The sequence below is a fragment of the Luteibacter sp. 9135 genome (genome assembly GCF_000745005.1).
Taxonomy (GTDB): domain Bacteria; phylum Pseudomonadota; class Gammaproteobacteria; order Xanthomonadales; family Rhodanobacteraceae; genus Luteibacter.
This window is the reverse complement of the sequence record NZ_JQNB01000001.1, coordinates 1-57671: the sequence shown is the minus strand read 5'-3', so window position 1 is coordinate 57671 and position 57671 is coordinate 1. Positions and strand designations below refer to the sequence as shown.

The 57671-nt window shown below is 67.0% G+C and carries 45 protein-coding genes (1 of these 45 running past the window's edge); 30 read left to right on the top strand and 15 right to left on the bottom strand.

All coding sequences use genetic code 11. From position 1 onward, the window contains the following. From flhA to FA89_RS00170, 13 genes are all read left to right on the top strand, one after another. Nucleotides 1-1714, top strand: partial view of a flagellar biosynthesis protein FlhA gene (flhA, locus tag FA89_RS00230; protein WP_036136983.1) — the 3' portion only. The gene continues 398 nt to the left of window position 1, outside the view; 1714 of the gene's 2112 nt are visible here — the last part of the coding sequence; the start codon falls outside the window, past its left edge; the stop codon is at nucleotides 1712-1714. Nucleotides 1715-1741: 27 nt separating this feature from the next. Beyond that, nucleotides 1742-3124, top strand: coding sequence for a flagellar biosynthesis protein FlhF (gene flhF, locus FA89_RS00225; RefSeq protein WP_036136980.1), 1383 nt, complete (start codon nucleotides 1742-1744; stop codon nucleotides 3122-3124). A gap of 69 nt (nucleotides 3125-3193) precedes the next feature. Beyond that, nucleotides 3194-4069, top strand: a complete 876-nt coding sequence (locus tag FA89_RS00220) for a P-loop NTPase (protein ID WP_036136977.1) — start codon at nucleotides 3194-3196, stop codon at nucleotides 4067-4069. Then, on the top strand, nucleotides 4066-4797 hold the full coding sequence (locus FA89_RS00215; RefSeq protein ID WP_036136975.1) for an RNA polymerase sigma factor FliA: 732 nt from the start codon (nucleotides 4066-4068) through the stop codon (nucleotides 4795-4797). Before FA89_RS00220 ends, FA89_RS00215 begins: the two co-directional genes overlap by 4 nt. Before the next feature lie 56 nt (nucleotides 4798-4853). Next, nucleotides 4854-5255 carry a chemotaxis response regulator CheY gene (gene cheY, locus FA89_RS00210; protein WP_036136973.1) on the top strand — a complete coding sequence of 134 codons (402 nt, stop codon included), beginning with the start codon at nucleotides 4854-4856 and terminating at the stop codon, nucleotides 5253-5255. Between the two features lie 10 nt (nucleotides 5256-5265). After that, nucleotides 5266-5907: a protein phosphatase CheZ gene (locus tag FA89_RS00205; RefSeq protein ID WP_240003829.1), complete on the top strand. Its 642-nt coding sequence runs from the start codon at nucleotides 5266-5268 to the stop codon at nucleotides 5905-5907. 7 nt (nucleotides 5908-5914) lie between these two features. After that, nucleotides 5915-7960: a chemotaxis protein CheA gene (locus tag FA89_RS00200; protein ID WP_036136970.1), complete on the top strand. Its 2046-nt coding sequence runs from the start codon at nucleotides 5915-5917 to the stop codon at nucleotides 7958-7960. Next, nucleotides 7960-8700 carry a flagellar motor protein gene (locus FA89_RS00195; RefSeq protein ID WP_036136968.1) on the top strand — a complete coding sequence of 247 codons (741 nt, stop codon included), beginning with the start codon at nucleotides 7960-7962 and terminating at the stop codon, nucleotides 8698-8700. The genes FA89_RS00200 and FA89_RS00195 overlap by 1 nt, the downstream gene beginning before the upstream one ends. Continuing rightward, nucleotides 8697-9647, top strand: a complete 951-nt coding sequence (motD, locus tag FA89_RS00190) for a flagellar motor protein MotD (protein ID WP_051938420.1) — start codon at nucleotides 8697-8699, stop codon at nucleotides 9645-9647. Before FA89_RS00195 ends, motD begins: the two co-directional genes overlap by 4 nt. Further along, nucleotides 9647-10456, top strand: coding sequence for a ParA family protein (locus FA89_RS00185; protein WP_051938419.1), 810 nt, complete (start codon nucleotides 9647-9649; stop codon nucleotides 10454-10456). Before motD ends, FA89_RS00185 begins: the two co-directional genes overlap by 1 nt. After that, nucleotides 10456-11028: a chemotaxis protein CheW gene (locus tag FA89_RS00180; RefSeq protein WP_036136966.1), complete on the top strand. Its 573-nt coding sequence runs from the start codon at nucleotides 10456-10458 to the stop codon at nucleotides 11026-11028. The genes FA89_RS00185 and FA89_RS00180 overlap by 1 nt, the downstream gene beginning before the upstream one ends. Continuing rightward, nucleotides 11025-11474, top strand: coding sequence for a chemotaxis protein CheW (locus FA89_RS00175; protein WP_036136964.1), 450 nt, complete (start codon nucleotides 11025-11027; stop codon nucleotides 11472-11474). The genes FA89_RS00180 and FA89_RS00175 overlap by 4 nt, the downstream gene beginning before the upstream one ends. An 85-nt stretch (nucleotides 11475-11559) precedes the next feature. After that, nucleotides 11560-11964: a DUF2802 domain-containing protein gene (locus FA89_RS00170; protein WP_036136961.1), complete on the top strand. Its 405-nt coding sequence runs from the start codon at nucleotides 11560-11562 to the stop codon at nucleotides 11962-11964. Nucleotides 11965-12022: 58 nt separating this feature from the next. On the opposite strand, the gene FA89_RS00165 is transcribed toward FA89_RS00170, so the two are convergent. The 5 genes from FA89_RS00165 to FA89_RS00145 all read right to left on the bottom strand — a co-directional run bounded on the left by FA89_RS00165 (nucleotide 12023) and on the right by FA89_RS00145 (nucleotide 24175). Beyond that, nucleotides 12023-14329 carry an FdhF/YdeP family oxidoreductase gene (locus FA89_RS00165; protein ID WP_036136958.1) on the bottom strand — a complete coding sequence of 769 codons (2307 nt, stop codon included), beginning with the start codon at nucleotides 14327-14329 and terminating at the stop codon, nucleotides 12023-12025. Between the two features lie 967 nt (nucleotides 14330-15296). Further along, the gene (locus tag FA89_RS00160) at nucleotides 15297-19043 is read right to left on the bottom strand and encodes a translocation/assembly module TamB domain-containing protein (protein ID WP_036136955.1); all 3747 of its coding nucleotides are present in this window, start codon (nucleotides 19041-19043) and stop codon (nucleotides 15297-15299) included. 11 nt (nucleotides 19044-19054) lie between these two features. Beyond that, on the bottom strand, nucleotides 19055-20821 hold the full coding sequence (locus tag FA89_RS00155) for an autotransporter assembly complex protein TamA (RefSeq protein WP_036136953.1): 1767 nt from the start codon (nucleotides 20819-20821) through the stop codon (nucleotides 19055-19057). An 89-nt stretch (nucleotides 20822-20910) separates the two neighbouring features. Beyond that, the gene (locus FA89_RS00150; RefSeq protein WP_036136952.1) at nucleotides 20911-23547 is read right to left on the bottom strand and encodes a glycosyltransferase family 2 protein; all 2637 of its coding nucleotides are present in this window, start codon (nucleotides 23545-23547) and stop codon (nucleotides 20911-20913) included. Nucleotides 23548-23707: 160 nt separating this feature from the next. Continuing rightward, complete coding sequence (locus FA89_RS00145) at nucleotides 23708-24175, bottom strand: Dps family protein (RefSeq protein ID WP_036136949.1); 468 nt, start codon at nucleotides 24173-24175, stop codon at nucleotides 23708-23710. Between the two features lie 116 nt (nucleotides 24176-24291). Between FA89_RS00145 and hrpA the strand changes: the two genes are divergently transcribed. After that, the gene (gene hrpA, locus FA89_RS00140; RefSeq protein ID WP_036136946.1) at nucleotides 24292-28290 is read left to right on the top strand and encodes an ATP-dependent RNA helicase HrpA; all 3999 of its coding nucleotides are present in this window, start codon (nucleotides 24292-24294) and stop codon (nucleotides 28288-28290) included. After that, entirely contained in the window at nucleotides 28287-30392 is a 2106-nt protein-coding gene (locus FA89_RS00135) for a RelA/SpoT family protein (RefSeq protein ID WP_036136944.1), read from the top strand. Before hrpA ends, FA89_RS00135 begins: the two co-directional genes overlap by 4 nt. Here the strand turns inward: FA89_RS00135 and FA89_RS00130 are convergent. After that, nucleotides 30389-30967: a YggT family protein gene (locus FA89_RS00130; protein ID WP_036136941.1), complete on the bottom strand. Its 579-nt coding sequence runs from the start codon at nucleotides 30965-30967 to the stop codon at nucleotides 30389-30391. The genes FA89_RS00135 and FA89_RS00130 overlap by 4 nt on opposite strands. After that, nucleotides 30964-31788: a pyrroline-5-carboxylate reductase gene (proC, locus tag FA89_RS00125; RefSeq protein WP_036136939.1), complete on the bottom strand. Its 825-nt coding sequence runs from the start codon at nucleotides 31786-31788 to the stop codon at nucleotides 30964-30966. Before proC ends, FA89_RS00130 begins: the two co-directional genes overlap by 4 nt. Nucleotides 31789-31904: 116 nt before the next feature. Here proC and FA89_RS00120 point away from each other — a divergent pair, with 116 nt between their 5' ends. The 3 genes from FA89_RS00120 to FA89_RS00110 all read left to right on the top strand — a co-directional run bounded on the left by FA89_RS00120 (nucleotide 31905) and on the right by FA89_RS00110 (nucleotide 35379). Beyond that, nucleotides 31905-32942 (top strand): type IV pilus twitching motility protein PilT, encoded by a 1038-nt coding sequence (locus tag FA89_RS00120; RefSeq protein ID WP_036136938.1) that lies wholly within the window; start codon nucleotides 31905-31907, stop codon nucleotides 32940-32942. A gap of 74 nt (nucleotides 32943-33016) precedes the next feature. Beyond that, entirely contained in the window at nucleotides 33017-34180 is a 1164-nt protein-coding gene (locus FA89_RS00115; protein WP_036136936.1) for a PilT/PilU family type 4a pilus ATPase, read from the top strand. 161 nt (nucleotides 34181-34341) lie between these two features. After that, nucleotides 34342-35379, top strand: a complete 1038-nt coding sequence (locus FA89_RS00110) for a transposase (RefSeq protein WP_051938417.1) — start codon at nucleotides 34342-34344, stop codon at nucleotides 35377-35379. Between the two features lie 98 nt (nucleotides 35380-35477). Here FA89_RS00110 and FA89_RS00105 read toward each other — a convergent pair. Then, nucleotides 35478-36616, bottom strand: a protein-coding gene (locus FA89_RS00105) for an IS3 family transposase (RefSeq protein ID WP_185754182.1) whose coding sequence is annotated in 2 segments (ribosomal slippage) — nucleotides 35478-36370 and nucleotides 36370-36616 — 1140 coding nt in all. Because the reading frame shifts where the segments join, the coding sequence is not laid out codon by codon here. 60 nt (nucleotides 36617-36676) lie between these two features. On the opposite strand from FA89_RS00105, the gene FA89_RS00095 reads away from it, so the two are divergent. Next, entirely contained in the window at nucleotides 36677-36874 is a 198-nt protein-coding gene (locus tag FA89_RS00095) for a transposase (protein WP_036136927.1), read from the top strand. A 126-nt stretch (nucleotides 36875-37000) separates the two neighbouring features. Here the strand turns inward: FA89_RS00095 and FA89_RS00090 are convergent, their stop codons facing one another. From FA89_RS00090 to FA89_RS00070, 5 genes are all read right to left on the bottom strand, one after another. Next, nucleotides 37001-37375 carry a BON domain-containing protein gene (locus FA89_RS00090; RefSeq protein WP_036136924.1) on the bottom strand — a complete coding sequence of 125 codons (375 nt, stop codon included), beginning with the start codon at nucleotides 37373-37375 and terminating at the stop codon, nucleotides 37001-37003. Between the two features lie 230 nt (nucleotides 37376-37605). Next, nucleotides 37606-39354: a hypothetical protein gene (locus tag FA89_RS00085; protein ID WP_036136922.1), complete on the bottom strand. Its 1749-nt coding sequence runs from the start codon at nucleotides 39352-39354 to the stop codon at nucleotides 37606-37608. A gap of 70 nt (nucleotides 39355-39424) precedes the next feature. Further along, nucleotides 39425-40351, bottom strand: a complete 927-nt coding sequence (locus FA89_RS00080; protein ID WP_036136919.1) for an aspartate carbamoyltransferase catalytic subunit — start codon at nucleotides 40349-40351, stop codon at nucleotides 39425-39427. 45 nt (nucleotides 40352-40396) lie between these two features. Beyond that, the gene (gene ruvX / locus FA89_RS00075; RefSeq protein WP_036136916.1) at nucleotides 40397-40816 is read right to left on the bottom strand and encodes a Holliday junction resolvase RuvX; all 420 of its coding nucleotides are present in this window, start codon (nucleotides 40814-40816) and stop codon (nucleotides 40397-40399) included. A gap of 13 nt (nucleotides 40817-40829) precedes the next feature. Beyond that, nucleotides 40830-41396, bottom strand: a complete 567-nt coding sequence (locus FA89_RS00070) for a YqgE/AlgH family protein (RefSeq protein ID WP_036143297.1) — start codon at nucleotides 41394-41396, stop codon at nucleotides 40830-40832. 126 nt (nucleotides 41397-41522) lie between these two features. On the opposite strand from FA89_RS00070, the gene FA89_RS00065 reads away from it, so the two are divergent. Beyond that, nucleotides 41523-41810 carry a hypothetical protein gene (locus FA89_RS00065; RefSeq protein ID WP_221174266.1) on the top strand — a complete coding sequence of 96 codons (288 nt, stop codon included), beginning with the start codon at nucleotides 41523-41525 and terminating at the stop codon, nucleotides 41808-41810. A gap of 181 nt (nucleotides 41811-41991) precedes the next feature. Here FA89_RS00065 and FA89_RS00060 read toward each other — a convergent pair whose 3' ends face one another. Together FA89_RS00060 and gshB are read right to left on the bottom strand one after the other, a co-directional pair. Continuing rightward, entirely contained in the window at nucleotides 41992-42852 is an 861-nt protein-coding gene (locus FA89_RS00060; RefSeq protein ID WP_036136914.1) for an energy transducer TonB, read from the bottom strand. After that, nucleotides 42849-43793 carry a glutathione synthase gene (gene gshB, locus FA89_RS00055; RefSeq protein WP_036136913.1) on the bottom strand — a complete coding sequence of 315 codons (945 nt, stop codon included), beginning with the start codon at nucleotides 43791-43793 and terminating at the stop codon, nucleotides 42849-42851. Before gshB ends, FA89_RS00060 begins: the two co-directional genes overlap by 4 nt. Before the next feature lie 299 nt (nucleotides 43794-44092). On the opposite strand from gshB, the gene pilG reads away from it, so the two are divergent. From pilG to FA89_RS19955, 10 genes are all read left to right on the top strand, one after another. Then, nucleotides 44093-44449, top strand: coding sequence for a twitching motility response regulator PilG (gene pilG, locus FA89_RS00050; protein WP_081916779.1), 357 nt, complete (start codon nucleotides 44093-44095; stop codon nucleotides 44447-44449). A 36-nt stretch (nucleotides 44450-44485) separates the two neighbouring features. Beyond that, a complete protein-coding gene (locus FA89_RS00045) occupies nucleotides 44486-44860 on the top strand; it encodes a response regulator (protein WP_036136911.1) in 375 nt (124 codons plus the stop codon). Between the two features lie 7 nt (nucleotides 44861-44867). After that, entirely contained in the window at nucleotides 44868-45413 is a 546-nt protein-coding gene (locus FA89_RS00040; protein ID WP_036136909.1) for a chemotaxis protein CheW, read from the top strand. 173 nt (nucleotides 45414-45586) lie between these two features. Next, nucleotides 45587-47620 carry a methyl-accepting chemotaxis protein gene (locus FA89_RS00035; RefSeq protein ID WP_036136907.1) on the top strand — a complete coding sequence of 678 codons (2034 nt, stop codon included), beginning with the start codon at nucleotides 45587-45589 and terminating at the stop codon, nucleotides 47618-47620. A gap of 4 nt (nucleotides 47621-47624) precedes the next feature. Beyond that, complete coding sequence (locus FA89_RS00030; protein ID WP_036136904.1) at nucleotides 47625-53738, top strand: Hpt domain-containing protein; 6114 nt, start codon at nucleotides 47625-47627, stop codon at nucleotides 53736-53738. Further along, nucleotides 53731-55440 (top strand): chemotaxis protein CheB, encoded by a 1710-nt coding sequence (locus tag FA89_RS00025; RefSeq protein WP_036136901.1) that lies wholly within the window; start codon nucleotides 53731-53733, stop codon nucleotides 55438-55440. Before FA89_RS00030 ends, FA89_RS00025 begins: the two co-directional genes overlap by 8 nt. Continuing rightward, nucleotides 55437-55928 carry a chemotaxis protein CheW gene (locus tag FA89_RS00020; protein ID WP_036136898.1) on the top strand — a complete coding sequence of 164 codons (492 nt, stop codon included), beginning with the start codon at nucleotides 55437-55439 and terminating at the stop codon, nucleotides 55926-55928. The genes FA89_RS00025 and FA89_RS00020 overlap by 4 nt, the downstream gene beginning before the upstream one ends. Before the next feature lie 138 nt (nucleotides 55929-56066). Next, nucleotides 56067-56204: a hemin uptake protein HemP gene (hemP, locus tag FA89_RS00015; protein ID WP_036143294.1), complete on the top strand. Its 138-nt coding sequence runs from the start codon at nucleotides 56067-56069 to the stop codon at nucleotides 56202-56204. 157 nt (nucleotides 56205-56361) lie between these two features. Further along, on the top strand, nucleotides 56362-56925 hold the full coding sequence (locus FA89_RS00010; protein WP_036136896.1) for a hypothetical protein: 564 nt from the start codon (nucleotides 56362-56364) through the stop codon (nucleotides 56923-56925). Nucleotides 56926-57099: 174 nt separating this feature from the next. Further along, the coding region (locus FA89_RS19955) for a hypothetical protein (RefSeq protein WP_221174265.1) at nucleotides 57100-57671 on the top strand (572 nt) is incomplete at its 3' end.

Here is a 57671-nt window from a genome sequence, read left to right as displayed (position 1 = left end):
CAACTTCGTGGTGGTGACCAAGGGTGCCACGCGCGTGTCCGAAGTCACCGCGCGCTTCACCCTCGACGCCATGCCCGGCAAGCAGATGGCGATCGACGCCGACCTCAACGCCGGCCTGCTGACGCAGGAACAGGCCCGCGAGCGCCGCCAGGAAGTGCGCGAGGAAGCGGATTTCTACGGCTCCATGGACGGCGCGTCCAAGTTCGTGCGCGGCGACGCGACGGCGGGCATGCTGATCCTGGCCATCAACATGCTGGGCGGTTTCTTCATCGGCATGTTCCAGCACGGCCTGTCGGCCGCCGAGGCGGCGCGCACCTACACGCTGCTGACCATCGGTGACGGCCTGGTCGCCCAGGTGCCGGGCCTGATGCTGTCGATCGCGACGGCGGTGATCGTCACCCGCGTGTCCAAGTCCCAGGAAATGGGCAAGCACGTGATGGGCCAGCTGTTCGGCCAGCCCAAGGCGCTGGGCGTGGCGGCCGCGGTGCTGGGCACCATGGGCCTGATCCCCGGCATGCCGAACATTCCCTTCCTGCTGCTGGCCGCCGGCGCGGGGTTCGGCGCCTGGAAGCTGCAGCAGCGCAAGGACCTGGTCGGTGCCGCCGGCACGGCCGGCGTCGCGGGTGCTCCGGGCACCGACCTGGCGCTGGAGTCGACGCCGCCGGCCGAGCGCCTGGAGCTGTCCTGGGAAGACGTCGCCCAGGTCGACACGATCGGCCTGGAAGTGGGCTATCGCCTCATTCCGCTGGTGGACAAGGCCCAGGGCGGCGAACTGATGGCGCGGATCAAGTCGGTGCGCCGCAAGCTGTCGCAGGAACTCGGCTTCCTGGTTCCGTCCGTGCACATTCGCGACAACCTCGATCTGGCCCCGCACGGCTACCGCATCTCGCTGATGGGTGTGCCGATGGGCGAGGCCGAGATCCACACCGAGCGCATGCTGGCGATCGATCCGGGCCGCGTGCACGGCACCATCAACGGCATCGCCACCCGCGACCCGGCGTTCGGCCTGGACGCGGTATGGATCGAGCCGGGCATGCGCGAACACGCGCAGACGCTGGGCTACACCGTGGTCGATCCGGCCACCGTTATCGCCACGCATCTGTCGCACATCTTGCAGAACCACGCCCACGAACTGATCGGCCACCAGGACGTGCAGCAGCTGCTCGACCGCCTGGCCCAGCAGACGCCCAAGCTGGTGGAAGACCTGGTGCCCAAGCGCCTGTCGCTGGGCGCGGTGGTCAAGGTGCTGCAGAACCTGCTGGCCGAGCGCGTGCCCATCCGCAACTTCCGCGGCATCGTGGAATCGCTGGCCGAGCATGCCGGCCAGAGCCAGGATCCCGGCGTACTTGCCGCAGCCGTGCGCGTCACCCTGGGCCGTCAGATCGTGCAGGAAATCGCCGGCCTGGGTTCCGAGGTTCCCGTCATTACTTTGGCGCCGGAACTGGAGCAGATCCTGCTGCAGTCCCTGCAGGGTGGTGGCCCCACCGGCGCCGCCGTGGAGCCGGGCCTGGCCGATCGCCTGCAGCAGAGCGTGGCCGATGCCGCGCGTCGGCAGGAAGCGGCGGGCGAACCGGCGGTATTGCTCGTTTCCCCGGCCTTGCGTCCATGGCTTTCACGCTTTACCCGTCATGTGGCCCAAAACCTGCATGTACTTGCCTACAACGAGGTCCCGGACAACCGGCGCGTCAAGCTGGTGACGGCCCTCGGCAGGTAAGACTTGGACGGACACAGGATCGAACGCATGAAAATCAAACGCTTCGTAGCTCCCGACATGCGCCAGGCCATGCGCCAGGTGCGCGACGAGCAGGGTCCGGACGCCGTGATCCTGTCGACGCGTCGCCTCGACGACGGCATCGAGATCATCGCCGCGCTGGACTACGACGAAGCGCTGGTGCGTGAAGCGGGCTTCGGTGGCGAAACGCCGGCGGCGCGCGAGACGGCACGCGAGGAAACCCCGGTGCGGGCGCGTCGCGAACACGACTTCGCCGCCCGCATCGACCAGGCCAAGGCGGCCACCGCCGCTGCCGTCGAGCGCGTCGTGCGCGGCGGTCCGGCACCGGTTTCCACGATGGCGCCGCAGGGCCTGCATCCGAATGCGCCGCAGCGCCAGTCCAGCGCTGCGCTGGCCGCCAGCGTCGCCGACGTGGTGCGCGCCGCCACCACCGGTCCGCACGCCGCGAACAACGACGCCGCCGTCAACGGCGTACGCGCCGAGATCAACAACCTGCGCGAGATGCTGGAAGTGCAGCTGTCGACGCTGGCCTGGAACCAGATGGACCGCGAGCAGCCGCTACGTGCCCGCGTGCTGCGCGAGATGACCCGCCTGGGCATCGACGGCGACGTGGCCCGTGCGCTGTGCGCCGAACTGCCGCCTGGCATGACGCCGGAACAGGCCCGTTACCTGCCGCTGGGCATCCTCTCGCGCAATATCCGCACCAGCGGGCGCAACGCCGACACAGCCGGTAGCGCGGTCACCGCGCTGGTCGGCACCACCGGCGTGGGCAAGACCACCACCATCGCCAAGCTGGCCGCCCGTGCGGTGCTGCGTCACGGCGCATCCAACGTCGCCCTGATCAGCGCCGACCAGTACCGCATCGGTGCCGGCGCGCAGCTGGAACATTACGGCCGCCTGCTGGGCGTGCGCGTCTACAACGCGCACGATGCGCAGAGCCTGCGCAACGTACTGCTGCAGCTGCGCGGCAAGCACACGGTGCTGATCGACACCGCCGGCCTGGCCGGCAACGACCCCAAGCTGCAGCAGCAGTTCGAAACGCTGCGGGCGATGACCGAGGTGCGCGTGTGCCTGGTGCTCGCGGCGAACGCGCAGGCGCAGGCGATCGACAACGCCGTGCGCGCCTACGCGCCGCTGTCCCCGCAGGCCGCGATCCTGACCAAGCTCGACGAGGCGCCGCTGATCGGTGGCGCCCTCTCGGCCGTCATCCGGCACGGCATGCCGCTGGACTACACCACCGACGGCCAGCGCGTGCCGGAAGACATCGCCTCGGCGGACGCGCGCAAGCTCGTCTGCCTCGCGGCCCAACTGGTCAGGCAGCGCAACGACGAACCGGACGACGCGATTCTCGCCGACCGTTTCGGCTTCGCCGCCACGCCCGCCCTCGCCTGACCCCGGAACTGAAGTAACGTGACTACGGCATCCGCATCCGCACACCCTTTCACGGCAGTGAATTCCTTCATGAGCACACACGTCGATTCCACCCAGGCCGCCGGACTCAACTGGCTTGCCGACCGTCGCCCCACCCGCAGCATCGCGATCGCGGGCGGCAAGGGCGGCGTGGGCAAGACCACGGTGGCGGTCAACCTGGGCATGGCGCTGTCCATGGGCGGGCGCGACGTGGTCCTGCTGGACGCGGACCTGGCCATGGCCAACATCGACGTGCTCCTCGGCCTGCAGCCCACGCGCCATCTGGGCCACATGCTCGAGGGCGAGTGCCGCATCGAGGACCTGATCCTCCATGCCAACCACGGGTTGAAGGTGATTCCCGCCACCTCGGGCGCGCGCCGCATGGCGCAGCTGCCGAACATCGAGCACGCCGCGGTGATCCGCGCATTCGACGAATACCCCGTGGCCCCGGAATACCTGATCGTCGACACCGCGGCCGGCATCTCCGACAGCGTGTCGATGTTCGCCGCCGCGTCGGATGAGGTGGTGGTGGTGGTTTGCGACGAGCCGGCCTCACTGACCGACGCCTACGCGCTGATCAAGGTGATGAGCCGCGAATTCGACGTCAACCGCTTCCGCATCGTGGCCAACATGGTCCGCCACGCCCAGGAAGGCCGCCAGCTGTTCGAGAAGCTGGCCCGCGTGACCAATCGTTTCCTGGACGTGTCCCTGGATTTCATGGGCATGGTGCCGCACGACGAGTACCTGCGACAGGCCATCCGCCGCCAGTCGGCCGTGGTCGACGCTTGGCCGAGCAGCCGTTCGGCCGTGGGATTCAAGAATCTTGCCCGGTCGGTCGATACATGGGGTGAACCCGAACCCCGGGTGCAGGGCCGCATCGGCTTTTTCGCCGAACGGAACCACATGGGGGGAGGGCTGCCACTGTGAGTGTTGCAAGCGAATACCTTGAAGTAACAAAGGTTTCGGCCGACCAGCTGGTCAGGACGCATGCACCGCTGGTGCGCCGGATCGCCTATCACCTGATGGGTCGCCTGCCGCCGAGCGTGGATGCGAACGACCTGATGCAGGCCGGGATGATCGGACTGCTGGAGGCCGCAAGGAATTACTCGCCGACTCGCGCGGCCAGCTTCGAGACCTATGCGGGAATCCGCATTCGTGGCGCCATGCTGGACGAACTGCGCAAGACGGACTGGACCCCGCGCTCCGTCCATCGGAAGCTGCGCGAGGTGGCGGAGGTGACGAGGCAGATCGAGAACGAGACGGGTGGCGACGCCGAAGACGCGGAAGTGATGAAGCGGCTGGGCATCGACGCCATGGAGTACAACCAGATCCTGGCCGACGCGGCGAGCGCGCGGTTGCTCAGCCTCACGGCGCCGGAAGGCGACGAAGGCGCGGCGATCGACGTGGCGGACCCGGACGCCGCGGGTCCGGAAGGCAACTTCGAGAAGAACGGACTGCGCGATGCGCTGGCCCATTCGATCGACGGCTTGCCGGAACGCGAAAAGCTGGTCATGTCCCTGTACTACGATGAAGAGCTCAACCTGAAGGAAATCGGTGCGGTGCTGGGTGTGAGCGAGTCGCGGGTGTGCCAGATCCATGGCCAGGCCCTGATTCGCCTCCGCGCACGCATGTCAGGTTGGAAAGACAAGCAGTGACGGCATCGCGTTGCCGTCGCCGGTAAAGAAAAAAGCGTACGAGGCGGAGAGCAGTTTTGGACAAGAACATGAAGATCCTCGTGGTGGACGACTTTTCCACCATGCGGCGCATCGTCAGGAACCTCCTGGTCGAGTTGGGTTTCACCAACACGCTCATCCAGGAGGCTGAAGACGGCAACGCGGCGCTCGCGCTGCTGCGCGCGCAGCCCATCGACCTGGTCGTCACCGACTGGAACATGCCCAACATGACGGGCATCGACCTGCTTCGCGCCATTCGCGCGGATGCAGCGTTGAAGTCCATGCCGGTGCTGATGGTCACCGCGGAAAACAACCGCGACCAGATCATCGCCGCCGCGCAGAGCGGTGTGAACGGTTACGTGGTCAAGCCCTTCACGGCGGTGACGCTGAAGGAAAAGCTCGACAAGATATTCGAACGACTTGCCGCGGCAGCGGGCTGAGGGAATGACGATGAACACGATGCTTTCCCCCGGCCAGGACGTGGCCCCCCAGTTGCGTGAACTGCTCGGCGCCGATGACTCGGCAGCGTTCGAGAAAGCCCTGGACGACCTGATCCGCAGCCGCGAGCAGCACCTGTTCCTGGCGCTGGGCCACCTGGCGCGCGACCTGCACGAATCCGCGCGTCGCCTGGCTTCCGACATCTCCACCGATGGCGTGCCGGGCAACATGAGCGACGCGCGCAAGCATCTGCGCGACGTTCTCGAAATGAGTTCCACGGCCGCCCATCGCACGCTGGACTTCAGCGAGAAGCTGCGTCCCCAGGCGCAGGCCCTGGCCAAGCAGGCCGATGAGATCCTGGTGCTGGATCACGCCGATCCGGCGTTCGGTGCCAACGCCACGGCACTGGCCGTGCGTGTCGGCGACTTCGCGCAAAGCTGCGACATCGGGCTGGGCGAGATGGTCGAGGCACAGTCATGGCAGGATCTTTCCGGTCAGCGCGTGGCCCAGGTCGAGGCCTTCATGGCCAAGGTCGAATCCTCGCTCGTCGAGCTGGTCCGTCTCACCGGTTCGCTCGCGGGCGGCAATGCGCCGGCTGCCGAGAAGGTCAGCCAGGACGAAGTGGACCGGCTCCTCAGCGAATTCGGTTTCTGAGTACCCTATGAGCGTGGAGCTGGACAACGAGCTGCTCAATGTCTTCCTGATCGAAGCGCGCGAACTGCTCGAGAGCCTGGGCGAACAGCTCGTGGATCTCGAAGCCTCCCCGCACGACGTGGAGCTGCTTAACGCGGTGTTCCGTGCCTTCCATACGGTGAAAGGCGGGGCGGGCTTCCTTGGCCTCAATGCGATGGTCGAGCTGTGTCATCGCGGCGAGGATCTGCTCAACGAGGCCCGCAACGGGGTGATCGTGCTGCACGCCGCCTATATGGACGCGCTGCTCGAATCGCTCGACCTGCTCAACGACATGATGCGTGCCGCCGACGGCGGCGTGCCGATCGAGCCCGCGCCGCGTTCGCTGCTCGATCGCCTGCTGATCCCCGGTCGCGCCGTGTCCGCGCCGCCGGTGGCGCTTGCCGTGCCGATCTCGGCGGCCGCGTCGACGCCGACGGCCCCCGCCGCACAAAAGACCTACGACCCGATCGAGGACGAATTCGAGGCAATGCTCGATGCCGCCCGTACCGATCGCGCACCGGCGGCACCGTCGGGCACGATCAACGACGACGAATTCGAAGCCCTGCTCGACTCGCTCTACGGCACCGGTGCGCCCGGCGCCGAGGGTGCGTCCGCTCCGCCGCCGCCCGCCCCGGTCGTCGCCGTGGCACCGGCGCCCGTGGCGAACAACGACGCCATCAGCGACGACGAATTCGAGGCGCTGCTGGATTCCCTGCACGGTGCGGCCGCCCCGGGGGCGATCGTGCCGCCGGCGGCTCCCGTCGCCGTTGCGGTACCGGTCGCTGCGGCGCCCGCTGCACCGTCGCCCGTCGCGTCGGCCCCGGCCCCGGCCGCCAGCGCGGAGAAGCGCGCTTCTTCCACCGCCGACACCACCGTGCGTGTGGACACCCACCGGCTGGACAGCCTGGTCGACGCGGCCGGCGAACTGGTGCTGGTGCGCAACCGCCTCACCAGCCTGGCGCCGCGCGGTGGCAACGATCCGATGGAACGCGCCATCGGCGAGCTGGAGCGCGTCGCCGAAGACCTGCAGAACGCCGTGCTGCGCATGCGCATGCAGCCGGTCGGCAAGCTGTTTTCCCGTTTCCCGCGCATCGTTCGCGACCTTGCCCGCCAGCTCGGCAAGGAAATCGAGCTGGTCACGGAGGGCGAGGACACCGACATCGACCGCACCGTGGTCGAGGCCCTGGCCGATCCCCTGGTCCATTTGCTGCGCAACGCGGTGGACCACGGCGTGGAGATGCCCGACGCACGCGCGGCGGAAGGCAAGCCGCGCCTGGGCACCGTGCGCCTGGCGGCCGGCCAGTATGGCGACCGCATCGTCATCACCGTCACCGACGACGGCAAGGGCATGGATCCCGAAGTGCTCCGGCGCAAGGCGGTCGAGAAGGGCCTGATGGATGCCGAGCAGGCCGCGCGCCTGGACGAGCGCGAGTGCTACGAGATCGTCTTCCGGCCCGGCTTCTCCACGGCCAGCCAGGTGTCCGACATCTCTGGCCGCGGCGTCGGCATGGACGTGGTCAAGACCAAGATCGTCGAACTGGGCGGCACGCTGTCCATCGACTCGCGCGTGGGCCACGGCAGCACCGTGCGCCTCTCCGTGCCGCTCACGCTGGCGATCATGCGCGTGCTGATGGTGCGCGTGGGGCATCGGCTGCTTTCGCTGCCGCTGTCCAACGTCAGCGAGGTGTTCGAACTGGTGCCCGGGCAGATCCAGGAACTGGACGGCCGTATCGTCGCGGCACATCGCCAGCGCGCGCTGCCGCTGGCCGACCTGGGCCACTGGGCCGGCACCGGCGGCAAGGGCGGCCATGTGGTCGTCGTGCAGATCGGCCACCAGACCCTGGGTTGCCTGGTCGACGAAGTGCTCGGCCGCGAGGACGTCATGGCCAAGCCGCTCGGTCCGTTCCTCAAGGACGTGCCCGGCGTGGCGGGTGCCACCATCACGGGCGACGGGCGGATTTCGCTGGTACTCGACCTGTCTGGCCTGGCCGACGACAGCGGGCAGGTCTTGCCGTCGCTGCGTATGGCGGTCTGATGGATATCGTCAGCGTCGTCGGCACGATCCTGGCCTTCGTGGTCATCATCGTGGGGACCATCCTCAAGGGCTCCAGCCTCGACGCCCTGTGGAACCCGGCGGCCTTCGTCATCGTCTTCCTCGGCACGCTGGCCGCGCTGCTGGTGCAGACACCGGGGCCCGTGCTCAAGCGCGCCTGGAGCATGCTGCCCTGGGTCTACCGTCCGCCCGATATCGAGTCGGAGAACCTCGTCGGCCGCATCGTCGGCTGGAGCGAGATATCCCGGCGCACCGGCCTGCTCGGGCTGGAACCCTCGATCGAGCGCGAGTCCGACCCCTTCATCCGCAAGGGGCTTCAGCTTTTGGTGGACGGCACCGAGCCCGACGCCATGCGCTCGGTGCTGGAAGTGGAAGTGCTCGCGCGCGAGCACAACGACATCGAGGCGGCCAAGGTCTACGAGAACGCCGGTGCCTACTCCCCCACGATGGGCATCATCGGCGCCGTCATGGGCCTGATGTCGGTCATGCAGAACCTGGCCGACCCGAGCAAGCTCGGGCACGGCATCGCCGCGGCCTTCGTCGCCACCATCTACGGCATCGGGCTGGCCAATCTGCTGGCCCTGCCGATGGCCTCGCGACTGAAGGGCCTGGCGCGTCGCCGTTCGCAGATGCGAGAGATCCTCGTCGAAGGCCTGGTCTCGATCGCCCAGGGTGACAACCCGCGGCACATCGAGAGCAAGTTGCAGGGGTTCCTGACGTGAAGCGTCGCCACCACGAAGAGCACATCAATCACGAGCGCTGGGCCATTCCCTACGGCGACCTGATTACCTTGCTGCTCGCGCTGTTCGTAGTGATGTACGCCGTGTCGGCGGTCAACGAGACCAAGTTCAAGGTGATGGCCCAGTCCATCAACGAGGCTTTCAACGGTACCGGCAAGGTGATCGAGCCGATCCGTGAGGCCACGCCGGCGCAGGTGCCGTTGCCCAACCAGTCACGCGCGCCGGCCGCCGCGCCCATCGCGCGCATCGACGTGCCCGTACCGCCGCGCAACCTGCCGTTGCCGGGCCACGAAGGTGCCGCCGCGCAGCGCCAGGACGGCGCGAAGGCCAACATCGCTCCGGCGGCCTCCGTTGCCTCGGCCGCCTCCGTCGCGGTGCCGGCCACGGCGGCCACCGCCAGCGTCGGCAAGACGAACGACGCCAGCCTCAGCCAGATATCCGACGAGGTGAAGCGGGCCATGAAGCCGCTGATCGACAAGAGCCTGGTCAATGTGCGGCAGACGCCGGACTGGCTCGAGATCGAGGTCAAGACGGACATGCTCTTTCCCGTGGGCGTGGCGAAGCTGCAACCGCCCGCCGACGAAGTGCTGCGCAAGCTGGCCGGCATCCTCGCGCCGTTTCCCAATGCCATGCGCATCGAGGGCTACACCGACAACACCCCCATCGCCACGCCCACGTTTCCGTCCAACTGGGAACTGTCGGCGGCGCGCGCCGCCACCGTGGCACGGCTGTTGACCACCATGGGTGTCGATCCGCATCGCGTGGGCATCATCGGCTGGGGCGAGTTCCGCCCCATCGTGGCCAACGACACCGACGACGGCCGCAACCGCAACCGTCGCGTGCTGATCGTGGTGATGAGCGACAAGGCCGCGCCCGCCCGTTTCTACAGCGATACCGCGCATCTGGCCCCGAGCGAGGCCAATCGCTGATGCAGACCTGGGCGATCGCCAACCAGAAGGGCGGGGTGGGCAAGACCACCACCACCGTGGCGCTGGGCAGCCTGCTGGCGGCGGCTGGCGAGCGCACCTTGCTGATCGACATGGACCCGCACGCCTCGCTCTCCGGCTACATCGGGGTCGAAGGTGGCACGCATGGCAGCGTCTACGACCTGTTCGGCACCAGCGGCAACGCCATCCCCCTGCCGGTGCGCACGCTGGTGCATGCCACCCGGTGGGATCGACTGAGCGTCTTGCCGGCCTCGGCCGCCATGATCACGCTGGACCGCCAACTGGGTACGCGTGCCGGGCAGGGTCTGGTGTTGTCACAGGCGCTCGCGGAACTTGCACCCGATTTTGACCACGTACTGCTCGACTGCCCGCCGACCCTGGGCGTGCTGATGGTCAACGCGCTGGCGGCCAGCGACCGCCTGGTGGTGCCCACGCAGACCGAGGCCCTGGCGCTCGCCGGTCTCGAGCGCATGCTGCGCAGCCTGTCGATGATCGAACGCTCGCGCGGCCGCCCGCTGCCGCGCACCATCGTGCCCACCCTGTACGACGCGCGCACCCACGCCTCGCGTGCCTGTCTCGCGCAGTTGCGCGAGCAGTACGGCGACAGCGTGAGCGAAGCCGTGATCCCCACGGACACGCAGATTCGCGAAGCCAGCGCGGCGGGTATTCCGCTGGCCTCGTGGCCGGCCGCGAAGCGCGGCGGAATGGCATATCGGCAGTTACTCGACGAGTTGCGGCTACCCGCGCGCGAGGCGTCCGTCGCCAGCAGCGCCAGGGATGCGGCGGCGTGATGCGTGCCAAGCAGGATGCCGAACAGGTGGTGGCCGATTACTTGGCCGAACTGCTTACACCGGTCGTGGCGCCGCCGGTCGTTCCTGAAACCCGCGGCGCGGTGGTGGCCATCGAAACCTGGCGCAATGCGCCGTCGCAGCCCACCGGGCCGCGCGTGGACGACCGCTACCTGCTGTGCATCGCGGCCGGCGTGAAGCTGGCCGTGCCGATGGCGGAGGTCAGCCACGTGCTGCCTATTCCGCCGCTGTCGCCGCCGAACGTGCCCAACCCGATCTGCCTGGGCCGCTGGCGTCATCCCGGCGGCGAAGCACGGGTGGCCGATCTTGCGGCCATCCTCTCCCCGGACATGGCCGGCGCGCTGGCATCCACCCTGGTGCTGCTCGGCGAGCGCGGCTGGGCGCTGGCCTGCATCGTCGTCGACGAGCCGGTCGAACTACATACGGACGCCATCCAATGGCGCCATGGTGCGACCACCCGGCCGTGGCTGGCCGGCATGTCGCAAGATCCCAAATGCGGCGTGGTGGATACCATCGCGCTGATCGAATGGCTGGAAAAGGAGCTGGATCCGTGACCGACTCGCAAGGCAACGGCCAGGGCACCTGGCTGGGTTTCTCGCTCAAGGGCCAGCGTTATGCGGTGCCCCTGGCCAGCGTGCGCGAAGTGATCCGCCCCGGCGACATCACGCCGGTGCCCGGTGGGCCGGCGGACGTCCTGGGCATCGTCAACCTGCGTGGCCAGATCGTCCCCGTGCTCGACGGCCGGCGCCGTTTCGGCCTGGACGGCCACGTGGAGCCTGGCGCGGAGGACACGCACCGCGTCATCGTGTTCGACGATAGCGGCAGCATCGTCGGCATGCTCATCGACGTGATCGGCGACATGCTGCAGTTCGATGCCGTCGACGTGGACCTGCCGCCGCCCGGCCGTGCCGATCGTCGCGACGATCCGGTCACCGGCGTCATCACCCGCGACGACGGTTTCATCGCGCTGATCGACGTGGCGCGGCTGTGCCGTAGCTGACGCGAGCGGCGTCAGCTACGGCGTCGGTAGGCAGCGCCGCCGCGTTGCGCTAACGTGTCCGCGCTCATATCGGGAGCCTTACCGCATGAACCCCATCGTCGGATATGTCCTCGTCGGACTGGCCCTCGTCAACCTGCTGGGCCTGCTGCTGGTGTTTCGCCGGCTGGGCAGGGCGGCCATGACCCCGGCAGCGACGCCCATGGCCGAGCCGGTGCCGCCGCCCGCGGCACCCGCGGAGCCCGTGATCGCCCCCGATACGCTCAATACGATGCTGCGGCGGCTGGAAAACCGCCTGGGGGATATCGAGGAGCAGGTGCGCCATGCACCCACGGTCACGCTGGCCTCCGAACCGGGCAGCACCAGCGATCGTTCGCTAGCCTTGGCCCAGCGCCTCGCGCGGCAGGGTGCCACGCCGAAGGACATTGCCGAAACCTGCGGCATCTCCCTTACCGAGGCCGAGCTGCTGCATCGCCTGCACGCGGCGCGCTGACACCCGGCAACGCGGGACGCGGCCCGATCGGCGCGCGTCCCGACGACCGGGCCGACTATCAGGCGGCAACGTGCCCGGCCGGCGTGGTGGCGAGAATACGCACCGGTACGCCTTTCGCCGCGGGCGTCTTCGACGCCACGTCGTGGTACCACAGCGGCATCAGCGGATTCATCTCGGGGTAGTAACCGCCGACGCAACCGGACGGCAGGTTGAACGGTGTCACCGTCAGCCCACCCACGGCGCGCGATGCCGCGTCGCCGGCATCCCCGACGAGCGATACGACCTGTCCCGCGTGCAATCCATCGCGGTCGATATCTGCGGGATTCATGAGCAATACCGCGCGTGATCCTTCCAGCCCACGCAAGCGGTCGCTGTGCCCGTAGATGGTCGTATTGAACTGGTCGTTGGAGCGCATCGTGATCAGGTGATAGCGACCCGGCGCATCGCCGACGCCCACGGCCGACAGCACCGACGGTGTGGTGAAGCGGGCCTTGCCCGTTTCCGTTTTCCAGTCGCGCTCGCGCGCGGGGTTGCCGCGATAGAAGCCGCCAGCATCGAACATGCGCGCGTTGTAGTCCTTGAACTGATCCGGATAGGTCTGTTCGATCAGGTCGCGGATGAGACCGTAATCTGCCGTCCATTCATCCCAGCGCCAGGCGGGGTTCGGTGGCAGGGTGGCCTTGGCGATACCGGCCACGATGGCCACCTCGGACAGCAGGTGCTCGCTGGCCGGCGCGCGCTTGCCGATGGAACCGTGGATGTGACTGAAGCTGTCTTCCATCGAGACCGACTGGCTTCCGCCGGCCTGCACGTCCTCCTCGGAACGCGCCAGGCACGGTAGTAGGTAAGACGCCTTGCCGTGGACCAAGTGGCTGCGATTGAGCTTGGTCGCGATGTAGACCGTCAGTGCCTGCGTGGTCCACGCCGCCTCGACCACCTCGCGATCCGGCACGGCTCGAACGAAGTTGCCACCGAGGCTGATGAAACCGCTCACCGTGCCCGCGATGATGCCCTCGCACGCCTCGACGGTGCCCATGCCCTTGTCGCGTGGCGGTTCGAAGTCGAACTGTTTCGCCAGCACGTCCAGTGGCACCAGTTCCGGTTTCTCCGATATGCCGACGGTGCGCTGTCCCTGTACGTTGGAGTGACCACGCACGGGGCACACGCCCGTACCCTCGCGACCGATATGCCCACCGAGCAACATCAGGTTGACCATCATCCCCAGCGACTGCGAACCATGCACGTGCTGGGTCAGCCCCATGCCGTACACGGCGATGATGCGCTCCGAGGTTGCGTAGACGTCGGCGGCCGCTTCCAGGTCGGCCCGCGTGAGGCCTGACTCGCGCTCGATATCGACCCAGTCCGTCGCCTGCACCTTCGCGGCGAAGTCGGCAAACTCGCTGGTGTGCAGTCCGATGAACGTCCGATCGATGATCGGTCGTGAACGCTCCGGGCCGGCTGCGGCGTCAAGGGCAAACAGGTGCTTGCAGATACCCATGATAGCCGCGATATCGCCACCGGGGCGCACCTGGAAATACAGGTGGGACAGTTCGGTCGCGTGACCGGTCAACATCTGCAGCGGGTTCTGCGGATTGACGAAGCGCACCAGGCCCTGCTCGCGCACCGGGTTGAATGTGACGATGCGGCAACCGCGCTTTACCGCTTCCTGCAGCGGGTGCAGAAAGCGCGGGCTGTTGCTGCCGGGGTTTTGCCCGAAATAGAAGATGGCATCGCAGCTTTCGAAATCCTCCAGTACGCATGTGCCCACGGGCGAGCCGATCACCTTCTTCAACGCGACGGACGTGGTCTCGTGGCACATGTTGGAGCTGTCCGGGAGATTGTTGTTGCCATAGAAACGCGCGGTCAGTCCGTAAAGATAGGACTGCTCCAGCGCCGACTTGCCCGAGGCGTAGAAGACGACGGACTTCGGGTCGAGCGTTTTCAGCGTGGCGCCGATGCCTTCGAATGCCTCGTTCCACGAGCATGCGACATAGCGGTCGGTCGCGGCGTCGTACCGCATCGGCTCGGTCAGGCGTCCCTGCATTTCCAGGTCGAAGTCGGCCCAGTCGAGCAGTTCGGTGACGGTGTGTTCGGCGAAGAAGGCCGGCGTGCAGCGATCGGACGTCAGCTCCCACAGTGTGGACTTGGCGCCGTTCTCGCAGAACTCGAATCGATGGGGTTTCTTCGGCTTGCCCCACGCGCACGAGCTGCACATGAAGCCATGCGGCTTGTTCTGGTGGAGCAGGGTGTCCATCGAGGCTGGCGTGGGTTTTTCCCGCAACAGCACCTGGCTCATGCCCGATACCGATCCCCAGCCGCCGGCAGCGCCTTCGTGCTGGATGCCCTGTTCTTTACCGGATGCCATCGTGGGTCTCCCATGCGGTTACCTGGTCGAGGGAATCACGTGGGCTGTGAGGGGGGTGGGAAGCTATTGGTAAGAATGTTTTGCCTCGGCGTAGGGCTCGCCTTCGGCATCGCGTTTAGCCTTGGAGCCTTGGGCTCTGGGGCAAGAGCCGGCGGGTAGCCCCCTCGGGGCCACGCCTACGGCGACCCGCTAGGGAAGGGCCGCTCCGCGGCCGTCTGTCTATTGCCCTACGGGCCGGGTCGGGCTTCGCACAGGGGTTCTCGACTCGACATCCTGTCTCGCGAGAACGGCCGGCCGTCCTGGCCGGCCCCCTTCGGGCCTTGTCCGTTCGAATCCCTCGCCTGCGGCTACCGGCCCCGAGGGGGCTACCCGCCGGCTCTTTCCAAGACTGAGGTAGGTTGTGAGGCGAGCGGTCGCAGATGTGCAGGGTATGGCGTCAGCGCTTCGTTGGCTTTTCGCCCACATCGTGGGCTCCTACCCCACGGGTAGGGCAGGTTGTGGCATATCCAACGCGTGATCTGCCGTCTGGGGGGGGGTAGGAGCGCACGCACGTGCGCGAACCCTCGACGTATCCAAGGCGACCGATGCCATGCAAATCAGGCAAGCGAGCGTTCCCACCCACGAAGCGAAACCCAGCTCTTAGCTTTTCCCACACGCAACCTCAGTCGTCGAAAGAGCCGGCGGGTGCCACCCTCGTGGCCGGTAGCCGCAGGCGAGGGATTCGAACGGAAAAGGCCGCGAAGCGGGGTCGGCCAGGACGGCCGGCCGTTTTCGCGAGACAGGATGTCGAGTCGAAAACCCCCGTTCGAAGCCCGACCCGGCCCGAAGGGCAATCGATAAACGGCCGCGTACGCGGCCCTTCATTGACGGGTCGCCGCAGGCGTGGCCCCGGGGGTGGCACCCGCCGGCTCTTGCTCCAAGACGCCAATGCTCTTGCTCCAAGACGCCAAGGCTCTTGCCCGAAACCTCACCGCTCGAGTCGGTAATTCAAGCTAGCTCGGCTGAAATCGGTCGCGTTCTGTGCCTCGAAATTCCACTTGTGGCTGAACAGGTAGCGCAGCGTGATGACCTGGCCGGGGTCGAACAGGCCGACGCCGTAGCTGAGGTAAAGGCGCGGCGACAGGTACTTGCCCACCGTGAAGGCCGAGGCGCCGCCGAGGGCATCGCTGTTGGTCACGCCGATATCGTCCACGCCAATGCGGGAGCCCACGCGCTTGGCCAGCAGGTCGCCCGCGGCGGAGCCCAGCGCCTGCGCGGCGGCGCCCACCATGCTGCCTTCGCCACCCTTTACCTGCGACAGCGGCTTGCCGGTAACGAGGTAGGAAAGCGCGTCGGACTGCTCCATCACCGGGTTGGAGAATACGGTGAGGATGGGGCGCTGCGCCGTACCCGAGACGTAGAGGCCGACCTTCTGGCCTTCGTCGATGGTGGCGTTCGGGTTGAGGGTGCGCGCGGCACGGATGTTCAGGCCGGGGTTGTCGATGGGTGTACTGGCGAACAACAGCTGGCCTTGTTCGATCCTCAGGTCCTGACCGTAGGCCTTGTAGGTGCCGTCCACGCCGATCTGGCCCTGGCCCGTCGTCGCGCGGCCAGGGCGTTCGCGTACGTCAAGCTGGCCGGTGATGCGACCGTCGATGCCGAAGCCGACCAGGTGCACCTTCTGGCCCAGATCGACGCGGATGTCGGCGCGGATGGGCGCCGTTTCCGCGGCGGCCTCGCGCTTCTTGTCGTCCACCACGACGACGTCGGAGGATGCCTTGGTGGCACCGGCGCCGGGCAGACGTTCGACGTTGACGTCGGCTAGGTCGACATTGAGCTTGCCGCTGACGTTCATGCCCTTGGCGTCCTGCACGATGGTCAGGTCCGGCGAGAGGATCGCCTTGGCCGCCGGGATGTCCACCGCGGTGAACTTCGACCCCGTCACGCCAAGGCGCATGGTAGCGCCCGTGCCCAGCAGCGCCGCACCCTTGATCCCCAGCGTGCCCTCGCCCGAGCCGACGGTGCCGTCGACGACGTAGTTCTTCGCATCGGCGGTGGTGACACTGATGCGGCCGTTCTTCAGTTTCAGGCCGGCGCTGGGCACCTCGGCCGCGAAGCCCGAGACCAAGGCCTGGCCGGTGATCGACGGTTCGGCCATCGTGCCGCCCAGGCTGAAGTCGGCGTCGAGGCCGCCCTTCACTTCGGCGATTTCCGTGGTGAACAGCTCGATGATGCCGAGGTCTTTCAGGTGCAGCGCGATCGTGCCGCCGAGGGCCTGCTGCGCGCCACTGAGCGAGACGTTGCCCGCGAGCGTGCCACCGTGGTCGAGGTTGGCGTTGAGGGTAAGCCGCTGGCTGCCGGGCGACAGCTGCGCGTTGGCGGACAGGTTGTCGTAGACCACCAGCGGCTGGTCCGCGCGATCCGCATAGGCCACCGTGCCGTGGGCCGAGCGCACATCGGCACGCCCCGACAGGGCGCCGGCGGCGGTGCGGCGGATGGTGCCGTCGCCTTCGATGATGCCGTCCGCGCGCATGGGGCTGTCGGAGGCCTGTGCGGCCGTCATCAGCAGGGCCAGTGGCACCTGGCGCAGGCGATAGCTGGCGTCGAGGTTGCCGGCCTTATCCTGGCGGGCGTTGACGCAGAGCAGGGGCTCGCCCGCGGTCAGGCACAGGTCGCCGAGGCTGGCTGCGCCGTCCTTGTACGCCAGTTGGCTGGGATTCTGCAGGCGCCAGCGCGGTAGGCCCTGGTAATCGAGGTCCAGCGCCGACAGGGTGCCGCTCCAGGCGCCGTTACGCAGGGCGCCTGAGAGACGCAGGCCGGCCGTGAGCGGGCGGCCGCGGACATCGATGCTGAGCTGGTGTTTTTCCTGCGTGCCGTCGGCGTCCACGGCAAGGCGGTCGAAGGCCAGCCCACCCGCGTTGACGCCGGTACCGACGAGGTCGAGGTTGCCGCCCGGTGCGCTTATATCGGGGATGTCGGCATCGACGGTAAGCGCGTCGATCTTCTGGCCGGCGTAGACGATGGCTCCGCCGCGCAGCTTCGCCGTTACCGCCAGCTTCGGCAGGTTGCCCCGGGCGGTGATGTCGCCCTGCACGCGGCCGCCGGCATCGGGTAGCCAGTCGCCCAGCGACGCGATGGCGAGTTTGAGCGTGGCATCGTTGGCGGTGTCGCCCTTGGCGTCCAGGCGGATGGTGCTGCCGCCGGAGGCGAGGTCGAGCGTGCCGTTTACCACCTCGTGCGGTTTCAGTGTCAGTTCGCCGTTGCCGCGCAGCGGACGCTGGCGCAGCGTGCCGTCCAGCTTGCGCAGGGCCAGCGTGCCGAGCGGCTGGTCGTCGACAAGGTGCCCCTCCGTGGAGAGGTCGAGGTTGAGGGCGCCAGGCCAGTCGGCCAGCAACTGGCCGGGGTCGAAACGGTTGCCCTTGACGTCGAGTTTCCACGCCAGTGCGGGTTTCAGGGTGAGCGTGCCGCTGGCGCCCAGGTTGCCGTTGGCCTGTTTCAGATCCACCGTGTGCAGCGTGACGACATCCGGAGTGCCGTCCACGTCCAGCGTGAACTTGCCGAGTCGTCCCGGCGGCCCGATATCGACATCGCCGGCAGCGTGGTAGGCGTCGGCGCTGCCCTTGAAGCCGAGCTGTCCCGTGCTGGCCAGGTCCTGCCCGGCGACGTTGGCCGGCAGCAGCACGTCCTTCCAGTTCAGTGCCAGATCGGCCGAGACGGGCGCGGCCGCGATGTCCACCGTGCCCTTCGCTGTGATCGAGCCCTTGACCTGCGGCGAGCCGATGGTCAGTTCGTCCAGTGTCAGGCGCTTGTACTCGTGATCGAAGGTGGCCTTCAAGGGCGCCAGGCGCACGACGTAATCATTGAGCGACAGATCGCCCGTGAGGTTGGCGCCGTAGCGGTCGCCGCTACCCTTCACGGCCAGGGCCAGCGACGTCAGGCTGGTCTCACCCAGCAGCGGCTTCGGATCGAAGGACGGCGCATCGATGGATGCCGTCCAGGGGAAGTCGCCGCTCTGTTGCAGGTTGGCGTCCACCTGCGCGAGCAGCGGCAGGGTCAGCTTGACCACGGTATGCGCCCGGGCGCCATCACTGTGCGCCTCGACGGTGCCCGCGTAGTCGATGTCGCCGACCTTCCAGCGGAAACTCGCCGTGCCGTCGCCGTGATACTGCTTGCCCACCGCCAACGTGCCGCCGAGGTCCGCCTGGCCGTCGGGAGCGCGCAGTGCCAGTGTCTTGAGCGCGATGCCGTCCGCCGTCCATGAACCGGCCAGGTCCAGCGAGTTCGACTCGAACAGCGGCTTGCCTTCCTGGGTGACCCTCACATGGCCGACCTTGACCCGGTCCAGCACGATGTCGAGCGGCGGCTTGAGCGAGAGGGGCTCGGAGGGCTGGGTGTCCGGCTGGCTGGGTCCGAGGGCGACATCGATGCCGTCCGCGGTCAGGGTGTAGATGTGGGCACGCTTGCGCAGCAGCGCACCGAACGCGAAGTCCAGGTGCGCCGTGGCGACGCGTACATCCATGCCCTTGCCGTCGCGGTAGCGCAGGCCGGTGATGTCCAGCGGCCCGGCCAGGCGACCCTCCGCCTGTTGCACCGTGAGGGCGCCATCGGTGAAGCCTTGCGCGCGGGCCAGCGCGAAGCGCAGGCCGGATGCGCTGCCGACCAGCCACCAGACGCCGAGGACGATCACGAGCAGCAACGCGCCCAGCGCCACGGCGATACGGACGAACCATGTCATGCGGACGCTCCTCACAGGTCGGGCCCGATGACGACATGCAGATGGATGCCATGCTCGTTCTTGTCGCCGACGGGCACGCCGACGTCGGCACGGATCATGCCCACCGGTGACAGCCAGCGCACGCCCAGGCCAGCGCCCACGCGCGGGCTGTAATCGGTGCCGGTGAAGGCGTTGCCGGCGTCGACGAACGCGGCCATGCCCCAGTTTCGGGTGAAGTAGTGCTCCACCTCGGTGCTGCCCACCAGCAGGCCTTCGCCGCCGATGACGCGTCCGAAGGCGTTGCGCGGGCCGATGCTCTCGAAATCGTAACCGCGCACGGAGCGATCGCCACCGGCGAAGAAACGCAGCTGCGGAGGCAGGGCACTGAAATCGTCCGTCCAGATCTTGCCGGCGGTGCCGCGCAGGATCAGGCGGTTGCGCCCCCAGAACGACTGGATCCACTTCGCGTCGCCGATAACCTGGGAGAACCGCGCATCCGACAGCAGGCCGCCGGCGGTGCTGCGCGCGGTCAGCGTGAGCGACCAGCCGCTGCGCACGAAGGTGGGGTTGTCGCCCTTCTTCCGGCTCAACGTGACTTCCGGATACAGCAGGGTGCTACGGCCGTGCTCCAGGCCCTCGGCGGAGTCGCTCTCGTCGCCGCGCTTGCCGACCGTGAAGGTGCCGGACAACGCGCTGACGCCGATGGTGCGCGTCCAGCCGTGCCAGAGCCGGGTTTCGTTGGCCACCAGCTGCAGCGTGCGCGACTGCGAGGTAACCGTGTCCGCGTCGCGGAAATTGGCGCCGAAATTGAAGCTGCGCTGGTTGGGGCCGGGCAGGGGAATCTGGTACAGCGTGGAGATCGTTTTCAGCCGCTGGGCCACGACCAGTTCGTTCTTCCACTTGTGGCCGCGGTCGTTGATCCAGCGTTTTTCGATGCCGCCGCGTAGGCCGGGGCCGGTGTCTGTGCCGTAGAAGGGGCCGCCCGTGTAGATGGTGCGCTTGGCCGGCGCCAGTTCCACGGCGATGTCGATGGTGCCGTCCTTCGCGTTGTCGGTATCGGGGATGACGTTGACCACGGCGAAGTAATCGGCGCCGTTCAACGCCTGCTGCAAGTCCAGCAACTGCCCCTGCGAGAAATAGTCGCCGCTCTTGAACGGCACGTAGCGATCGAGGAAACCGTCACGGAACTGCGAGTTCTTGAACACGACATGGCCGTAGCGGTAACGCTTGCCGGTGTCCCAGGCCAGGTTCACCGTGGCGCTGTGCTCGGCCCGGTTCACCTCCACGGTGTGCGTGACCAGGCGCGCGTCGAGATACCCCGTGGCGGTGAGTGCGCCGCTGACGGCGTCGCGCGCGCCTTCGTAAGCGCCGTCGTTCATCGGCTGGTCCTTCAACGCGGTGACGCCGCGGACTGCGCGGCGCACGGCGGGCACCTTGCCGGCATCGTCGTCCACCGTAACGTTCACCGCAGTGATCTTGACCGGCAGGCCCGGCACCACATGCAGGGTCACCTGCCAGTCCTTGCCGACCTGTTTCAGGTCGCCCGTGGCCGAGGCTTCATAGTAACCGTAGGGCCGCAGTGTGGCCTGTACCTGCTCGGGCGCTTTTTCGTAGAGTCGGCGCACCTGCGCGGCGGTGACATCACGCTGCGTGTACTGCGAAAGGTCGACACCCGCCACGACCGCGTTCTTGAGGGTGTCGTCGACACCGTCCACCGTGAGCACGATGCCCGCGTGGACCAGGCCGGGGAGGAGGAACCACGGCAGGAGCAGCAGTCCATGGCGTCTTTTAAGGCGCATGAGCGTCCTGTTCCATTCGTGGCTTGTCTCCGACCTAACTTACCGCGCCGGACGTGTAAGGTCGATACACAAACGTGAACGAGGCTGAATCAACCCGCCTCGTCGCCCGCGCGGTGTGCGATCCACGCACCCACCAGGGCAGACACGTACGGAATGGACTGCGCCGCAAGGATGAACATCCAGAGCACGCTTTCCGTGTACGCCGTGCCGTAGTGCAACGCCATGCCGATCACGGCGCACAGCAGCGCGATGGCCATCAGGCCTTCCTCGCGCACCGGTGCGAAGGCGGCGAAGCTGCTGCCACCCATGCGGCGGCTCTTCGCGGTCACCACGAACGCGGTTTTCTCGCGGGTCAGCCCGTGCAGGATGCCGCGCGCGATGGCATGCGACAAGCCCATGCTGGCCACGGAGGCCATGATCGTGTCGTACCAGCTGCACGGAACACGCGCACGATAAAGCACGAAGCCGAAGATGGCTTTGGCGAAGAAGAACCCGATGACCGGAATGAGGAACAACTGCATCGGCAGGTTGAAGTACTGCGGCGCGTAGATCATGCCGGCGGTCCACAACAGGCCCATCATCGTGAAGATGAAATGCAGCGCGTCCGCGAACCAGCTGAACCAGCCGGTGAGGAAGTGGAAGCGCTGGCCGGCCGACAACGGTCCCTTGCGGGTCATCCAGGTCCAGCGGCCTTTGAGGATCTGCATGGCACCGAAGGCCCAGCGGTAGCGCTGGCTCTTGTAGGCCTTGAAGTCGGCAGGGGTGAGGCCCTTGCCCATCAGTTCGTCGACATAGACCAGCTCGTAGCCTGCGTGCATCAGGCGCAGGCCCAGCTCGGCGTCTTCGCAGATGGTCCACTCGGACCAGCCGCCGGTGCCCTCGAGCGCGGAGCGGCGCACCATGGTCATGGTGCCGTGCTGGATGATGGCATTGCGCTCGTTGCGGTGGTGCATGCCGATGCGGAAGAAGCCGTCGTATTCCCAGGCCGTCATGCGGCGGAAACGGTTGTTCTCGAAATCGCGGTGGGCCTGCGGGCACTGCACCACGGCCACCTTGGCATCATGGAAATAGCCCGTGAGCGAGGCGAGCCAGTCTTCGCGGACCACGTAGTCCGCATCGATCACCGCGACCACGTCGGCGCGCTCGTCGGTGGCGGTGAGGCCGAAGTTCAGCGCGCCGGCCTTGTAGCCGGGCCAGGGTTCCAGGTGGAAGAAGCGGAACCGCGCGCCCAGTTGTTCGCAGTAGGCCTTGACCGGTTCCCAGACCGCCGGGTCCTTGGTGTTGTTGTCCAGCACCAGCACTTCGTAGTTCTCGTAATCCAGCGCGGCCAGGGAATCCAGGGTGACCTGGACCATCTCCGGTGGCTCGTTGTGGCAGGCCAGGTGGATGGAGACGAAGGGCTGCCGCTCCACCGGGTCCTTCGGCAGCATGCCGGCGTGGCGAATCCACTCGCGCCGCCACAGCACCTCGGTGAACTCGAAGCCGTTGATCAGCAGGATGCTGAGGATGGCGATCTGCGCGGGGAACAGAAGGATCAACATCGCCCAGTCGAACGGGCTGAGGTAGAAGTTGAAGGGCAGGGTGGCCGACCAAACGATCAGGCCGCAGGCCAGCTGCACCAACGCCATGAAGAACAGGCGTCCCATCAGCTTGAAGCGGCTGAAGCGGTAGCCGAACCACAGCATGGGGAAGAACGCCAGCAGCGAGGCGGCAAAGGCCTTCCACGGCCAGCCCACGTCCTCGGTGACCGGGCCGGTGAACGGGAATTTCAGCTGGCGATCGGCGTTGAACATGCCCCAGTACGCGCCGGTGCGGCCCTCGCCCAGGTTTTCCTTCCACGGCTGGTCGATGGCTTCCAGCACGTAGTAGTCGTCGATGCCCTTGCGCTTGGCGACGTTGAAGAACTCGCGAAGGAAGATGGCCTCGTTGGACACGCTGGGGTAGGCGTACTTGTAGCGGTCGCCGTTGGACGGCCAGCCGATCTCGCCGATGGCGATGTGCTTGCCCGGGAAGACCTTCTGCAGGGCCTGGTAGCTGCCCTCGGTGTCGTTGCTGCCGTCGGCGTTGCGCGTGCCGATGGAATCGGCCACGCCGGCACGGGCCTCGATGCCGTTCCAGTAGGGAAACAGGTGGACGGTGATGAAGTCGACGTGGTCGGCCAACTCGGGATTCTGGATCCACACGTGGAACGGCTCGGCCACCGACACCGGCTGGCGCACCGCGGCGCGCACCCGGTCGAGGTAGGCCATGATCTGCGCGGGTTTCATGTCGCCACGGAACAACGACTCGTTGCCCACGATCACGCGGGAGATCGTTTTCGGGTAGCGGTTGGCCTGGGCGATCAGCGCTTCGATCTCGCGCTCGTTGTTTTCCAGGCGCGTGTCGATGTTGGCGCCCGCCATGACATCCAAGCCCTCTTTCGCGGCCAGGCGGATGGTCTGGGGGTTTTCCAGCATCGAGTAGGTGCGGATGCGTGGGGAATAACGCCGCACCAGCTTCAGGTCGCTGTCGATCTCCGGATCCGTGGAGAAATCGCCCTTCATGGGATTCTGGTAGCGCTGGTACGCGGTAAACGCGAAACCGGGAATGGGCCCGTGCCAGTCGCTCGGCCCGTTGGGCAGGTTGGCGACTAGCCAGAGGCCGAAGTTCAGGCCAGCGACGAGGACCGCGAGGATCAGCGCGGCAAGGATGGGGTGGCTTCGGTCGGTCTTGGTGGCAGCGCTCAAAACAATCCCCGGACCGGTCGGCCCCCGAGTGGAGTCAGATGGTAACCGGGGGAGCTTAACCAACGAAGGGGACCGGCTCAACGCATTGCAGCATAGCCGGTCAGGCTGGCCTCAGAGAAACCGCGGCCCGCCACGGGTGAAAAGGCGGGCCGCTAGGGTGTCAGGCGAGCAGCGAACGCAGCATCCAGGCCGTTTTCTCGTGTTCCTTGAGGCGGCCGGTCACCATGTCGGCGGTGCCTTCGTCGCCCACGGTCTCGGCGGCACGGATGGTGTCGCGCGAGGTGGCGGCGGCGATTTCATGGCCTTCGACCAACTGGGCCACCATGGTTTTCCAGTCCGGCACGCCGGCTTCTTCCTTGATCGAGGTGAGCTTGCCAAACTGGCTGTACGAGCCGGGCGCGAACACGTCGAGGATACGAATGCGCTCGGCGACCTCGTCGGCGGCCAGCCAAAGAGCGTTGTACTGCACCTCGAACATGGCATGCAGGCTGTTGAACTGCGGTCCGGTCACGTTCCAATGGAAATTATGGGTCTTCAGGTAGAGCGAGTACGTATCGGCGAGCAGCTTCGAGAGGTGCTCGGCAACCGTTTCACGATCGTTCTTGGCAATGCCGATATCGATGGCCATGTTGCGACTCTCCTTGGTTTTTTCGTTTGCGATGAGGCATTTTACCGCCGGTCGGGAACCGCTGTGAAATGAAACGTTCCGATCCGGACCATAGGCGCACGCTATCATGGGTGTCGATGAGTACACCCACACGTCCCGCACGCCCCCCATCGCCCGATCATCCGCGCCTGCGCGAGCTTCGCCATGCGCTCGATGCGGTGAGCAGCCGCGATGTCGGGCGGCTGCTGGGGCGCTGGCGTGCCTTGTCCCGCAAGCCGGACGCCGCCCGCATCGAGGCCCTGGCGGGCGATATCGCCGTGTCCCGGGAGCGCCGCGCCGCGCGGGCCGCCTCCAAGCCGCCGATCACGGTGGATGCCTCGCTGCCGATCGCCGCGCGGGCGGAAGACATCATCAAGCTCATCCGTGAGAACCAGGTGGTGGTGCTTGCGGGCGAAACCGGCTCGGGCAAGACCACGCAGCTGCCCAAGCTGTGCCTGGCCGCCGGTCGCGGCGAGGCAGGAATGATCGGCTGCACCCAGCCGCGGCGCCTGGCCGCCCGGTCCGTGGCCACCCGCGTGGCCGAGGAGCTGGCGACGCCGCTGGGCGACAAGGTCGGCTTCCAGGTGCGCTTCACCGAGCGCGTGTCCGACCAGGCCCTGGTCAAGTTCATGACCGACGGCATCCTGCTGGCCGAGACCCAGTCCGATCCCTGGCTGTCGGCGTACGACACGATCATCATCGACGAGGCCCACGAGCGTAGCCTCAACATCGATTTTCTCCTGGGTTACCTGCGCCGGCTGGCCCAGCGCCGCCCCGATCTCAAGATCATCGTCACCTCCGCCACCATCGATACGGAGCGTTTCGCTGCGCACTTCGGCAACGCCCCGGTAGTGGAGGTGGAAGGCCGCACGTTCCCCGTGGAAGTGCGCTATCGGCCGCCGGGCGAGCGCGGCGAGGGCAACGTCGCCCAGCAGGTGGCCGACGCGATGGACGACATTACCCGCGAAGACCCCCGCGGCGACGTCCTGGTGTTCCTGCCTGGCGAACGCGAGATCCGCGATACCCACCTGCTGCTGTCGCGCAAGCAGTACCGCGAGACGGAAGTCCTGGCGCTGTACGCGCGGTTGTCCGCCCAGGAGCAGGACCGGGTGTTCCGTCCGGGACCCAAGCGGCGCATCGTGCTGGCGACCAACGTCGCCGAAACCTCACTCACGGTGCCGCGCATCCGTTACGTGGTGGACCCGGGCACGGCGCGCGTCAAACGCTATAGCCAGCGCGGCCAGCTGGAACGCCTGCACATCGAACCCATTTCCCAGGCGGCCGCCAACCAGCGCAAGGGCCGCTGCGGGCGCGTGGGTCCCGGCATCTGCTACCGCCTGTACGAGGAAGCCGAGTTCAACCTGCGGCCGGAGTTCACCGACCCGGAACTGCTGCGCTCGTCGCTGGCCAACGTGATCCTGCGCATGCTGGCGCTGGACCTGGGGGAGGTGGAGGATTTTCCCTTCCTCGAGGCGCCGGACCCGCGCGTCGTGGCCGACGGCTACCGTCGTCTCGCCGAGATCGGTGCCATCGACGACGATCGCCGGCTGACCGCGACGGGGCGCACCGTGGCGCGGCTGCCGATCGACGTGCAGCTGGCGCGCATGATGGTGGAAGCGCGGCGCCTGGGCGCGCTGGCCGAACTGACCACCATCGTCGCCTTCCTCAGCATCCAGGACCCACGCGAGCGTCCGCCCGAGGCGCGCGGGCAGGCCGATGCCGCCCATGCGCAGTTCGCCGACCCCAAGTCGGACTTCGTCGGCGTGCTCAACCTCTGGCGCGGCTACCTCGCCGCCGCCGAGGAACTGACCTCGTCGAAACTGCGCGACTGGTGTTCGCGGCATTTCCTCAGCTTCATGCGCATGCGCGAATGGCGCGAGCTGCACCGCCAGCTGGTGCTGGTGGTGCGCGACATCGACTGGGGTACGCAGGGCAAGGAGCCCGCCGGGCCCGTGCCCGGCGACACGAAGCGAACCAGGGACGCCAAGGACGACACCAGGGCCAAGGACGCCAAGGACGCCCCAAAGGGTGCCCCCGCAGGCGATGCACTTGGCGATGGACTGTTCGAGGCGGTGCACCGCAGCCTGCTGGCCGGCCTGCCCACCCAGGTCGGGCACAAGGACGAGAAGGGCGTGTTCCGCGGCACGCGCGAGCGCCGTTTCCAGGTGTTTCCGGGCTCTGCGCTGGCCAAGGCGCCGCCGGCCTGGATCTTCGCCGCGCAGATCCTGGATATCGGCGGGCGCATCTGGGCGATGATGAACGCGCGCGTCGATCCGGCCTGGATCGAATCCCAGGCCGGCCATCTGGTGCGCGCCACGGCACGCGACGCGCACTGGTCGCGCAAGCGCGGCACCGTGGTGGCCTACGAGCAGGTCACGCTGTTCGGCCTGGTGCTGGTGGAGCGGCGCCCGGTGACCTTCCACCGGCAGGACCCGAAACTGGCCCACGATATCTTCGTGCGCGAAGCCCTGGTGCGCGCGGATATCGACAGTCGTGCCGACTTCGTGCGCGCCAACGCACGCGTGCTGGAACAGGCCCACGACATCGAGGCCAAGCAACGGCGCGCGGGCCTGCTGCGATCCGACGATGCGCTTGCCGCCTTCTTCGAGGGCAAGCTTCCCGCCGAGATTGCCGATGTGCGCGCACTCGACGCGTGGTACCGCAAGGCGCCCCCCGGGGAACAGGCCGCCCTGCGCTGGACCCTGGCGGATGTCATGGACACCGGCAGCGGCCTCGACCCCAAGGCGTTCCCCGCAACCATCGACGTCGGCCAGCACCGCTACCGTCTCGAATACCGCTTCGTCCCCGGCGACCCCGCCGACGGCGTCACGATCAACGTGCCGCTCGCCTTCCTCAACGCGCTGCCGCTGGCCCGCGGCGAGTGGTTGGTCGGCGGCCTGCTGGCCGACAAGGTGGCCGAGTTGATCCGCGCGTTGCCCAAGGCGCTGCGCCGCAACTTCGTGCCGGCACCGGATTTCGCCCGTGCGTTCGTGGAAGCCGAGGCCCCACGCGATGCGTCGCTGCTGGCGGCGCTGGCCCATTTCCTGAAGAAGACCACTGGCGTGGATGTCGACGCGGCGGCCTTCGCCGACGCCGAACTGCCCCCACACCTGCTGATGCGGTACCGCGTGCACGACGAGAATGGCCGCACGCTGGCCGAGGGCCGCGACCTCACGGCCATCCGTGCGCAATGGGAAAGCCAGGCGCGCGAGGCCTTCTCGCGCAAGACGGATATCGAACTCACGCGCGAGGACATCGTGACGTGGGACTTCGAATCGATTCCGGCGGAGGTGCGCTCCGACGCCGGCCTGGTGGCCTACCCGGCGCTGGTGGACCTGGGCGAGGCCGTGGCGCTGCGCGTGTTCGAGCGTGCTGACGAAGCCGTCGAGGCGCATGCGGGCGGCGTGGAACGGCTGCTGCGCGAGGCCCTGGGTCCCGAGTTCAAGCGTGCGCGCCGGCAGTTGCCCATCGCCAACCCGCTGTCGCTGAAGTACGCCCCCATGGGCAGCATCGATGGCCTGCGCGACGACCTGGTCGAAGGCGGCTTCGCCGACCTGCTCGAGGGGCGCCGCCTGGATGTGCGCACGCATGCCGCGTTCGAGGCGTTGCGCGCGGAGTTCGCGCAGAAGCTGTTCGGCGCGGCGATGGCACGGCAGAAACTTGCCGAGCCGATCATCGAGGCGCAGGCGGAACTCAGGCCCTGGATGGAGCCGCCGCTGATGGGCTTTGCCAAGGCCAGCTACGACGACCTGCGCGAACAACTGGCGGCCCTGTTCCAGCCGGGTTTCCTGCGCGAACTGCCCACCGCGCGGCTGGCGCACATCCCGCGTTACCTCAAGGCCATGCGCCTGCGCGGCGAACGACTGCGCCAGGACCCGGCCCGCGATCAGTCGCGTATGCTTCAGGTGCTGCCCTACTGGCGCGCCCTGTTGCAGGGCGGCGGCACGGCGCTGGATGCGGATGCCTGGGGGGAACTGCGCTGGCTGCTGGAGGAATGGCGCGTGTCGCTGTTCGCCCAGGAACTGAAAACCGCGGAGCCGGTGTCGGCCAAACGGCTGGCCAAGGCTTTGGACAACGCGCAGGCGGCATCACGATGAGCGACGCACGGCCCATGGCGGCGAAGGACCCGGGCATGCCCCTGACGGAGCAGGCAAGGCAGGCCTGCTCCGTGCTGCCCGTAGCCGCGCGGGCCGAGGGCGAGACCGTCATCGAGCTGCTGCGGCTGCTGGGATGCGACGATGAAACCTGCGCGTCGGCGCTCTGGTTTTCGCTGGTCAACGGCTTGCCGGGGGCGGCGGACGAGGCGGCGACGACCTGGGCACCCACCCTGCGCCGGCTGGTCGAAGGGCAGGGCGAGGCGGAGAAGGTCTGGGCGCTGCATGCGCAGCGCGGGCCCGCCAGCGGTGCCGAGGGCCTACGTCGGCTGCTGCTGGCGATCATCCGCGACCTGCGCGTGGTGTTCGTGCTGCTCGCGCGGCAACTCGCCGCCATGCGTACCGCCATGGCGCTGCCGGACCACGAGCGGCGCGAGCTGGCCCAGCTCACGGCCGATATCCATGCGCCGCTGGCCAACCGGCTGGGTATCTGGCAGCTGAAATGGGAACTGGAAGACCTCGCCTTCCGTTACCTCGAGCCCGACACCTACCGTCGCATCGCGCGGCTGCTGGACGAACGCCGCACCGACCGCGAAACCTTCATCGCCTCCAGCCTGGCCACCCTGCGCGAGACGCTGGATGCCGCCGGCGTACGCGCCGACCTGGCCGGCCGGCCGAAGCACATCTTCTCCATCTGGAAGAAGATGAAGAAGAAAGGGCTGGAATTCTCAGACCTCTACGACATCCGCGCCGTGCGCATCCTGGTCGACAGCGTGGCCGACTGCTATGCGGCGCTGGGGCTGGTTCACAGCCTGTGGCCGCATGTGCCGGGCGAGTTCGACGACTACGTGGCGCGGCCCAAGGGCAACGGCTATCGCTCGCTGCACACGGCCGTGCTGGGTCCGCAGGGCAAGACCCTGGAAGTACAGATTCGCACCCACGAGATGCACCGCGCCAACGAACTGGGTGTCGCCGCGCACTGGCGCTACAAGGAAGGCGGCGGGGCGGATGCGGAGTTCGAGGCCAAGATCGCCTGGATGCGCAAGCTGCTGGAGCCCCGTGGGGAAGACGAGGCCGAACTGGCCGCCGGCTTCGAAACGGAGCTGATGGAAGACCGCGTCTACGTGCTGTCGCCCAAGGGCGAGGTGATCGACATGCCGCGCGGCGCGACGGTGCTGGATTTCGCGTACCACATCCATACCGAAGTGGGTCATCGCTGCCGTGGCGCCAAGCTCAACGGCCGGATCGTGCCGCTGACGACGCAGCCGCGCAGCGGCGATCGCATCGAGATCCTGACCACGAAAGTATCCGAGCCCAGCCGCGACTGGCTCTCGGCGCACCACGGTTACCTGCACACATCGCGGGCGAAGGAAAAGGTGCGCGCCTGGTTCCGTCGTGAAGCACACGAGGCCAACATCGTGGCCGGCAAGCTCAGCCTCGAGAAGGAGCTGCGCCGCCTGGCCCTGGACGACGTGGACCTGGCGAAGCTGGCCACGCATTTCCGCCTGAAATCGGTGGATGAGTTGTACGTCACCATCGCCCTGGGCGAGGTGACACTGGGCCAGGTGGCCCGCTCGCAGCAGGAGCCCGCCGAGCCGGGCATCACGCAGTCGTCCAATCCGGTGGCGTCGCGTGCCGCGCAACACGATCGCGGGGCGCTGTCCATCGAGGGCCTGGGCAACCTGTTGACCACCCTGGCACGCTGCTGCCAGCCGCTGCCGGGTGACCCGGTGCGTGGCTTCATCACGCGCGGTCGTGGCGTCTCCGTGCATCGCGCCGACTGTGCCAGCCTGTCACGGCTGGCCCGTCGCAGCCCCGAGCGCGTGATCGACGTCAGCTGGGGCAGGGTGGACGTGCAGAGCTACGAGATCGACATCGAGCTGCGCGGTTACGACCGCAAGGGTCTGCAAAAAGACGTCGCCACCACCATTAGCAACACCGGTCCGCACATCGTCGCCTCGTCCAGCCGTGTGCACGTGCGCACCGGCGAAGTTGAAATGCGCTTCACGCTAAGGGTGAAGGATTACGAGCAGCTGTCCACCCTGCTGGGCCGCCTCAGCGCGCTTCCCAACGTGACGGACGCCCGCCGCCTAGGCGCCCGCTAACCCGCTCCCATCATCAACGCCACGCCCCAATCCTTGATCGGCGCGGCGATCAGCATCCGCGCCAGGATCAGCCCGAGGATCACCACGGTCGGCGAGAAATCCAGCCCACCGATGGTCATCCGCCCGCGCAGCGGACGAACCAGCGGCTCGGCCAGGCTGGTCACCAGCCGCGCGACGGGATGGTACCGATCGGTCGACAGCATGCTCATGATCGACCAGGCGAACACCAGCACCACCCAGGTCAGCAGGAAGATATCCAGCGTTTCGCCCAGGCCCGCGATCGCCAGGCCGAGTACGTTCGGGGCGATGCCGGCCAGGGCGGCGATCAGCAGCCACTTCAGGCATTCCAGCAGGTACACGATCAGCAGGGCACCGGTATTGACCCGGCGCACCGGCGGCAGCACCTTGCGCAGCGGCCGCAGTACGGGATTGGTGAACCGGTAGAGGAACTGGCAGATCGGGTTGTTGAAATCCGCGCGGAAGGCCTCGGCCAGGATGCGCAGGATGAAGAGCGTGACAAGTGCGCCGAAGGCGACTTCGAGCAGCAGGCCGCCGGCATTGGTCAGGTAGTTCACGTATTCGAGTCCATGTCTTCGGAAAGTTGGAAGCTGCGCCGACGCGCCGCGTCGACCGCCCGCGCCACGATGGCAGGGAAATGGTCGTCACGGAAGCTTTCCAGCGCGGCCTGGGTGGTGCCGTGGGGCGAGGTGACGCGCTGGCGCAGCGTGGCGGCGCTTTCGCCGGACTCCACCAGCATGCGGCCGGCGCCGAAGGCGGTCTGCGCCGCCAGGGCACGGGCCGCCTCGCGCGACAGCCCCTGAGAAAATGCCGCGTTTTCCAGCGCCTCGACCATCAGGAAAAAATAGGCTGGACCGGAGCCGGACAGCGCCGTGACGATGTCCAGCTGGTCCTCGTCGGGTACCCAGACCGTGAGGCCGCCGGCGTCCAGCACGTGCTGGGCCTCGGCCCGCTGGGGGGCGCTGACGCGACCGTTGGCGAACAACCCGGTGGCCCCGGCCCCGAACATGGCCGGGGTATTGGGCATGCAACGGACCACGGGCAGGGCGGCATCGAGCCAACGTTCCAGTTGGGCGATGCGGATGCCGGCGGCGATGGAAATGACCACCGGCCGGTACTTCTGCACCGCCGGACGCAGGCCGCGGCACACCTCGGCCATCATCTGCGGCTTGACCGCCAGTACGAGGATGGAGGCACCCTCCGCGGCGTCTAGGTTATTTGTATAGGTGGCCACGCCGTACTGGCGGGACAGCTCCTGCAGGGCCTCCGCGCGCGGCTCGGCCACCGCGATGCCGCCCGGCTGGGCGCCGTGGCGCAGCATGCCGGCGATCAGGGCGGTGGCCATGTTGCCGCCACCGATGAAGGCGATCCGATTCATGGGGTGTTCGCTCCGCTCGCGGTCGTTTTCACAGTCCGGGAAGCATATACGGTGCCGCGCCTTGCCGCCGACCCCTCGGCGTGTTTACCTATGCCCCACAAAGAAAGGGGACCCTGATGGACATCGCCGAACTCCTTGCCTTCTCCGTGAAGAACAAGGCCTCCGACCTGCACCTCTCCGCGGGCCTGCCGCCCATGATCCGCGTCGACGGTGACGTTCGGCGTATCAACATTCCCGCGCTGGAACACAAGCAGGTGCACTCGCTGATCTACGACATCATGTCGGACAAGCAGCGGCGCGACTACGAGGAGTTCCTGGAGACGGACTTCTCCTTCGAAATTCCCGGCCTGGCGCGTTTCCGCGTCAACGCCTTCAACCACAACCGGGGCGCCGGCGCGGTGTTCCGTACCATTCCGTCCGAGGTGCTCACGCTGGAGGACCTCGGTGCGCCGAAGATCTTCCGCGAGCTGATCGAGCAGCCGCAGGGCCTGATCCTGGTCACCGGCCCGACCGGCTCGGGCAAGTCCACCACGCTGGCGGCGATGGTCGACCACATCAACAAGAACGAGTACGGCCACCTCCTCACCGTGGAGGATCCGATCGAATTCGTGCATACCTCGCAGAAGTGCCTGGTCAACCAGCGCGAGGTGCACCGGGACACCCACGGGTTCAACGAGGCGCTGCGCTCGGCGTTGCGCGAAGATCCGGACTACATCCTGGTCGGCGAGCTTCGCGACCTGGAAACCATCCGTCTGGCGCTCACCGCCGCGGAAACGGGCCACCTGGTGTTCGGCACCCTGCACACCTCGTCGGCGGCCAAGACCATCGACCGCATCATCGACGTCTTCCCCGCCGGTGAGAAACCGATGGTCCGCTCGATGCTCTCGGAGTCGCTGCGCGCGGTGATCTCGCAGTCGCTGCTGAAGAAGGTGGGTGGTGGACGCGTGGCGGTCCACGAGATCATGGTCGGCATCCCGGCCATCCGTAACCTGATCCGCGAGGATAAGGTCGCGCAGATGTATTCGGCGATCCAGACCGGCCAGCAGTACGGCATGCAGACACTGGACCAGAACCTGCTCGACCTGGTCAAGCGTGGCCTGATCACCCGCCAGGAAGGCATGATGTACGCCAAGAACAAGGAAAGCTTCCGCTAACGGCGCGCCGCGCCCCGGGTATATGATCGCCCGTGGGGCGCCGGCCCGGTCCGGCACACGGGGACCAGACCGTCATGAGCGATTTCGATTTCACCTCCTTCCTGAAGCTGATGGTGCACAAGCAGGCCTCCGACCTGTTCATCACCGCCGGCGTCGCGCCCTCCATGAAGGTGCAGGGCCGCATCGTACCGATCACGCAGAGCCCACTTTCCGCGCAGCAGGCGCGCGACATGGTGCTCAATGTAATGACGCCGGCGCAGCGCCAGGAATTCGAAAAGACCCACGAGTGCCAGTTCGCCATCAGCGCGTCGGGCGTGGGCCGGTTCCGCGTATCGTGTTTCTACCAGCGCAACTGCGTCGGCATGGTGCTGCGCCGGATCGAGTCGAAGATTCCCACGCCGGAAGAGTTGAACCTGCCGCCGATCGTCAAGCAGCTGGCGATGACCAAGCGCGGCATCATCATCTTCGTCGGCGGCACCGGTACGGGCAAGTCGACCTCGATGGCCTCGATGATCGGCTACCGCAACCAGAACTCCACGGGCCACATCATCACGATCGAGGACCCGATCGAATACGTGCACAGGCACGAAGGCTGCATCATCACCCAGCGCGAACTCGGTATCGATACCGACAGCTGGGAGAACGCGCTGAAGAACACGCTGCGCCAGGCACCCGACGTGATCATGATCGGCGAGGTGCGTACCCGCGAGACGATGGAGCATGCCATCAACTTCTCGGAAACCGGGCATCTGTGCCTGTGCACCCTGCACGCCAACAACGCCAACCAGGCGCTGGATCGTATCCTCCATTTCTTCCCGGAGGACCGCCGCAGCGCGCTGTTCATGGACCTGTCGTTGAACCTGAAGGGCATCGTGGCGCAGCAGCTCATTCCTACGCCCGACGGCAAGGCGCGTCGCGTCGCGGTGGAAGTGCTGCTGGGCACGCCGCTTGCGCAGGACTATATCCGCCAGGGCGAGGTGCACAAGCTCAAGGAACTGATGCGCGACTCCAATCAGCTGGGCATGCGCACGTTCGACCAGAGCCTGGTGGAGCTGTACCACGCCGGCGAGATTTCCTACGAGGACGCGCTGCGCCACGCGGACAGCTCGAACGAGGTGCGCCTGCGGATCAAGCTCGCCCAGGGCGGTGATGCGCACACCCTTTCGCAGGGCTTGGAAGGCGTCGAGATCGACACCTCCCACGACAAACAGACCTTTGGCGGCATGCTCAGCCGCTGACCCCCGTGGCTTGGCAACACGCATGCATGCGTGTGTAGGAGCCCACGATGTGGGCGAAAAAAAGGGAGCCCAACCAGCCTGTGTCAAAACTCACCTGACACGTAGACGCTGAAGCGGCTGCAAGTAAAAATGCCCTCGGAGACCCCGAGGGCATTTTCTTTATGGGCCACATCACCGGCGAAGGTCGCGGTCAGAGCGCGCTGTTTCCGTTGAGCCTGGATGATCTGTTGCCGGCGGACCACGCCTGCCGGGTCATCGATGCCTTCGTAAGCGGCCTGGATCTTCAGGCGCTGGGCTTTGCCCGTAGCCGCCCGGCCGCCACGGGGCGGCCGGGATACGATCCCGGCGACCTGCTTCGTCTTTATCTGTACGGCTATCTGCAGCAGATCCGTTCGTCGCGGCGACTGGAGACCGAGTGCGGCCGCAACATCGAGTTGATGTGGTTGCTGGGCCGGTTGGTGCCCGACCACAAGGTCATTGCCGAGTTTCGGCGCCTGCATGGGGAGGCGGTGGCGGGGGCGGGGGCGACCCTGATCCAGTGGGCGAAGGCCCAGGCCTTGTTGCAAGGCGACTGGGTCGCGATCGATGGCTCGAAGTTCCGTGCCGTGAGCAGCAAGCGTAGCGTGGCGGCCCGCGATGCACTGGCCCGATACCTCGGCGAGCTGGATGCAGCGGACGCGGCGGAGTCATCGGCAGTCGCGGCGCATCCGGAGCCAGAAGCGCACTTCATGCGTAGCCCCAACGAGGGCAAGATCCCCGCGTATAACGTGCAAACGGCCGTCGAAGCGACGACGGGCCTGATCGTGGCGCACGAGGTGACCACGGCCGCGGGCGACAACCGCCAACTGCTACCGATGGCGACCAAGGCGCGCGAGGTGCTGGGCACGCAGACGTTGAACATCGTGGCCGACGCCGGCTACTCCAACGGTGAGCAGGCCAGAGCGTGCGAAGAGCAAAACCTGGTGGTGCACGTACCGGCCAATCGCTCGGTCAATAACCAGGGCGATGGCACCTTAATGGACCGTCGCGCCTTCATCTACGACGTCGATCAGGACGTCATGCAATGCCCAGGTGGCGCGACACTGGTCCGCAAACAAGTCCACCGTGCCACTCGCTCAGTCCACTATGCCGCGCCTGTGGCGGCGTGCGGAGCCTGCGCCCTCAAGGGCCAGTGCACGACGGCCGATGGCGCATCGTGACCCGGCACATGGACGACGACGTCCTGGACCGCATGCATGCCAGAGCGACGCCGGAAGCGATGTGTCGTGGTCAAGTATTTCTGGACACCCGATAGGCGTTATTTCCGGGCCGCCATCATCTCGTAAATGGCTGGCGGCACCTGCCCGTTGGCCGCATGTAGGCGCCGGTAGTTGTAGTACGACGTCAAGAAAACAGTGATGTCGCTTTGGGCTTCATCGCGGTTGCTGTAAGTCGATGTCGCCCATTCGGTTTTCAACGTGGCGAAGACGCGCTCGGCAACCGCGTTATCCCAACAGTTGCCGCGCCTGCTCATACTTTGGGTAATCCCCAGGGCCTTGAGGCGTCCGAGAAAGTCAAAACTGTTGTACTGCGCACCTTGATCGGAGTGGAACATGAGATTCCCCGACGGTTTCCTCTCTCTGATTGCCATGTCCAGGGCGGCAACGGCCAGCTGTGCATTCGGCCGGGTTGAAAAGGCCCAGCCCACGATCCGGCGTGCATAAAGATCCACGACAACGGCCAGATAGAGCCAACCCTGTCGGGTAGGCACAAAGGTAATGTCACCGACCCAAACCTGGTCGGGCCGGGCGACGTTGAATTGCCGTTCGAGGCGGTTGGGGGCCGGCACAGCCGCCTTGCTCGCCGTCCGGTACACGTGCCGACGCACCCGCTCGGCCCATAGACCGGCCTGCCTCATCAACGTGCGCGCCCGATATCGCCCTGTCGGCATGCCTTGGCGACCCAACTCAGCCGCCATGCGACGGGTGCCGTAACTGCCTCGGCTCTGGCGATGAATCTGCTTGACCCTCGCTACTAGCGCCGGATCGGCAACCGCCGGCTGTACCTCTTCTGCCCGCTTGGCGTAATAGCTGCTACGGGGGTATTCCATCGCCTCGCACAGCCGCGATACCGGGTAGGCCTCCTTCAGCTCGTCGATCACCGCCGTGGGCGATCGCTCTCCCGAACGAAGAAGGCGATGGATTTTTTTAAAAGTTCGCGCTCCTCCTTTAGCTGAAGTACCTGCGACTCAAGCTCGACGATACGCCGCCGATCATCCGCCGCCGTGGGGGCATGAACCCCGGTCGACTTAGCCTCTTCATGTATCGCCAGCCAGCGCCTCAACGCTGTCGGGCCTACATCCATCAGCTGGCATACCTGTCGTACCGTATGCCCCTCGGCCACCACCAGATGCACGGCGTCGTCTCGCTGCGATTGCGATATCTCTTTACGTCCCATAGCTCACCTCCTTCTGCCTGTGAATCCTATCGGACTGTCCAGAAAGATTAGACCACCTCAATGCGCCTGCGGCGTTGCACCGTGGAGCGACCGTTTGCGGAACTGAAATACCGGATCTTTGGTTTGCCTCGCTTCCTGCTGCGAGGAACCCGGGGCGCCGCCTCGGAGATGGCCATCGCGGTGATGGCCTTTAATCTGAAGCGCTTAAGCAGCCTGCTGGGGCGCGGCCAGCTCATCCGGCAACTGCAGCCGGGCTAATCGCTCACTCTTTACTCGCCCAAAGAAAAAGGCGCCCCTCTTGCGAGGGGCGCCTCCTTGAGCTGCAGCAACCAGTTTTGACACAGGCTGCAACGGCTCCCTTTCTCATACCACCATCACCAACGCTTAGTTGGAAGCGGCAGCCGCGGCCGACACCGTCACGCCGCTGGCGTCCACGCTCTTCACGCCCTTGATCTTCTTGGCAATCGCGACAGCGTGGCTCTTTTCCTTGGCAGTAGCGACCGAGCCGGTCAGGGTAACGACGCCTTCGGTGGTGCTGACCGAGATATCGGTCGCCTTGACCATCTTGTTGGCAGCGAACTCGGACTTCACCTTGGTGGTGATCCAGGTGTCGTCAGCCTTGCCGGCAACCGTCTGGTTGTCGCCCTTGCTCATGGCGGCCGCGGAGTCCTGTGCATTCACCTGGGCGAACGGGACCGTGCCGAGACCGGCAACGAGGGCGGCGGCGAACAGGGCCTTGCGGAGGTTGGAATGGTTCATGGTGAACTCCTTATCTGAAATCTGTTGTGGGTCTGGCGACGGCGCCGCGCACTGTGGCTGCCGTGTCGCGGGGCCTATGGAAACAGCGCATCCGTGAACGATTCGTGCGTGCAAATCCCAGCCGTTCAGTTTCTTGCACGGGTAGACGCCGGGTTCGTGCAGCGCGCAAAAAGAAAGGCGACCCGAGGGCCGCCTTTCCTGTTTCAACCACATGACACGTATGGATCGGCTTATTTGTATTCCACCGATCCCGAGATCACGAGGCCCTTCTCGTCGACGTGCGACTCGCCGGACACCTGCACGACGCGGGCGGCCTGGGCCTTCATCGCGTCGAACTGCGCATTGGAACGCTGCGCCGTAGCGGCCGTGGTGGCCTGGTCGTCCGGCGCGCCGTCGGCACCCGCGGCTTCGGTCATCGCGCTGGCGTAGGACTTAGCCTTGTCCGCCATCACGTCGACCCAGGAGCGATACATGTCGCCATTGAGGTGCAGGCGAGACACGCGACCGGCGTCGCCGGTGCTGCCCATGAGCACGTCGTCCAGCTGGGCGTCTTCACCGGCGCCCACGCCGACGGCGATCGCCTGGCCGTTCATCGCTGCCCAGCCGGGCATGCCCAGCATGCCGCTGATGTTCGGCGGCAGGGCGACCGGCTTGCCGTCGCCGGCCAGCTTGAAGTCGCCGCCCAGCATCGCCTGACCCATGGCGAGCAGGCCCGCCGGGTTGCGCGTGGCGATAACCACGCGACCGGTGATCTGCGGCATCTGCTGCGCGCTGGCCGCGGGCTTGAACGAATCGATGACCAGACGCAGGCCGCGGAGGTCGCCGATGGGCGGAATGGCCGCCTGCTGCATGGTCGAGCCCATCTTGGCGAAGCTGTCGTTCATGCTGGCGAAGGCCGGGCACTCGAACGGCTTGGCTGCCACGGCTTCCGCCTGGGCGGTGAAGAACGTGCGCAGCTGTTCGACCGGCAGTGCGAGGCTGATGTCGAACGGACCCTTCGCGTCGCTGCCCAGGCCCGGGACTTCGACCTTGAGGCCGGAGAACGCCTTGGTGATGTCGTCGGCCAGAGCGATGTCGACACGCTGGTCCTGGTGGTGCAGGTCGAGCTTGGTGTAGCCGAAGCTGACGGATGGCACCCGCGCGGCGATACGCGTGGCTTCCGTCTGGCAGCTGGGCGGCAGGGCCGGCACCGGCTCGCCGGACTTGGCCGACTGGTGCTTGAGGAAGGTCGCGAAGAGCGGATCCTTACCGGTGGCGATCAGCGGCAGCAGGCGGGTCAGGTCGACCTGGCCGACGGCGTAATCCTTGTAACCCTTGGCCTTGGCCAGATCGGCCAGGCGTCCGTCTTCCTGGATGCTCTTTTCCGGGCGGTCGGCGCCGAGCGCCTGGCGGACCAGCGGCTGGGCGGCGTCGACCGGCAGCAGCGAGACCACGGCCTGCTTGCCCACGGTGGCGATGACCAGCTGCACGCCCGAATCGGACAGGGCGACATGGCGATACGACTGGCCGCCCGCGTCGGCGGTCTCCAGCTTCTTGCCGTAGGCCGTTTCGAGGCGGCCCACGAAGGCATCCCACGCGGCGTTGTCGGCCAGCGTCACGCGCACGACCGGGGCCAGGCCCAGGCCGTAGAACGCGGTGCCGTTCTTGGCGTCCAGGCCCATGTTTTTCAGGGCGGCCTCGGCGGTCTTGCCGTCGAATTCCGCGGCGAGGGCACGGACCAGGCGGGCGCCATCGGCGTTGCCCTTGGTGTCGAGGTCCTGCGCAAAGGCCTTCATCTGTGCGACCTGGCCGGGCAGTTCGCTGTTGGCCTGGGCCAGCATGGCCTCGTAGGCGTCGTCGTCGAGCTTGTCGAGGCTGGCCACCACGTACGGCGTATCGGCCGGCACGAAGGCCAGCGGGGCATCCTTATCCTTGTGGCCGCAGGCCGCCAGCAGCACGCTGGCGACGCCGAGCGCGAGAAGTCGCTTCGTCGGTCGCATCTTGTATCCCGTTGTTTGATCCCTAGGTGGGACCATTATGCCGGAATGCGTCCGCGCGAAGGGGGCGTATTCAGCGCCCCATGACCTCGGCGAGCACGGCCATGCGCACGAACACCCCGTTGCCCACCTGCTCGAGGATACGCGACTGGGCGCCGTCGGCGACGTCCGGGGCGATCTCGATACCTCGGTTGATCGGGCCGGGATGCATGACCAGGCAGCCCTTGGCGGCGCGCGCGAGGCGCCGGGTGTCGAGGCCGAACCGCTCGAAATAGGCGGCCTCGTCAGGAAGGTCGGTGGCGGCCATGCGCTCCTTCTGCAGGCGCAGCATGATCACGGCGTGGGCGCCTTCGATCGCCTCGTCGAAATCCTCGACATAGCTGACGCCCGACAATTCGCCTTCGGGCGGCATGAGCGAGGACGGCCCGACGATGCGGATGTCCTTCGCGCCCAGCGCGGCAAAGGCGTGGATGTCCGAGCGCGCGACGCGGGAATGGCGCACGTCGCCGCAGATGACCAGGCGCAGCTTGCGGAAATCCGGATGGTGGTTACGGATGGTGAGCGCATCCAGCAGGCCCTGGGTGGGATGCGCGCGGTTGCCGTCGCCGGCGTTGACCACCGCCACGCCGCTCATGGCGTGGCGCACCAGCTCATCGGGGGTGCCGGACACCTTGTGCCGAACGATGATGGTGTCCAGGTGCATCGCTTCCAGCGTGTGCAGCGTGTCGAACAGTTCCTCGCCCTTGGTGGTCGAGGAAAGGCCGATGTCGAAGTTGACGACGTCGGCACCCAGCCGGCGGGCCGCCAGTTCGAACGAGGTGCGCGTGCGCGTGGAGGGCTCGAAGAACAGGTTCAGCACCGTTCGGCCATCGAGCAGCCCCAGGTGGCGCGTACCGTGCGCCGTGGCTTCGCGCATGCTGTTGGCGCGGTCGAGCAGGCGCTCGATCGTCTCGCGTGGCAGGTTCTCGAGGGTGGTCAGGTGGCGCAGACGTTGTGACATGACGGCCTCAAGGCGAAGGAAGAAGGCGGGGGTGTGCGGCGTGACTCATGGCAGCAGCAGGTAGGACTCGAGGATGACAGCGGCGGCCTCGGCGTCGATCGAGCGGACATCCGAACGCTTGCGCGTGCCCGCGGCTCGCCCGGCGGCGAAGCGGCGCGCGGCCTCCTGCGAACTCATGCGTTCGTCGGCGAAGATGACCGGCAGGTCGTAGCGCTGGCCGATGCGCTCCGCGAAGCGGCGCGCCTTGCGCGTCATCGGTTGCTCTTTGCCATCGTTGTCCAGTGGCAGGCCGACGATGAGGGCCTCCGGCAGCCATTCGCGGCGAAGGTTGTCCAGCGCCTGCCAGTCGGGTTCGCCGTCGCGCACCGGCAGCGCCGCGATGCCGCGGGCCGTGCCGGTGAGGCGGTTGCCGACGGCGACGCCGACGATCTTCGTACCGACATCGAAACCGAACAGGCAGCTCATGAAAGGAGGGGGCTCACGCGTGGCCGGCGTAGCCGGTCAACTGGGAGGGATCCTGCATGCCCAACTGGCGGGCGGCGGCGACCCAGCGTTCGTCCAGGGGCGTGTCGAAGACGATGCGTTCGTCCGCCCGCGTGGTCAGCCATGCGTTGTCCATCACTTCCTGCTCGAGCTGGCCGGCTTCCCAGCCGGCATAACCCAGCGTGACGAGGGCGCGGCGGGGGCCTTCCCCCTTGGCCATGGCCACGAGGATGTCGCGCGAGGTGGTGACCGACCAGTCGTCGTTCACGCGGTAGCTGGAATCCCAGTGCCCCGGCTCGCGATGCAGGACGAAGCCGCGCTCCTGCTGGACGGGGCCACCGATGAGTACCGGGTAGTCGGCGATCTCCGGGTCGTCGCATTCCAGCTTCATCTGGGCGAGGACATCGCCCAGGCGGTACTCGGACATCTGGTTGATCAGCAGGCCGACCGCGCCGTCTTCCCCGTGCTGGCACAGAAAGGCGACGCCGCGCGCGAACGGCGGCTCGGCGAGGGAGGGCATCGCGATGAGGAATTGACCCGCGAATGTAGTGGCGATCGTCATGGCCGCATTGTAGCCGCTACGGCCGGGCGAGTGCGCCTGCGTTAAGCGCAAAAAAGCTACGTTGCAGGCCTGCCCCATGTAGGTCGTTTCCTGAGGAACATCATGTTTGCCAAAGGTTTTACGTTCGTGTCCGGTATGCTCCTGGTCGCCGTGGCGCAGGCATCGACGCCGTCTGCGTGGAAGGATCATGACCGGCAGCTGACGCAGGCGTGCATCGCGGCCAGCGGCCTGAAGGATGCGAAACCGGTCGGTGGGCCGATCGCCTACGACGACCGCGTGCCCGTGACGGCGCTGGTGCTGGCCGGTCGCTACCCGCAGAAACACATGAACAACCGCCCCGGTCGCGAGCTGTGCATATGGGACCGAAAAGCCGGCAAGGCCTACGTCAGCGAAGCCGACCAGCTGCTGCCGTAGGAGCGCGCGATGCGCGCGAAAGGTAGTCGGGACGTTCGGGCCAGGATGTAGGAGCGCGCGATGCGCGCGACATGTTTTGAGGCCGTGCGTCGGGCTTGGCGCGCCATGTCGGGGGAGGTGTCGCGAAAAGATGTCGCGCGCGAGCGCGCGCTCCTACATGTGTGGTCGTGCTGCTGCCCGCCTAGTAATTTCTCAGCACGTTGCCCGGAAGGAACTGCCAGGTGCGGGTGATGTAGAGCTCGTCCACCTTCGTCTTGTCCGCGGGCAGGGCGGGGAAGGGAGCCGCGAGGCGGACGATGCGCATGGCGGCATCGTCCAGCAGCAGGTGTCCTGAACTCTTGATCACGTCCATGCTCTTGATCGAGCCGTCGCGGTTGAGGCCCACGGTGAGCACCAGCTCGCCGTACAGCCCCTGGCGGCGGGCTTCGTCGGGGTAGTTGAGGTTGCCCACGCGCTCCACGCGGCCGACCCAGCCCTTCATGTAGGCAGCGTAGACGTACTCGCGCGTGTTGGAGGAAATGAATTTCTTCTTGGGCCGCTTGGCGTAGGCCTGCGACTGCTCGCGGACCTCGGCGGACAGCCGCGCCATTTCCAGCTTGCGCTGCACGTCCTCGTCGGACACCGGCAGGGGGCTGGGCGCGTGTTCGCTCTGCTGCCGGCTGGTGTCGACGGCGAAGGCCGTTTCGCCGGAGGTCGTCAACAATGGTGCGGGCGTACGATCCTGCGGCGCCGGTGCCTGGGCATCCTTCGGCTCGGGGGTGACGCCGCGGTTCGGCGTCGGCAACGGGCCGGAAACGGGTTCGGAGGGCCGGGCCGCCTTGTCCTTGTCGCCGCCACCCGCGTTGTTGGCCTGGGCCAGGAAGTCGGCCTTGTCCGGCGGTTCCTGGTTGGCCACGTCCACGAGGGTGACATCCAGCGTGGCTACGCTGGGCTTCGGCTTCTCCGCGTCGAAGGTGACGCCGAGGATGATCACCCCATGCAGCAGCAGGGAAAACAGCAGGGTGGCCCCGATCAGGTCGGTGCCGGTAGTGCGGGTCGTCATCGGTCCTCGATGGCGTCGAACATCAGCCCGGCGATGTTGAGCCCGAACTGGGCGTCCAGTTCGCGGATACAGGTAGGCGAGGTGACGTTGATCTCAGTCAGGTACGAGCCGATGACATCCAGGCCGACGAAGCGCAGGCCACGGCGACGCAGTTCGGGGGCTACCTGGGCGGCGATCCATCGGTCGCGCTCGGAGAGCGGCACGCCCTCGCCCCGGCCGCCGGCGGCCAGGTTGCCGCGAAATTCGTCGCCTTGGGGGATGCGGGCCAGTGCATAGGGCACGGGCTCGCCGTCGATCAGCAGGATGCGCTTGTCGCCGGCGGTGATCTCGGGAATGTATTTCTGGGCGATCACGAAGTCGTGCCCGCCCTCGCCGAGCAGCGTCTCCAGCATGGAATTGAGGTTGCTGTCGCCCGCGCGCACGCGGAAGATGCCGCGACCGCCCATGCCGTCCAGCGGCTTGAGTACCGCCTCGCCATGCGTGGCCACGAAGGCCTTCAGGTCGCCTCGGTCGCGCGAGACCAGCGTGGGCGCGATGCACTGGGGGAAGTCCAGGGCGAACAGTTTCTCGTTGCAATCGCGCAGGCTGCGCGGGTCGTTGACCACTCGGGTGCCCGCACGCTGGGCGCGCTCCAGCACCATGGTGTCGTAGACGAACTGGGCATCGACAGGAGGGTCCTTGCGGGCCAGCACGATATCGATCTCGCCGAGCGGCCGCCAGGCGGCGTCACCGAGGGTGAACCAGTCTGCCGGGTCGTCCTTCACGGACAGCGGGCGCAGGCGGGCCCAGGCCTCGCCGTCGCGCAGCGCCAGGTCGCCCTGCTCCATGTAGAAAAGGGCATGGCCACGGCGCGACGCCTCCAGCAGCATGGCGAACGTGGAATCCTTGGCGATCTTGATGGCGCGGATCGGGTCCATGAGGACGGCGACGGTGAGCGACATGGGGTGTCCGGCGAGCAGGAAAGGTGCCAAGTCTAGTGGAGCGCAGGGCAGGATTTCACCGGCCGCCGGTCTTTTAAGAACAATTCATCTTGACGGAATCCGTGCCAACCATTAAACAGCGATCGGGAGGAACGCCAGAAGAGCGTACCGCCGGGGCTCCAGGTCCCGTACGACGACCCAGTGCACGGAATACGCCCGGAAGAGGGGCTATCCTGCGCCGGGATTTGCGGTTTTTTGCGTGGCACGGGGGCGCAGTGAACGAAAACGGACGTGGTACCGACCTGACCGGTTTGCGGGTCATGGTCATCGACGATTCCAAAACCATCCGGCGCACGGCGGAAACGCTGTTGAAGAAGGAAGGCTGCGACGTACTCACCGCCGTCGACGGCTTCGAGGCGCTGGCGAAGATATCCGACCAGAAGCCGAACATTATTTTCGTCGACATCATGATGCCGCGCCTGGACGGCTACCAGACCTGCGCCCTGATCAAGAACAACGCCCAGTTCCGGGGTACACCGGTGGTCATGCTTTCCTCCAAGGACGGTCTGTTCGACAAGGCGCGCGGCCGCATCGTGGGCGCTGACCAGTACCTCACCAAGCCTTTCACCCGCGACGAGCTGCTCGGCGCGATTCACCGTTATGCGACGGCGAGCTGACCCAACCGGCTCGCTCGACGACGTCCAGGGGGACGCGTGGCAAATATCCTGATCATCGACGACTCGCCCACCGATGTCCGCGTGTTCACCACGCTGCTCGAGAAGGCGGGTTTTTCCGTTTCCAGCGTTGAAAACGCCGAGGCCGGCATAGAGCGCATTCGCGCGAACAAGCCCGACCTGGTCATCATGGATGTCATCATGCCCGGCATGAACGGCTTCCAGGCGACGCGAACGCTGAGCCGCGACCCGACCACGGCGGACGTTCCCGTGGTGATGATCACCACCAAGTCGATGGAAACCGACCGGGTATGGGGTCTGCGCCAGGGTGCGAAGGCCTTCATCACCAAGCCGGTGAACGAGAAGGAGCTGCTCTCGACCATCGCCGGCCTGCTCCCCGGCACGACACACTGAGGTCGCCATGAGCGAGAACGCCGCCACCTCACCCTTCGAGCTGCTCGCCCTCTATGAACGTGCCTGTCTGGCGCACACGGCCGACGCGCCCGAGCGGGTCGAATCGCTCGGCCAGTGGCGTGGCATCGCTTTCCGGGTGGGGCGTCGCGCGTTCGTCAGCGGCATCGAGGAAATCAACGAACTGCTGGCCGTGCCGGCACTGACTCACGTGCCGGGGACGCAACCCTGGCTGATGGGCGTGGCCAACGTGCGCGGCAACCTGGTACCCGCGATCGACCTGGGCCGGTTCCTGTTCGACGAGCGCACGCCCTCGTCGGAGCGTACGCGCCTGCTGCTGGTCCGCCAGCACGGGGGCACGGTGGGGCTGCTGGTGGACGAGGTGTTCGGCCAGCGCACGATGGACGAGGCCCAGCGGGGTACGGGCGAGGACGAGCGCGATCCGCGCGTGGCACGCTTCGTGGCGGAGAACGTCACGCTGGGCGAGCAGTCGTTCGGGCTGTTCAGCATGAGCCGGCTGGTGCGGGCGCCTGATTTTCGGCAGGCGGCGCTGTAAGGCGTCTTTCGGGGGACGGGACGGCGGCATCGCCGGCCCGCTGACAGGATAGGTGCGACGTGGTTCGACCGCGCGCGCGTGGGGAACGGAGGGGCGGTCGTATCGACCGCTTCGTCTTGCCGGCAGCCTCGAGGCGCCGGCGGCTAGCTTTGCCAGGTTTGGGTGAGGTAGATATGAGCACGACAGCAGGCGGCGCAGGCCGGGAACGTGGCTACACGATCGTCATCGTGTTTCTTCTCCTGGCGATCGGATTGGCGTCGGTCGACTTCTGGTGGCTGAACACCAAGAACGGGGAGGACCGGGAAGCCATCGCCCTGACCACGCAGGTACAGGTGCTTTCGCAGCAGACCGCGAAATACGCCCTGGAGGCGTCCGACGGCAACCGCGACTCGTTCCGTGAGTTGTCGGCTACCCGCAACACCATCGACTCGGCGGTGCAGCGCCTGGTGAAGGGTGACGACAAGAGCGGCATGCCGGCCTATGCGGACAACGGCGGATCGCAGGCGGGCCGCTCGGTGGCCGCCCTGGCCAACGCCTGGCACCAGCTGGACGCGGATATCGGGAAGATCCTCTCCAACAAGGACCTCGTGCTGTCCTCGGGCGAGCGGGCCGATCTCTTCGCCAAGCAGATGCCGCTTCTCAATGCGCGCACCGACGAGGTGCTGAACATCGTCCAGCAGAAGAACGCCTCGGTCGAGCAGACCTTCACCATCGCGCGTTGGATGCTGATGGCCGACCGTATGATCCGCCGCGTGCAGGAGATCCTGCAGGGTGGCGACGGCGCCCAGTCCGCCGCCGACGGCCTGTCGCGTGACGCGCAGCTTTACGGTGCGGTGCTGAAGGGGCTGATCGACGGCAACGCCGAAGGCGGCGTCCGCGCGATGACCGACGCCAACGCGCGGAAGATCCTCGAAGGCATGCAGACCTCCTGGAGCGATCTGGTCGACCCGGTGAACCAGCTGGTGGCCGCGTCGCCCAACCTGCAGGACGTCAAGCGCGCAGGCAACCAGGCCTCGCTGGATTCGCAGACGGTGCTGCTGCGCGCCAACGAGTCCGCCGACCATATCGCCAGGCTGCCGCTGAACCGGTTGTTCCCGAACGTCTGGTGGGGCCTGCTAGGCGCGATCGGCGCGGTGCTGTTCGCCCTGCTGCTGGTGTACAACCTGGTGCGCGACCAGCGTCGTCGCCTGGAGAGCACGTCCGAACTGAACCAGCGTAACCAGACCGCCATCATGCGGTTGCTGGACGAGATGGGCACGCTCGCCGAGGGCGATCTGACCATCAAGGCCACGGTCACCGAAGACATCACGGGCGCCATCGCGGACGCCATGAACTCCGCGGTCGACGAGATGCGCAACCTCGTCACCACCATCAACGAGACCGCTGTACGGGTGTCGGCGGCGGCGCAGGAAACCCAGGCCACCGCCATGCACCTGGCCGACGCGGCGGAGCAGCAGGCGCAGCAGATCACCTCGGCCACCTCGGCGATCAACCAGATCGCCACCTCGATGGATACCGTGTCGAAGGATTCGGCGGAGTCGGCCGACGTGGCCCAGCGCTCGGTGCAGATCGCCTCGCGCGGCGCGGAAGTGGTGCGCGAAACCATTCAGGGCATGGATTCGATCCGTGACCAGATCCAGGAAACGTCCAAGCGCATCAAGCGGCTGGGTGAATCCTCGCAGGAAATCGGCTCCATCGTCGAACTGATCAACGATATCGCCGAACAGACCAATATCCTCGCCTTGAACGCCGCTATCCAGGCGGCCTCGGCCGGTGAGGCAGGCCGAGGCTTCGCAGTGGTCGCGGACGAAGTGCAGCGTCTCGCCGAACGCTCGGCGAGCGCGACCAAGCGCATCGAGACCCTGGTCCAGACCATTCAGTCCGATACCAACGAGGCGGTCAGCTCCATGGAGCAGACCACCGCCGAGGTGGTGGCCGGTGCGCGACTGGCCGAGGACGCGGGTACCGCCCTGGGCGACATCGAGCGCGTGTCGAACGATCTTTCGGCGCTGATCCAGAACATCTCCGCCGCGGCACGCCAGCAGTCGGCGGCGGCGACGGATACCTCGGCCACCATGAACGTCATCCAGGAGATCACTTCGCAAACGTCGCTGGGCGCCAGCCAGACAGCCGAATCCATCGGCAACCTGGCCCAGCTCGCGAACGACCTGCGACTGTCCGTCGCGAACTTCAAGCTGCCGGGCTGATGCAGTGAGACTCCAAGACCATACCGATTTCACGACGCTGCACTGGGTCAAGGCGGAGCTGGACGACGCCCTGTCCAAGGCACGCCATGCCCTCGAGGCCTATGTCGACGATTCACGCGACGCCTATGTCATGCATACCTGCGCCGCGGACCTGCACCAGGTGCACGGTACGCTGCGCATGGTGGAGCTTTACGGCGCGGCGATGGTCGTCGGCGAGATGGAGCAACTGGTCGCCGCGCTGATCGACGATCGCGTGGCCGATCGCAACGAGGCCTATGCCGTGCTGATGCGCGGCATGATGCAGATGCCCGATTACCTCGAGCGCCTGCAGAGCGGCCATCGCGATGTGCCCATCGTCTTGCTGCCTCTGCTGAACGACCTGCGTGCCAGCCGTGGCGAGCAGTCGCTGCACGAGTCCGCCCTGTTCACGCCCAACCTCGACACCGTGCTGCCCGCCGCTGCGCCTGGGGCGGCCGATCCCGCGACCGCCGAAGCTGCGCGTGGCGAACTGGCGGACCTGCGTGCGCGTTTCCAGCAGCAACTGCTGGCCTGGTTCCGCGGGCAGGGCAACGAGCGCCAGCTGCTGGGTATGCGCGCCACGCTGGACGGCATCGCCGCGCGTTGTTACACCCTCGCCGGCCGGCGGCTGTGGTGGATCGCCGCCGGCGTGCTTGAGGGCCTGGAGCGCGGCGTGCTGCGCGCCCACGAGAAGGACGTGCGCCAGCTGATCGGCCGTGTCGATCGTTCCATCCGCGAGCTGGTCGATGGCGGCGAAGAGGCCCTGCTCAAGGGCGATGCCGACGACCTTGCACGCAAGCTGCTGTATTACGTGGCCCAGGCACGACCGGGCAGCGAACGCCTGGACGAACTGCGCCAGACCTACCGGCTGGATGGCCTGCTGCCGCGCGAGGCCGAGGTCGAGCACGCGCGTGGTTCCATGTCGGGACACAACCGTGCGCTACTGGACACGGTATCCGCCGCCATCAAGGACGACCTGCTGCGGGTGAAGGAATCGCTCGACCTGTTCCTGCGTCGTCCGGACGGCGATCCCGCCCAGCTCGGGCAGCAGGCCGACGTGCTCGACCGCGTGGGCGACACGCTGGGCATGCTGGCGCTGGGCGTGCCGCGCCGCGTGGTCGGGGAGCAACGGCGCATCCTGGGCGAGATCGCCACGGGCGCGCGCGAACCCGATGAGGAATCCCTGCTCGATGTGGCTGGCGCGCTGCTCTATGTCGAGGCGTCGCTGGACGACCACATCGAACGCCTCGGCGCCGAGGGCGACGAGTCGGCGGTGGCCGAGGTCGGGCCGTCGCCGCTGCCGCGCAGTGAGGCGCGCCACATCCTTGCCACGCTGATGCGCGAGGCCACCACCAATACGTCGAAGGTGAAGGACGCGATCGTCGCCTTCGTCGAATCGTCGTGGGACCACGAACAACTGGCCGGCGCGCCGGAATTCATGGCGGAGATCGGCGGGGCCATGCGCATGCTGGGCGCGTCGCGCCCCGCGGAACTGGCCGACGGCGTCGGCCTGTTCATCCACCGCGAGCTGCTGGTCGATCGCCGCGTGCCCGACGGTGCGCAGATGGACCGGTTGGCCGACGCGCTGGCGGCGCTGGAGTATTACCTCGAAGCGGCGCGCGAGCATCGCGGTGGGCTGGAACATATCCTTGACGTGACCCAGCAGAGCCTTGCCGAGCTCGGCTACTGGCCGTTGCCCGTGCACGCCTCGCACGAGCCGGAAGCCATGGGCGAGGACGCCCTGGAGGCCATCGACACCGCCGCGATCGAGCACATCGCCGTGCCGGCTACGAGCGCGGACGAGGGCGAAACGGTATCGACCTTCGCGGAATCGTTCGACCTGGTCGACGAGCCGCCCACCGAGGCGGAGATCGCCGCGCCCGAACCCGAACCCGAACGCGTCCCCGTGCCTGTGGTTGCCGACGACGACTGGGTGGAGATCGAGGAAGAGATCGAGCAGGAAGTGGGTGGCACGGGTCATGCGGAGTTCGCCGGCTTCCAGATCACCGTCGATGGCATCGACGACGAGATCCGCGAGATCTTCCTGGAGGAAACCCAGGAAGAGATCGACAACCTGCGCGCGGCGCAGGTCACCTGGCTGCTGGACGCCACACGCAGCGAATCCCTGGTGCCGATCCGCCGGTCGTTCCATACCCTGAAGGGCTCCGGCCGACTGGTGGGCGCGCGCCTGTTGGGCGAGTTCGCCTGGAAGGTCGAGAACCTGCTCAACCGCGTGCTCGACAAGACGATCGAGCCGCATGAAGGCGTGCAGGCGCTGATCCGCCACGCGGTGGATGCGCTGCCGCAGCTGAAGGCCGCCCTGGAAGGCGAAAGCACGCCGGGCGCGCCGATCGCGGCGATCATGGAGACGGCCGATCGCCTCGCCATGGGTGACATGGCCTTCGTCGAGGATGTGGCCAGGAACGCCGTGCAGACGGTGCGCACCAAGGTGAAACGCCGGGTGCCGCGCGACACCATCGCCGACGTGCCCACCGCTGCGTTCGCCAGCTACGGCCAGGCGCCGACCGATGCGATCGAGCCGGCCGCCGTCGAGCCCGCCTACGTGTCGCCGCCGCTGCCGCCGGTGGATGCGGTGCTGCTGGATATCCTGCGCACGGAAGTGGCGCAGTACCTCACCGTCATCCGCAGCAACCTCGCGCGTGCCGGCGACGGCGAGCTGCCGGTGGACGATGCGCTGTTGCGCGCGGTGCACACGCTGCATGGCGCCATCGGCATGGTCGACATCCCGGTGCTGATCCAGGTGCTGGCACCGCTGGAGGGCCTCATCAAACGCGTGCGTGCCAGCGGCCACCCGCTCAGCGTGGAAGGCGTGGATGCCCTGACCGACACGGCCGACCTGGTCGATCACGTCATGCACCAGTTCGACGCGCCCGATCCGCACGTGCCGGATGTCACCGCGCTCGCGGCGCACATCGTCGCACTGCGTGACGAGCAGCCCGAAGCCACCGTCGCCCATATCCTGTACGAGCCGGACTATGGGCAGCCGCTCGACGAGATCGACGAGGTCGCCGACCACGCGAGCGAACCGGCGGATCGGGAAGCCGAACTGGAAGCCATGCTTGCGGGTGAACTGGCGGACCTCGAGGCCGCGGCGGCTTCGCACCGGGCTGGCGAAGCAGAGCCGGCCGACGCCCCGTCCGACGAGCTGCCGCCCGTCGAGCTGGAACCCCTGCAACCGGTAGACACCACCGACTCCCTCACGGCCGAACTGCTTGCGTCGATCGAGCGTTTCGAGATCGACAAGCCGGAAGGCGTGGTCGAACCGATCGCAAAGTACGACGAGCAGGAGGCCGCCGCCTGGCGCTCGCTGACCGAAGGTTTCGATGCTACGGCCGATGCACCGGGTCGTGGCGAGCCTGCGGAAGTCCACGACCTGCCACAGCCGATGTCGCACGACGGCGATGTCGTGCACGTCGACGACGGTCTTGTCGAGGCGCGCTCCGACGAGCCCCACGCCATAGCTGACGACGAGACCATCGACGAGACACCCTCGGACGAGGATGCTTACGATGCCGCTCTTTCGGCGAGTGAGGAAGAGGACATCGACGCTCCGGTCGTCGAAGCCACCGGTCCTGTCACCGAGCCCGAGATGCCGGCCGTCATCGAGGATCAGTCGCACGAGCCGCTCGCGGAGCCGGTGCATGTGCCGGTGGACGATCCGGCCCCGGCGCTGGTGCCCGAACTGTCGCCATACGCGGACATCGATCCCGACCTGCTCGAGGTGTTCATCGAGGAGGGCAGAGAGATCCTCGACCATGCCGATGGCGCCCTGGCCGCTTGGCGCAACGAGCCGCACGTCGCCGAGCACGTGACGGCGTTGCAGCGCGACCTGCATACCCTCAAGGGCAGTGCGCGCATGGCGGGCCTGCCGCCCGTAGGCGACATGGCCCACGCCATGGAAGCGCTGCTCGATGCGGTGGCTTCCGGGCAGCGCGACAGCGACCGGGCCTCCATCGAAGCGATGGAAGCCGGTTTCGATCGCCTGCACGGCATGATCCAGGGCATCGCGCAGCATCGCCCGATCTGGCTGGGCGATGCCGATATCGAGCCGTTCGCGCGCCTGGCCGGCGCGCCCATCGCTCCCGATACGCTCACCGCCGAGGCCTATCGCGAAGAGCGCGAAGCCGCCGAGTACATCCCGGCACCGGAATCCGTGCCCGAGCCCGACATCATCCCGGTGCTCGAACGCGACCTTCCGGAGTTGCTGCCCGAGTTCGAGGAAGAAGAGCTGCAACGCGCCTCGCAGGAGCAGATCCGCGTTCGCGCCGACATGCTCGATACGCTGGTGAACCATGCGGGTGAGGTGTCGATCTACCGTTCGCGCCTGGAACAGCAGACAGCCAGCTTCCGTTCGACGCTGACCGAGCACGAGCAGACGGTCAGTCGCCTCCGCAGCCAGTTGCGCATGCTGGAAATCGAAACCGAGGCGCAGATCATCGCGCGCTACCACCAGGAGCATCCGGACACCGGTTCGGCCACCTTCGATCCGCTGGAACTCGATCGTTTCTCGCAGTTGCAGCAGTACTCGCGTGCGCTGGCGGAGTCGGTATCCGATCTGGTGTCGTTGCAGACGATCCTGGACGAACTGACCCGGCAGTCCGAAACCCTGCTGCTCCAGCAGCAGCGCGTGAATGCGGAACTGCAGGAGGGCCTCATGCAGACACGCATGCTGCCGTTCGACGCCATGGTGCCCAACCTGCGCCGCACGCTGCGCCAGGCCGCCAACGATGTCGGCAAGCGCGCCCAGCTGGTGGTGGAAGGTGCCAACGGCGAAATGGACCGCAACATGCTCGACCGGATCAAGGCGCCGTTCGAGCACATGCTGCGTAACGCCGTGGCCCACGGCATCGAGGCGCCCGAGCATCGCGAGTCCATCGGCAAGAACCCTGAAGGCACGGTGCGCATCCAGGTGGCCCGCGAGGCCACCGAGGTGGTGGTGCGCCTGTCCGACGACGGTGCCGGCATGGACCGCGAGGCCATCCGGGCCAAGGCGATCGAGCGCGGGCTGTTGCGCCCGGATGCGCGCGTGTCCGATGACCAGATCCTGCAGCTGACGCAGGTGCCCGGGTTCTCCACCGCGGAGACGGTCACCCAGGTGGCCGGTCGTGGCGTCGGCATGGATGTGGTGGCCAACGAGATCAAGCAGCTCGGCGGCACGCTGGCGATCGAATCGGACATGGGCAGCGGCACCACCTTCGTGATGCGCCTGCCGTTCACGCTGGCCGTCACCCAGGCGCTCATCGTGCGCATCGGCGAAACCAGCTTCGCCATCCCGATGACCTCGGTCAATGGCGTGGCGCATGTCGAGCCCAACGAGCTCGCCCACCGCATGGCGGACGAGCAGCCGTCGTTCGATTACCTCGGCGAGGAGTTCGCCATCCACGACCTGCCGCAGCTGCTGGGCACGCACATCGTGGCCACGCCGGACGAAGGCGACATTCCGCTGCTGCTGGCACGCTCGGGCGACCTGCGCGCGGCCATTCGCGTAGATGCCGTGCTGGGCTCGCGCGAGATCGTGGTCAAGCCGGTTGGCCCGCAGGTCAGTTCGGTGCCGGGCATCCTGGGTGCCACGATCATGGGCGATGGCTCGGTGCTGATGATTCTCGACCTGGCGCCGCTGGTTCGCCACGGTGTGGCGCGTCGCGCCTTCGAGGCCGAAGCCGCCATGCCGCAGGCGCCGCGCGCGCAGGACGAGGTGCGCGTGAAGCCGCTGGTGATGGTGGTGGACGATTCCATCACCATGCGCAAGGTCACCGGGCGCGTGCTCGAGCGCCACGGGTTCGAGATGATGACGGCCAAGGACGGGATGGACGCACTGGAAAAACTCAACGAGCGCGTGCCCGACCTGATGCTGCTGGATATCGAGATGCCGCGCATGGACGGCTACGAGCTGGCGACGCAGATGAAGGCCGACGGACGGCTGGCCGCGGTGCCGATCATCATGATTACCTCGCGCACCGGCGACAAGCACCGCCAGCGCGCGTTCGACATCGGTGTGGAGCGCTACATCGGCAAGCCGTACCAGGAAAACGATCTCATCGTGCAGATCAACGACGTCCTCGGGGGCCACCATGGCTGATCACGCGCCGAGGGTGGCGCTGCTGTTCGACGACGCCGCCTTGTCGGGACACCTGCGCGAGGCGTTGGTCGAGCACGGCGCGACCATCGTCTACGAATCCGACCTGCGCGCCTTCGCGCCCGCCGAACTGGTGGGCTCGTCGGCGGACGTGGTGGTGATCGATCTGGACGATCCGGGTGACGACGATCTGGACCGCCTGTACGACACCGTGGAAAGCGGTCACCCGCGCCTCGTATTCAACGATTCCGATGTCAGCCGCCATCTCGAAGGCTGGGCGCGTGCCCGTTGGGCACGCCACCTGGCGGCGAAACTGGTCGGCGTGCCGCCGCCGGACCCGGTGCGTCCGGGTGATGCGCGTGCACTCGAGCCACGACTGGCGGCCATCGCCAGTGTCGCGGCGCCGGCCGAGGAAATCATCGACCTTCCGCTGACCGACGACCTGGCGATCACCGGGGCGCACGGCTACGCCGCCTCGCCGTTCGTGTCGACGACCGACGAGACGGCGGTGTCGATGGATGCGGTGCCCGATATCGCCAGCGATGTCGCGGACCCGCTGGTGTTTTCCACGGCGCTGTCGACGACCGACGATGACGAGGGTGTCGATCCTGCCGATCTCGCGGCCGAGCTGGAAGCCCTGCTGGCCGACACCGATGCGTCGGCGATCAGCACCGACGGCCTCGAAGACGTGCCTTCGGCACCCCTGGAACTGACCGAACTGGCCTCGCTCGACCTGTCCGGCTTCGAGGTGGTCGACGAGACTCCGACGTCTGCGTCGGTGCCGGAACGGGCGTTCGACCTCAGCCAGTTCAGCCTGGCCTCCGACGACACGGCCCCGCCGGTCGCGGTGGAGGTCGCCATGCCCGCGCTGGATATTGAACACCGTGCCACCGAATACGCACCCCCGCCTGCGCCTTCGTGGGACCTGGTCGACCACGATACGATCACGGCCGATACCCCGGCGCGTCCGGATGCATCCGAGTTCGGGATCGAGACGTTGACGGCTGCCGAATACCTGGCCCAGGACGTCGTCGATGACGGCAGCCATGGCGTCAGCCCGGGTATGTCGCTGGAGCTGGTGTCGCTGGAAGAAGCGATTGCCCCGCGCACCGACGGTGCGTTCTCGCACGAAATGTTCCTCGAAGGCAGCGCGCGTGCGGTGCGCCGCGTGGTCGTGCTGGCGGGCGGTGGCGACAGCGAGGCGTCGGTCGCGGCATTCCTTGCGGCGGTGCCCACGAGCCTGCCCGCCGTGCTGCTCGTGGCCGTGCACCACGACGACACGCAGCACCTGTCGAGCCAGCTGGGCGACCTGGCCGTGGCGGGCCAGCAGTCGCATACCGCGCACGGTGAGCGGCTGGTGGTGCCGCGCGGCACGCGTGTACAGGTCCGTCGCGACGGTCGCGTCGTGGTAGGCGAAGACGACAGCGCGAGCCGCAGCGCGGGGCCGTCCCTGGATGATGTCCTCGCCACCGTGGCGGAGGGTTTCGGCGCCGATGCTCTTGCCATCGTGTTCGACGGTCGCGGCAGCGACGCCGTGGCTGGCGCCCAGGCGGTGTACGACGCCGGCGGTCGCGTGTGGATCGAAAGCGTGCCCATCGGCGACGAACGTGGCCATGCGGTGGCCGGCATCCGCGAGGAGCGTGTTGCCGCCTACGCAGGCGACGCGGCCGCGCTGGCGCAGAAACTGATCGAGGAATTCCCATGAGCGAGCCGTTACCGCGCGAAATCCGCTGCGTACTGATCCCCAGCGCGGGTGTGCGCCTGCTGCTGCCCAACGCCGCGGTGGCGGAAGTAATCACGCTGGCTGGCGTGGAACCGGTGCCCGATTCGCCGGCGTGGTTGATCGGTCGTATCGCCTGGCGTGGCTGGCGCATTCCGCTGGTGCGCTTCGACCATGTGGCGGCGCTGCCCGACGACGCCCCGCCGCAGGCGGCCCGTGTGGCGGTGCTCAAAGCGTTGGGCAACACGCCCGAGCTGCCTTACATCGCCGTGCTGACCCACGGTTTTCCGCGCCTGACGACGCTCAACGCCGAGCTTCTCCTGCCGACCCACGACGGCCACGACCTACCTTTCGGTGTCCGTGCACGCGTACTGGTGCGCGACGACACCGCCATCATTCCCGATCTGGAAGCCCTGGAACGGACGCTCGCGGCGATGCCGGACGAGGCACCGGACGACGCCGTCGAGGACTGACGACACGTCAGGGAGGTTGACACGTAACTGAGAATCATTATCATCAACTCCGCACCCTCAACTGCGGAGTGGACCATGTTGCTGAGAACGCTTCCCCTGACCGACAACGGCGGCCGAGACAAGGTCGTTCCCCTGCGCATGACGACACAGGTCGCCACGCGCCGTATCGAAAGCAAGAACCTGCTCGACGGATCCCGCGAGCTCGTCATCGAGCACCAGGGCAGCGAATACCACCTGCGCCTGACCCGCAACGACAAACTCATCCTGACAAAGTAGGAGCGCACGATGTGCGCGACATGTGTTGAGGCCAAGGCTGCATGTCCTCGCACTATCGCTTAGACGCACGCCCTTCTCCCCGACGCCAAGCCACGCGGCACCTCCCCGGACCGCGCCAGCCAGGCCTCCGTTACTCGTCCCACCTCCCGGAGGCGACATGTTCGGCTGGCTCTCGTCCTTTGGCGTGCCCACGCGCGCCCGCAGTTCCTCGACCACACGCTGGCTGGCGCTGGCGCCACGGACCCTGTTCGAGGGATTCGGGCAACTTGGCGGCGTGCTCTATCTCGCGCCGCCGCTGACGAAATGTGTGCTTGGTACCCCGGCTGCCGACACCTGCCTCGTGGAATCGGCCGACCTCGCGCCGCTGCTGGTGACGCGTTGCGTGGGGCTGACCTGCGCCGTCACGGCGGAAGGTCCGCGTGAGTGGATCGACTGTGTGAGCGGGGAAGGCGATACCGTCGCCCGCATCTACCTGCTGCCGGACACCGACTATCTCGCCTGGGATGGTCTGTTTACGGACGCCGTACCGGTCGACGCACCGCCACGCCGCGCACCGGATCGCGAATGGCTGTGTGCCTCCCGCGCTCGCGTAATTACCTTCACCTGTCGCCGCATGACCGGCTTTACCGTGCTCGGCGCGCGGGATGCGCGCATCTCCACCCTGGGCCACGGCGTGGCGCGCGATATCGCCTTGTCCGAGTCGGTGGGTATCGCTGGCTGACGCCGTTGCGCCGCCGCTGCATCGGCGGCGAGGAACATCGCGAGTTGAGCCACTTACGTTGCACGCGGCCGAAAAACGCTCGTATACGCCTACCACCAAGGTTGGGTCGTAGCGCTGCGATACCGCGGTGACAATGACGGACGCGACCCACACCGGCCAGGAGGCCCTATCGCCATGGACAGGCTCATTTGCGGCTTACGCCTTGTCGTACTCACGACGTCGATATACGGCTGCACGACTGCCCCTCTCGTACACCAAAAATCGTCGACCGATACGACGTCACCTGCGACGCAGGCCGAAGCGGTCGTGGAGGCGGCAGGCGATGTGGCGCATCGCTTGCAGGGCCGTTATGACGATCACCGCAAGGATTGCGGAAACATGCAGTCGCCTGCGTACTTCTGCTCGGGACTGCTGATCCGGTCGACCAAATACTCCGACAGCTATTTTTCCTGGCGCCCGAATCCCACGACTGCCCCTTGGGGAGTCAACCTGTCCTGGCTGCGCAACGATTCCAACTTCGCCGACAGCTTCCCCACCGCAAACGGCTTCATCGTGTATCCGACCACGGATGCGCAGCGGCGTGGATTCACGGCGTTGAACATCCGTTGCGTCTATCCCCGCGATGCGTGGTCTACCGGTCCGGACCGTTGCCTGTGGCATCAGAAACTGATGGGCCAGCGCTTGCAGACGCCGCTGTGTCAACAGCATGTCCCGCCTGTCCTTACCGCGAAGGAATGGATCGCCGC

Coding starts and splice junctions, on each gene's coding strand:
- FA89_RS00040 (WP_036136909.1), top strand. CDS start 44,868: ATGAGCGAGAACGCCGCCACCTCACCCTTCGAGCTGCTCGCCCTCTAT.
- flhF (WP_036136980.1), top strand. CDS start 1,742: ATGAAAATCAAACGCTTCGTAGCTCCCGACATGCGCCAGGCCATGCGC.
- FA89_RS00085 (WP_036136922.1), bottom strand. CDS start 39,354: ATGCGACCGACGAAGCGACTTCTCGCGCTCGGCGTCGCCAGCGTGCTG.
- FA89_RS00200 (WP_036136970.1), top strand. CDS start 5,915: ATGAGCGTGGAGCTGGACAACGAGCTGCTCAATGTCTTCCTGATCGAA.
- FA89_RS00195 (WP_036136968.1), top strand. CDS start 7,960: ATGGATATCGTCAGCGTCGTCGGCACGATCCTGGCCTTCGTGGTCATC.
- FA89_RS00165 (WP_036136958.1), bottom strand. CDS start 14,329: ATGGCATCCGGTAAAGAACAGGGCATCCAGCACGAAGGCGCTGCCGGC.
- FA89_RS00180 (WP_036136966.1), top strand. CDS start 10,456: ATGCGTGCCAAGCAGGATGCCGAACAGGTGGTGGCCGATTACTTGGCC.
- FA89_RS00120 (WP_036136938.1), top strand. CDS start 31,905: ATGGACATCGCCGAACTCCTTGCCTTCTCCGTGAAGAACAAGGCCTCC.
- proC (WP_036136939.1), bottom strand. CDS start 31,788: ATGAATCGGATCGCCTTCATCGGTGGCGGCAACATGGCCACCGCCCTG.
- FA89_RS00020 (WP_036136898.1), top strand. CDS start 55,437: ATGAGCGAGCCGTTACCGCGCGAAATCCGCTGCGTACTGATCCCCAGC.
- ruvX (WP_036136916.1), bottom strand. CDS start 40,816: ATGAGCTGCCTGTTCGGTTTCGATGTCGGTACGAAGATCGTCGGCGTC.
- FA89_RS00110 (WP_051938417.1), top strand. CDS start 34,342: ATGGGCCACATCACCGGCGAAGGTCGCGGTCAGAGCGCGCTGTTTCCG.
- FA89_RS00035 (WP_036136907.1), top strand. CDS start 45,587: ATGAGCACGACAGCAGGCGGCGCAGGCCGGGAACGTGGCTACACGATC.
- FA89_RS00185 (WP_051938419.1), top strand. CDS start 9,647: ATGCAGACCTGGGCGATCGCCAACCAGAAGGGCGGGGTGGGCAAGACC.
- FA89_RS00160 (WP_036136955.1), bottom strand. CDS start 19,043: ATGACATGGTTCGTCCGTATCGCCGTGGCGCTGGGCGCGTTGCTGCTC.
- gshB (WP_036136913.1), bottom strand. CDS start 43,793: ATGTCGCTCACCGTCGCCGTCCTCATGGACCCGATCCGCGCCATCAAG.
- hrpA (WP_036136946.1), top strand. CDS start 24,292: ATGAGTACACCCACACGTCCCGCACGCCCCCCATCGCCCGATCATCCG.
- FA89_RS00090 (WP_036136924.1), bottom strand. CDS start 37,375: ATGAACCATTCCAACCTCCGCAAGGCCCTGTTCGCCGCCGCCCTCGTT.
- FA89_RS00205 (WP_240003829.1), top strand. CDS start 5,266: ATGAACACGATGCTTTCCCCCGGCCAGGACGTGGCCCCCCAGTTGCGT.
- FA89_RS00095 (WP_036136927.1), top strand. CDS start 36,677: ATGCGCCTGCGGCGTTGCACCGTGGAGCGACCGTTTGCGGAACTGAAA.
- FA89_RS00170 (WP_036136961.1), top strand. CDS start 11,560: ATGAACCCCATCGTCGGATATGTCCTCGTCGGACTGGCCCTCGTCAAC.
- hemP (WP_036143294.1), top strand. CDS start 56,067: ATGACGACACAGGTCGCCACGCGCCGTATCGAAAGCAAGAACCTGCTC.
- FA89_RS00115 (WP_036136936.1), top strand. CDS start 33,017: ATGAGCGATTTCGATTTCACCTCCTTCCTGAAGCTGATGGTGCACAAG.
- FA89_RS00080 (WP_036136919.1), bottom strand. CDS start 40,351: ATGTCACAACGTCTGCGCCACCTGACCACCCTCGAGAACCTGCCACGC.
- FA89_RS00220 (WP_036136977.1), top strand. CDS start 3,194: ATGAGCACACACGTCGATTCCACCCAGGCCGCCGGACTCAACTGGCTT.
- FA89_RS00010 (WP_036136896.1), top strand. CDS start 56,362: ATGTTCGGCTGGCTCTCGTCCTTTGGCGTGCCCACGCGCGCCCGCAGT.
- FA89_RS00145 (WP_036136949.1), bottom strand. CDS start 24,175: ATGGCCATCGATATCGGCATTGCCAAGAACGATCGTGAAACGGTTGCC.
- pilG (WP_081916779.1), top strand. CDS start 44,093: ATGGTCATCGACGATTCCAAAACCATCCGGCGCACGGCGGAAACGCTG.
- FA89_RS00155 (WP_036136953.1), bottom strand. CDS start 20,821: ATGCGCCTTAAAAGACGCCATGGACTGCTGCTCCTGCCGTGGTTCCTC.
- FA89_RS00070 (WP_036143297.1), bottom strand. CDS start 41,396: ATGACGATCGCCACTACATTCGCGGGTCAATTCCTCATCGCGATGCCC.
- FA89_RS00025 (WP_036136901.1), top strand. CDS start 53,731: ATGGCTGATCACGCGCCGAGGGTGGCGCTGCTGTTCGACGACGCCGCC.
- FA89_RS00060 (WP_036136914.1), bottom strand. CDS start 42,852: ATGACGACCCGCACTACCGGCACCGACCTGATCGGGGCCACCCTGCTG.
- FA89_RS00135 (WP_036136944.1), top strand. CDS start 28,287: ATGAGCGACGCACGGCCCATGGCGGCGAAGGACCCGGGCATGCCCCTG.